Genomic DNA, 57671 nt, shown 5'->3' with positions numbered 1-57671 from the left:
TGGCGCGCAACTGTTCCACGCGGCGCATGGTGAACGCGTGGGAGAGCAGGCGGCGCAAGCGGGTGTGGTCGGGCGGGTCGAGGTCGGTGAGGATCGCGCCCAGCCGCTGCGGACCCATCCTCGGCGTGTCCCGCACGGCCGCCTCCGCGAGGCTGAACCTCGGGTCGCTGAGCGCTGATCGGACGTCGTCGTATCTGGTGAGCAGCCAGCCCTCTTCGCCGTAGGGGAGTTGCACGCGGGCGAGAGGTTCCTCGTCCCGCAGCCTGCCGTACATCGGGTCGAGATCGAGTCCGTTCACCGGGCCGAACGGGTAGGAACGCGCGATCATGGGCATCCTCCAGGCTGCTGCGGCAGAGGCCATCATGCGCGTCAGGACCGCGTGATCACTACCGTGGCGTCTTGACTCGCCAACTGCGGTAAGCGGTTTCATCCGATGCCTGGCTGGCCTTGACCACCTCTGGAGGCCGTCCTAGGCTGCGAACGTAGGTACACCTCCGATCTTTGGTCACCGCCGCCGCGGACCCTGAAAGGTGTTCTGTGGAGCTGTCGCGGCGCGGGTTGCTCGGTGGAGTGGTGGCAGGGGCGGCGCTCACGGCGTTGCCGGTCGAGGCGAGCGCGGACGCGGGGAGTGCCGGGTGCGCCACGAGGATCGACTGGGAGCGGTTCCTCGGTGAGCAGGACCTGGTGTGGCAGCGCATCCCGCGCGCCTGGTACGAGGGACCGTTCCTGGGCAACGGTTTCCTGGCCACCGCCGTCTACCGGGAGCCGGGCGCGAACGCCGTCCGGTTCACCGTCGACCACGCGAAGGTGCAGGACCACCGGCCGCAGTTCGGCAACGAGTGGGGGGTGGCGCGGCTGCCGGTCGGCCGCGTGCTGCTGACCCCGGTCGGCACCATCACGGGCGTCGACCTCCGGCTCGACCTCTGGAACGCCGAACTGCGCGGCAAGATCGTCACGGACCGGGGCGAGTTGGCGGTGCGGACGTTCGTGCACGCGGAGAAGTCGTTGCTGCACCTGGAAGTGCGGCCGTCGGGCGGGGAACGCGACGCGAAGCTGGAGTTCCAGGCACTCGACGCGCTGAGCCCGCGGATCATCCGCGAGCCACCGCCCGCGACGTTCCCGCTCAACCCGAAGCCGGTGACCCGCACCGAGAACGGGCTCACGCTCGTCACCCAGGAGATGGTCGCGGGCGGCCAGACGGCCACCGCGTACCGGGTCAGGAAGGTGCCCGGCCGCACTGAGCTGCTGCTGTCGGTCGACCACTCGTTCCCCGACCGCACCGCCGAGGCGACGGTCAGGCAGACGGTCACCGCGGCGTCGCCGCCGGAGGTGCTGCGCTACCAGCACCGGACGTGGTGGCACCGCTTCTACCGCAAGAGCTTCGTGTCCCTGCCGGACGCGTTGCTGCAGAGCTTCTACTGGATCCAGCTGTACAAGCTCGCGTCCGGAGCCCGCGCGGAGGCTCCGATCATGCCCACCACCGGGCCGTGGCTGGAGCCGACGCCGTGGCCGTCGGTGTGGTTCAACCTCAACGCCCAGCTGGAGTACTGGGCCGTGCTCGCGTCCAACCACCTCGAACTCGACCCCATCCCGCGGACGATCTCGCAGAACCAGCAGATCCTGATCGACGCGCTGCGGCCGGAGTTCCGCGAGGACTCGATGGGGTTGCGGCGCAGCACCGACCCCACGTTCTCCGACGCCGGGTTCGTCGGCTCGCCGCTGCACCCCTCGCCGGACCCGGAGATCGGGAACCTGCCGTGGTTGCTGCACAACGCGTGGCTGCACTACCGGCACACGATGGACGAACGGATCCTCAGGGACACCGTCTTCCCGGTGCTGCGCAGGTCCACCAACTACTACCTGCACTTCCTGCGCAAGGGCAACGACGGCAGGCTGCACCTGCTGCCCAGCTACTCGCCCGAGTACGGCGTCGCCCCCGACTGCAACTTCGACCTCGCGCTGCTGCGCTGGTCGTGCCGCACGCTGATCGAGTCGGCCGAGCTGCTCAAGATCGACGACCCGCTGGCGCCGAAGTGGCAGGAGGTGCTCGACCAGCTCGTCGAGTATCCGACGGACGCGGGCGGGTTCATGATCGGCGCCGGGGTGCCGTTCGCCAAGTCGCACCGGCACTACTCGCACCTGCTCGCCGTCTACCCGTTGTACGAGGTCAACTGGGAGCAGCCGGAGCACCGCGACCTGATCGACCGCTCGCTGAAGCACTGGCTGAGCTTCGAGGGATCGTTGCGCGGCTTCACCTTCACCGGCGCGGCCTCGATCGCGGCCGGGATGACCCGCGGCGACGAGGCGCTGGGGTACCTGCGCGAGTTCGTCGCCAGGTTCGCCCAGCCCAACACGATGTACTTCGAGGCGGGTCCGGTGATCGAGACGCCGTTGAGCGCCGCGAAGTCGTTGCAGGACATGCTGATCCAGAGCTGGGGCGGGCTGATCCGGATCTTCCCGGCGGTGCCCGCGGCCTGGCAGGACGTCACGATCCACGACACCCGCACCGAGGGCGCGTTCCTGGTCAGCGCGGTCCGGCGCGGCGGCAGGACGCGGTTCGTGCGCGTGCGCAGCGAAGCCGGCCGGCCGTGCCGCATCCGCACCGGCATCGAGGGTCGCATCGAGGTGCGCGGGTGCGGCCGGTGGAGCGTGCGCGACGGCGTGGTCGAGCTGGAGCTGCGGCCCGGCCAGGAGGCGTTGATCCACGCTCGCGGTGAGCGCGACTTCACCATCGCGCCGGTGCGGATCACCGAGCCGGGCAGGCGGTGGGGCCTGCCCGCGCTGCCGCCCGGTGGCAGCGCGGTCCCGGTGGACATCAGCGCTGCGTTCGACAACGACGGCCTGTCCAACGAGTTCACCAGCCGCGACGGCGACTTCGACGGCCTGGGCAACACCTATCCCGCCGCGCAGCTGCCGCAGACCGGGTCGGTGACCGACGACGGCGTCCTGTTCGAGTTCCACAACGGTGACGAGGCCAGCAAGAACAACGTCGTCGCGGCCGGGCAGACGCTCGCGGTCCCGGCGGGCAGGTACGTGAAGCTGCACCTGCTCGCGGCCGCGGACACGAACAACGTCGAGGCGGACGGCGCGCTGACCTACGCCGACGGTTCCGCGCCCGTCCGGTTCCAGGTCACGGCGTGGCAGCAGCGACCGCAGTTCGGCGAGTCGGAACCCGTTGCCACGACGTTGATGCACACGCCTTCCGGTCCCGTGCAGAAGCAGGTGTCGATCTTCCACCAGACGCTCGCGCTCGACCCCGCCAAGGAGCTCTCCGCCGTCACCCTGCCCAAGACGAGCGGGCCACGCCTGCACGTCTTCGCGATCACCCTGGAGAAGCCGAAGTGAGAGCACTGCTCACCGCGCTGACGCTCGTCGTGGCGTCCGCGGTCGTCCCCGCGTCACCACCCGCCGTCGCCGCGGATCCGGCGTTGGCGCTCACGCCGCCGATGGGGTTCAACAACTGGAACACCACCGGCTGCGACATCAACGAGCAGATGATCCGCGACATGGCGGACATCTTCGTGACCAAGGGCCTGAAGGACGCGGGCTACCAGTACGTGAACGTCGACGACTGCTGGGCCGACGCCACCCGCGACCCGGCGACCGGGCGGATGCGCAACCACCCGACCCGGTTCCCCAGCGGCATGAAGGCGCTTGCCGACTACGTCCACGCCCGCGGCCTCAAGTTCGGCATCTACACCAGCGCGGGCACCATGACGTGCGCGAAGACGATGCCCGGTGCGCTGGACCACGAGGAGCTCGACGCGCAGACGTTCGCGGACTGGGGTGTCGACTACCTCAAGTACGACAACTGCAACAACGAGGGCCGTCCCGCGCTGGAGCGCTACATGAAGATGCGGGACGCGCTGCGCAGGACCGGTCGCCCGATCGTCTACTCGATCTGCGAGTGGGGCCAGAACAAGCCGTGGGAGTGGGGCAAGGACGTCGGAAACCTATGGCGCACCACGGGGGACATCAACGACACGTGGTCCAAGACGGTCGAGATCCTCAAGCTCAACGCGCCGCTGGACGCGTACGCGGGCCCCGGCCACTGGAACGACCCGGACATGCTGGAGGTCGGCAACGGCCAGCAGTCCACTGTGGAGTACCAGAGCCACTTCGCGCTGTGGTCGATCATGGCGGCACCGCTGCTGATCGGCGCGGATCTGCGCAAGGTGTCGGCCGAGCACCTCGAAATCCTGCGCAACAAGGAGATCATCGCGATCGACCAGGACCGGCTCGGCGTCCAGGGCAAGGTCATCTCGCAGAAGGACGGGCACTGGGTGTTCGTCAAGCCGTTGGCCAACGGCGACAAGGCGGTGGCGCTGTTCAACGAGTCCGAGGTGAACGCCACCATCTCCACCTCGGCCCGCGATCTGGGGCTGCCGCGCAGCGTCGGCTACACCGTGCGGGACCTGTGGCAGCACAAGAACTTCCAGTCGGCCGGCGCCATCTCGGCCGCCCTGCCGCCGCACGGTACCGCGATCTTCCGGGTGAAGGCGTCGCAGGACTGGTACCGGCACGAGCCCGCGATCGACACCTCGCTCGACATCGCGCAGCAGTACGAGGGGATTCCGAGCACGATCACCCCGGCCGGTGAGCCGTTCGTCGCGACCGTGACGGCGACCAACCAGGCGCCGGTTCCCGTGCTGAACGCGTCCACGACGTTCACGGCGCCCGCGGGCTGGAAGGTCGAGCGGCTCTCGTCCGAACGCGCGCCGGTGTTGCTGACCTCTCAGTCGGTGCGGAGCAGGTGGAAGGTGACACCACCGGCCGGTGCGGTGCCGGGAGCGCACGTGCTGAACGGCTCGTTGCGCGTGACGTGGGTCGGGCACGGGCAGCTGACGAGGCCGGTGACCTCGCCGGTGCTGGTGCCCGCCGCGCCGCCGTCCGGTGCCTCGCTGTGGGCGAGCGACGTCAGGTTCACCACCGAACGCAGCGGCTACGGACCGGTCGAGCGCGACAGGTCCAACGGCGGCTTCGTCGGCGGTGACGGCAAGACGCTGACCATCAACGGCAAGACCTACGAGAAGGGGCTCGGCGCGCACGCCAACGCCGAGCTGATCCTCTACGTGGGCGGGCGCTGCACCTCGTTCTCGTCCGACGTCGGCATCGACGACGAGCGGGACGTCAACCAGCAGGGCTCGGCGATCTTCGAGATCTGGGCGGACGGAACCCGCGTGGCGTCCAGCGGCCTGCGCACCTGGAAGGACGACGCGGTGACGATCTCGGGGTCGTTGGCAGGGGCCGAGTTCCTGCGGCTCGTGCTCAACGACGGCGGTGACGGCGTCAAATACGACCGCGGAGACTTCGCCGGCGCAAAGCTGACCTGCTGAGCCCGATCGCGGCGACGACGGCGACGAGCACGCCCGTGGACAGGATCTGCCCGCGGGCCTGCTCGTCGTTCAGCATCAGCACGATGACCGCCGCGATGCCGGCCAGCGCGAGCCAGGACAGGTACGGGTGCCCCCACATCGGCACCGTCGGGTTCGCGATGGTGCGGCGGAGCCTGAGCTGGGACACGGCGATGAACGCCCAGACGACCAGCAGCGCGGAGCCCACCGCGTTGAGCAGCAACAGGAAGACGGTGTCCGGCCAGAGGTGGTTGAGGACGACGGAGAAGAACCCGAACGCGACGCTGGCCAGCACGGCGTTGCGGGGAACGCCGTGCTGCCTGGTGAGGAGGGCTTTCGGGGCCTCGCCGCGTTCGGCCAGGGAGCAGAGCATGCGGGCGGCCCCGTAGAGGGTGGCGTTGATGGCGCTCAGCAGGGCCACGAAGATGACCACGTTCATGATCTGGCCGGCCGCCGGGATGCCCAGGCGGTTCAGCACCGCGACGTACGGGCTCGCGCCCACCTCGGAGTCGTTCCACGGCAGCAGGGTGACCACCACGGCCATGGAACCCAGGTAGAAGACGAGCAGCCTGGTCATCGAGGTGCGGACCGCCTTGCCGATGGCGTGCTTCGGGTCCTCCGCGTCGGCGGCGGCGATCGTGACGACCTCCAGGCCGCCGAACGCGAACACCACCGCCATGAAACCGGCGATCACCCCTGACCAGCCGTGGGGCAGGAAGTCCGTGAGGTTCTGGATTCCCGGGGAGTCGACGTTCGGGATCAGACCGGCGATCGCGGCCGCGCCGAGTGCGAGGAAGAGGACGATCGCGGCCACCTTGAGGCCCGCGAACCAGAACTCGAACTCGCCGAAGTTGCGGACGTTGGCGAGGTTCACGGCGGTCAGCGCCGACATGAAGATCAGCACCCAGGCCCACTGCGGGACCGCTGGGACCCAGCCCGCGGCGATCTTCGCGGCGCCCGTGGCCTCGACCGCCAGCACCACGCCGACCGTCGCCCAGTAGAGCCAGCCGACCGTGAAACCCGCCCACGGGCCGATCGCTTTCTCGGCGTGGACGGAGAAGGCACCGCCGCTCGGGTGTTCCGCGGCCATTTCCCCGAGCATGCGCATCACGAGCAGGGCCAGAAAACCGGCGAGACCGAATGAGATGAGCACGGCCGGGCCGGCCAGCGCGATGCCCGCACCCGTGCCCACGAAGAGCCCCGCGCCGATCACCCCGCCCAGCGCGATCATGGTCAGGTGCCGTTGTTGCAGGTGAGTCACGCTCTCAAGCCCCGTTCGAGTCTGCCGATGGCGGCCCGATAGTGAGTTCATGGCGGCGGAGAGTCAAATCATGTGATCGGGGTTACATCACACTCAAGCCGATAGTGAGGGTGAGATCCATGAACTCGCCTAAGGGAATGTCACCTCAGGGAGTGCTGCCGCAGCTCGACACGTTTTCCGGTGCTCTTGAGCGTTGCTCGGACTGGGGGTGGTTGGTGTTGCGGTCGGAGAACCGGCTGCTGCTGACCACTGATCATCAGGTCTCCGCGGTGGAGATGGGCGCGGGGATCGGCGGGGAGGTGCAGCACTACCTGTCGGTTCGGCTGCTGGCCGGGCCCGTTGTGGTGCTGCCTGGGGTTTCTCGGCGATGGCTCTTCCTCACCGAGTCGGCTGATGAGGCTTCGCAGGTCAACTTGATCCGGTTGCGGGCTCGGGGGGCGTTGACGCATCGGTTGGGGACGTTGGTGCCGTTGCCGCCATCGCGGATTGATCGTGGGATGGTGCGGTGGTTGGGGGACGACCCTCGGGATCGGCCGTTCTTGCCGCCGTTCTCGGCTGTGGTGGCGGCTTTGCGGGCGGTCACGGAGACTGCTGGGCTGCGCTGACCGGCGGGAGGACGTTCGCGACGAACTGGGTCAGGGTGTTGCCCCGTTCGGCGAAGTTGACGACCACGTAGGTGCCGTTGGTGCCCTGCTTGAGGCCCACGCCGACCCTGGTGGAGGACTTCCAGACCATTGCGGTGAAGTGCATGACGCTGTAGTCGATGTTGTCCGCGGTCATCTCTTCGGTGTAGTCGTAGCCGCTGGATTCGCCGTACCAGTTTTGCAGCGCTTTTGCCGCGACGGTGTCGAGGGCGCGGGTGCGGGTGCTGGTCCAGTAGAGGTTCTCGCCGTACGGGTTGTCCGGGCGGTGTTCGAAGGCGTCGGATTCGTGAAGGTGATCTGCCCATTCCTGGGCTGTTCGCGTCACCTCCGAATCGAGGGAGAGAGGTTCCACGCCGTGCTTTGCGCGGTAGGCGTTGAGGAGTTCCACGGTCTTGGCGACCGGGTCTGCGGCCAGGGCCGGGGTGGCCGGGGTGACGAGCAGCGAGGCCACGGCGATCACGGTGAGCATCGTTCGCATGGCTTGTTTTGTCCCCCGGATGGGGTAGGGAAGGCAACCCGTTGGCGCAAAACTGTCGTCTCGATAGGCGGAGCGTAGCCGTTGTGTCGCCTGCGGGTATGACGCACGTCACGCGGCGGGGGTGTGGTGGGGGTCACCCCTACGACTCCCCTGCGTTGGTGAGTGATACCCCGGTTGCGTTGCAAATTCACTCCACAGGACGCCCTCGGGGCTCTACCTTTGTGATGTCAGCCACGACGGAAGGAGCTGGGAGATGGAGCGCCACGAAATTCTCGCGGACGAGGACGGTCACATTCGCGGGTACGACTAGGAAGCACTCCGACCGGCCGCGCGAGGGAGTCGCCCGAAGAGACTCCCTCGCGGCTGGAGTGAACCTAGCTGGTGTGGGTGAGCTGTTCGTTCATGATTAGGAAAGCGCCGAGGCCGTGGAAGTCGTTCGTGTTTCGCGCGCGGCCGTAGTAGTAGTCGGCGTCGCCGACGTTGGTGCCTTCGGAGATGTCCTTGATGTTGGTCAGGCCGTCGGAGCCGACGGAGACCTTGGCGAGGACGCCCTGGTAGCCCTTGTCGGCCACGGTCTTGTAGGACGCGTCGAGGTAGCCGCGTTCCACGCCGCGCGAGAGCATGAAGGTGTACATCGACGACGCTGAGGTCTCGGTCCAGTTCTTCGAGTTCGAGCACTTGTCGACGATCTGGCACCAGCGGCCCGTCGCCGGGTCCTGGAAGCGGGCGTAGCCGGTGGCGAGGTGCTTGACGATGTTGATGAGGTCGGCCCTGCCGGGGTGGTCGGCGGGCAGGATCTCCAGCAGGTCGATCGCGGTCATGCCGAACCAGCCGATGGCGCGGGCCCAGTGTTCCGACGAGTGCTTGCCGGGGTTCTTCGCCCAGGACTCCGAGCCGTCCGCGTCGTAGGCGTGCCAGAGCAGGCCGTCGTCCGACTTGAGGTGGGCGAAGTAGGTCTTCATGTTGCGTACGGCTTCGTCATAGCCGTACGGCTGGTTGTAGGCCTTGGCGTACATGGCGATGAACGGCTGTGCCATGTAGACGCCGTCCGCCCACAGCTGGCCGACCTTGCTGGTGGCGTGGAACATGCCGCCGTCGGACGTGCGCGGGTACGAGGTGAAGCGGGCGCGGAGCTTGTCCGCGGCCTTCTTGTACTTCGCCTGGCCCGTCTCCTGGTTCAGGATGATGAACAGGGTGGCCGAGCGCATCGAGTCCAGGTTGTTGAAGCTGTTGTCGATGCTGCCGTCGGCCTTCACGAAGCGGTCCACCCAGGCCTTGATGTAGTCCAGGTACCTCTTGTCGCCGGTGCGCTTGTAGACGAGGTACTGGCCGTACAGGTACAGGCCGCGGGTGTAGCCCCAGCCGCCGAGCTTGTCCGGGGTGAAGCGTTTCATGGTCGAGTCGACCACCGCTTTCGACCAGTCCGACGGTGGTGCGGCGGCGGTGGCGTTCGCCGGGGCGATCAGTGCCAGCGACACGGCGAGAATGCCGAGGAAACGTGCTGTCCTCACGACGTGCTCCTCCTACTTGCCCATGGCGGCGGAGGCGAGGATGAGCATCCCCTGTGGTTTGGACCACGTCAAGCGGACATCGGATGTATGCGGGTGCTTGCGCGGAACACGAGCTTTGTCGGGAGTTCGCGGCTTTCGGGCTGGGCTCCGTCGAGGCGGGCGATGAGGAGGTCCACGGCGACCTCGCCGGCCTCCTCGGTCGGCATGGCGACCGTGGTGAGGGAGGGGGAGCACATGGCGGCGTAGAGGATGTCGTCGAAGCCCGTCACGCTGATCTGTTGCGGCACCTTGATCTCGTGCGCGGCCAGGTAGCTCAGGACGCCCAGGGCCATCAGGTCGTTGTAGGCGATGAACGCGGTCGCGCCGGTCTTCAGCGCCTGTTGTGCGGCGGCGAGGCCGCCGGCGAAGTTCGGTTCGAACGGGCCCAGCACCGGCGCGCGGTTCCGCAGGCCCTGCAGCCTGCGGTTGTGCGACCACGACAGCGCTGGGCCGCCGAGGTAGACGTACTCCTTGTGGCCCAACGACTCCAGGTGGGCGACGACCTGGTCCATGCCGGACGCGCTGTCCATCAGCACCGACGAGACGCCCGGCACCGTGCGGTTGATCAGCACCAGCGGGGTCAGCTCGGCCAGTTCGGCGATCACGTCGTCGGACTGCAGCGGTGAGCACAGCACCACGCCGTCGACCTGGGCCGCCATCGCGCGGACGAGCTCGGCCTCGGTCTGGGGGTCCTCCCTGCTGTCGCAGAAGAACACCGAGGCGCTCGCCTCGCCCGCGCGGGTCTGCACGCCGCGCAGCACGGCCGGGTAGAACGGGTTCTCCAGGTCGGGCACGACGATGCCGAGGTTCCCGGTCCTGCCGGTGATCAGGCTGCGCGCGGCGCGGTTGGGCTGGTAGCCGAGTCCGGCCACGACGTCGAGGACCCGTTGCCGGGTGGTCTCCTTCACCAGGCCCGGCGCGCTCAGCGCGCGCGAGACGGTCGAGACGGAGACCTGAGCCTGGCGAGCGACATCCCTGATGGTGACGGCCACCGGTGCATCATCGCAGTCAAGGTCGGGATCGACCCATTCATCGGATCTCTGCTGGACGTCGTGGGCCTGGCGGGGCGCCGCCAGGCCCACGACTCGGGGTCAGAGCTCCAGGCCGGTCAGCACCAGCACGCGGGGCTCCGTCAGGTCCTCCATGGCCGCGCGGAGTCCCTCACGGCCGATGCCGGACTCCTTCACGCCGCCGTACGGCATCTGGTCGGCGCGGTAGCTCGGCACGTCGCCGATGATCACGCCGCCGACCTGGAGTCGTTGCGCGGCGCGGAAAGCCAGCCGCACGTCGGTGGTGAACAGGCCGGCCTGCAGGCCGTAGCGGGAGGCGTTGACGCGGTCGAAGGCCTCCTCGACGGAGTCCACCCTGGTCAGCGTCACGACCGGGCCGAAGACCTCCTCGGCGCTCACCTTCGCGTCCTCCGGCACGTCGGTCAGCACGGTGGGCGCGTAGGTGCGGCCGTCACGGGTGCCGCCGGTCAGGACCGTTGCCTGGGCCTCCTGCACCCACGCCTCGACGCGGTCCGCCGCGGCGTCGTTGATCAACGGGCCGACGTCGCCGGCCACGTCGAGCTTGTGCACGTGCTGCACGATCGCTTCGGACAGCGCGTCGTAGACGTCGGTGTGGACGTAGACGCGCTGCACCGAGATGCACGACTGACCCGCCTGGTACATCGCGAACGTGGCGATGCGCTGCGCGGCGAACTCGACGTCCTGCCAGTCGGGGGCGACGATCGCGGCCGCGTTGCCGCCGAGCTCCAGCGTGACGTGCTTGCGCGGCACGCGTTCCTTGATGCCCCAGCCGACCGGGCCGGAACCGGTGAACGACACCACCGGCAGCCGCGGGTCCTCGACGAGCCGCGCGGTGTCCTCATTGGACAGGTGCAGGACGGACCACGCGCCGTCGGGCAGGTCGGTCTCGGCCAGCAGCTCGCCGAGCAGGAACGCGGCCTTCGGGGTGGCGGGCGCGGGCTTGAGCACGATCGGCGCGCCGACCGCGAGTGCCGGGGCGACCTTGTGCGCCACCAGGTTCAGCGGGAAGTTGAACGGCGCGATGCCCAGCACCGGCCCGCGCGGCACCCGGCGCACCAGGGCGAGGCGGCCCTCGGCGGACGGGTCGGTGTCGAGGCGCTGCAGCTCGCCGGAGAACCGGCGCGCCTCCTCGGCGGCCCAGCGGAACGTGGAGATCGCGCGGGTCACCTCGACGCGCGCCCACTTGAGCGGCTTGCCGGAGTCGTCGTTGATGGCCTGCGCGAACTCCTCGGCGCGCTCGGCCAGGCGCCGCGAGACGTGGTCCAGGGCTGCGGCACGGCGGTGCGCGGGCAGCGCGGCGAACTCGGGGGCGACGGCGGATGCCTTGGCGACGGCGTTCTCGACGTCTTCCGCGGTGTGGAAGGGAATCATGCGGGTGAGGCTCCTTCGCGGACGTCCAGGCCTTCGGGGGTGCGGTCGGCGGTCATGCGAGCAGGGCTCCTTCGAGCACGTCGAGGCCCTCGGCGAGCAGGTCGTCCGGGATGACCAACGGGGGCAGCAGGCGGATCACGTTGCCGTAGGTGCCGCACGTCAGCACGACGACACCCTGGTCGTGGCACGCCTTCGCCACGCGGGCGGCGACTTCGGGCGTGCGTTCGGTGAACTCGATGGCGATCATCGCACCACGGCCGCGGACCTCCGCGATGATGTCGGTCTTCTCCGCGACGGCCTTGAGCCTGCCGACCACGGTCTCCTCGATGCGGCGGGCTTGAGCGTTGAGGTCGCGCTCGCGCATCGTGCGGATGGCACCCAACGCAGCAGCACACGCCACGGGGTTGCCCCCGTAGGTGCCGCCCAATCCGCCGACGTGCACGGCGTCCATGATCTCGGCGCGACCGGTGACGGCGGCGAGCGGCAGGCCGCCCGCGATGCCCTTGGCCGTGGTGATCAGGTCCGGCACCACGTCCTCGTGGTCGGAGGCGAACCAGGAGCCCGTGCGGCAGAAACCGGTCTGGATCTCGTCGGCGACGAACAGCACGCCGCGCTCACGGCACCACTGCGCGACCGCGGGCAGGAAGCCGGGAGCGGGCGCGATGAACCCGCCCTCGCCCTGGATCGGCTCGATCACGACGGCGGCGGTGTTGTCCGCGCCGACCTGCTTCTCGATCGCCGCGATCGCCTTCGCCGCCGCCTCGGCACCGGTCAGGCCGTCGTGCAGCGGGTAGGACGCCGGCACCCGGTACACCTCGGGCGCGAACGGCCCGAACCGGTGCTTGTACGGCATGTTCTTGGCGGTCAACGCCATCGTGAGGTTCGTGCGGCCGTGGTAGCCGTGGTCGAACACCACGACGGCCTGCCTGCCGGTGACGTGCCGCGCGATCTTGACCGCGTTCTCCACGGCTTCGGCGCCGGAGTTGAACAGCACCGACCGCTTCTCGTGGTCGCCGGGCGTGAGCCGGTTCAGCTCCTCGCACACCTCCAGGTAGCCCTCGTAGGGCGTGATCATGAAGCAGGTGTGGCTGAACCTGTCGATCTGCGCGTGCACGGCCTCGGCCACCGCGGGCGCCGGGTTGCCGACGTTCGTGACGGCGATGCCGGAGCCGAGGTCGATGAGCTGGTTGCCGTCGACGTCGATCAGCAGGCCGTCGTCGGCCGACTCGACGTAGACGGGCAGGGTGCTGCCGACACCCGAGGCGACGGCTGCTTTTCGCCGCGCCTGGAGTTCCAGCGATTTGGGGCCGGGGATCGCGGTGCGCAGTCGGGTCATGTGCTCAGCATGGGCCTGGTCAGCGGCGTGCGCAGTGTCAGAAATGGCCAACGGTATGTGGTTGGTTGTACAAATTGGCGCATGCCCATCACGCTGCACGAACTCGCCCGCTCGCTGGGGTTGCCGGTGCTGGCCGGGGACCTGTCGAAGCCGGTGGCGTGGGTGCACGGCACGGAGCTCGCGGACCCCACGCCGTTCCTGGAGGGCGGCGAGCTGCTGCTGACGACCGGTCTCGCCACGATCAGCGCGGACTACGTCGACCGGCTCGTCCGCGCCGGGGTCGTCGGGCTCGGTTTCGGCACCGGGCTGAGCCACGACGTCGTGCCGCCCGCCCTGGTGGAGGCTGCCGGGGCGACCGGGCTCGGGCTCGTCGAGGTGCCGCGTGACGTGCCGTTCATCGCGATCAGCAAGGCGGTGTCGAAGGCCGTCGCCGCCGACGAGTACGCGGCCCTCACCCGCATCAGCGAGGCCCAGCGCGCCCTGACCCGTGCCGCTGTCCGCACGGGCGTCGCCGGCGTGGTGCGCAGGCTCGGCCAGTGGATCGACGGCTGGATCGTGCTGCTCGACGCGACCGGGCGGCCCGTCCACACGCACAACCCGCGCGTGGCTCCCGACCTCACCGCCGAGGTCGCCAGGCTGCGCACCGCCGGCGGCCTGGCCAGCGCGGCGTTCGAGATCGCGGGGACGCACGTGTTCCTGCAGGTGCTGGGCAGCCGGGCCAGGGGCGTGCTCGCCGTCGGCACGTCCGAACCGCTCGACACCGACATCGGCATCGTCAACACCGCGGCGTCGCTGCTGACCCTCGCGCTCGCCCAGAACGACGCCGTGGACGCCGCGCAGCGCGAGGTGCGGTCGGCCCAGTTCCGGCTGCTGCTCGCCGGGCTGCCGGTCGAGGGCCTGCCCGAGCGGTTCCGGGTGTCTCTTGTGGACGAACCGCCGGACGGCGAGGTCTTCTGGGCCGAGCACGAGAAGGACATCGTCGTGCTGTCCGAGCAACCAGACGGATTCAGTTCGTCCGAAGTGGACCAGACGTCAGTCGCCAGAGGACTCGCCGAGGCCCGCCAGGTGCGCCGGGCGGGCATCCGCCGGTGGGAGGACTTCGCCGGAGAGCTGGAGATCCCGGCAGGGTTCGCGGAAGCGCTGCTGCGCCCCCTCGACGCCGAGACCCGGCAGACGCTGAAGGTCTGGCTCTCCCACCACGGCGCCTGGGACCCCGCCGCCGCGGAGCTCGGCGTGCACCGGCACACGTTGCGCAACCGCGTCCGCAAGGCCGAGCAGGCGCTGCACCGCTCGCTGGACTCGCCCGGCCTGCGCGCGGAACTGTGGCTAGCCCTCAACCGCGAAGGTCAGTGACGCCGTGTAGCCGGACCGGACGTCGCCCGACATCGTCGCCATCTGGTGGTCGACGCCGTCGCGGAACACCATGTCCTGCTTGAGCGACGTCCGCGACAGGTTCTGGACGCTCTGCGTGTACCCGGTCGTGCCGTAGACCTCCTTGCACGTCGTCTCGGGCAGCGCGAGCTGCGAGGTCGTGATCTTGTTGCCGGCCTTGGTGGCCTCGGTGAGCGACGGGTAGACCTCGAAGTGGACGTGCGGCCAGCGCCCTGAGTAGGCGCCGGGGAAGACGCTGACGAACTTGAGCTTGCCGGCAGAGTCCGTCTCCTGCACGCCGCGCAGGAAGTTCTCGTTCTTCACGCGGTCCGAGTACATCGAGTAGTCGCCGTTGATGTCGCAGTGCCACAGGTACACGGCGGCACCGGCGTACGGCTCGCCGTCGGCCTTCTGGACGGTCAGCTCGATGTTCAGCGGCACACCTTCGGCCGTGCGCGACGACGAACCGAAGCTGGAGCGGATGTCCGAACGCACGATGCCGCTCTGGCTCAGGGCGTTGGGGCCGTTCGAGCCGTCACCGGGGTACGGCCCGGCGGTCTCCTCGGGGATCGTCTCCAGCGCGCCCCCGGAACCGGTGGTGGTCGAGGCCGTCGTCGTGGTCGACGGGGCGCAGGCCACGAGGGTGAGGCCTGCGCCGCCGAGCATCGTCAACGCCCGCCTTCGTCCGAAGAGCGTGGCGAGGTCGAACTGGAGGCCGCGGTCGTGGTTGTCCGTCATGGGAACCAGACTGCGGCCGCTTGCTGTGAGCCGCCTGTGGCGCACCTGTCAAGACGCTGGTCTCACCCCGTGGAGAGCAGCACGGTGCTGAAACCGTGTCGGGGATTGAGCTTCAGCACCGTGCCGCCGAACGTGCCGGGCGTTGAGGAGACAGACGCCCAGCCCGTTGCCTTGCCGCGCAGCTCCTCGACGGTCGACGCCGGCAGCGGCCTCCCGTCGATCACGACGCGCGTCACGTTCGCCGGCACCATCAGCTGCGACTCGGCGGGCGCGTCCCGCAGCGTCACGAGGAGGTGCTTGCCGAACGAGCGGACCTGCAGGTCGCCGAACCGGCCGTCCGCTCCAGGCGACACGAGCCAGCCCGCGCGGTCCTCGCGGTCCAGGTCGTTGACACCCCACGGCTCGGCCCAGACGTCCGGCGTGCGGAAGTTGAACGGCATGGCGGCGGAGGCCCGCAGGTACAGCGGGAACTCGTCCAGACCGGCCTCCCGCGTGATCGTGCGCCCACCGGAGACCCGCTCACCGGAGAACAGGTCGATCCACTCGCCGGACGGCAGCCACACGTCGACCGGTGTCGGCTTCCCGGCCGAGCCGTCGGTCTCGGCGCGATCAGCGGTCACCGGAGCCGCGAGCAGGTCCGGTCCCACCATGAACTGCTGGTCGGCCTTCCAGGCCTCGGCCGAGCCGGGGTACTGGAACGCCATCGGCTGGGTGATCGGTGTGCCGTCGCGGGAGGCGTGGACCGCCTGCGCGTACAGGTACGGGAACAGCTCGTAGTGCAGCACGGCGGCGCGGCGGAACCGGTCGAACGTCGCCGTGTCGTACACCCACGGCGTCGAGTTGCGCCCGGAGCTGCCGACCTGGAACACCGGCGACACCGCGGACATCTGCGACCACCGCACGAACAGCGACTCCGACGGGCCACCGCCGAGGTTGCGGTAACCGCCGGTGTCCGAGCCCTGCACGGGGTGGCCGGAGATCCACGAGTTCATGCCGCGCCGGGTGGACAGCCGCAGTCCGTCGAAGCTCATGTCCGCGTCGGCCTGCCAGAACCCGTGCAGCAGCGCGGGCATGCCGTCGCCGCCGGCCCGGAACAACGTCGTGTAGTCGTCGCCGTGCACCTTCCGCAGCGTTTTCACCACGGATTCCGCGTACAGCAACGGGTACTGGTTGTGGATCAAGGTGCCGGGACCGCCCGCGAACGTCGTCTCCTCGAAGTTGTGCTCCTCGCCGCGGTCGCCCTTGACGAAGTTCACGCCCATCCGGAACACGGCTTCCAGCTTGGCCTCGTAATGGGCGCGCGCCACCGGGTTCGTGAGGTCGATGTCCCACACGTTCGTGCGGTCGGACTGCGCGAAAGAACCGGCGGGATAGTCGTGCGGGCATTCCTTGCCGTCCGAGGTCTTGCTCAGGAACGGCGCCACCCACACACCCATGTTCACGCCACGAGAACGCATCCAGTCGATCGTGCCCTGCGCATCCGGGTACATCGTCTTGTCGAACTTCAACGCGCCGATGCACGCGTAGGTCGGCCGGGCGCCCTCCGGTCCCTGCTCCCACGGGTTGTCGACCCAGAGCGTGTTGAGCGGCACTCCACGTGCCTGGAACTGCGTGACGTCCTCGACGACCTCGTCCGAGTGGTTGTACTTGTCCCGCCACTTCGTCAGCGCGAACTGCCGCGCGGGCGGCAGCGTCGGCAGGCCGACCTTCCCGAAGTACGCCGTGTTGACCTGGGCCGGCGAGCCCGCGTAGACCTCGTAGTCGAGCCGGGAGGTCTTGAAGCACAGCTGGATCCGGTCGGGCACGCCGAACGTCACCGGGCACGGCGCGGGCTTGTCCCCGCAGTGGTCGTCGGGGAGTGCACCGGGGAACGCCGTGCGGCCGATGGCGTGAGTGTCCGCGTAGACGCCGTAACCCGCGCTGGAGATGAAGAACGTCGAAGGCGCGCCGTTCTTGTTGCACTTGCCGAACGTCGACGCACCGACGAACACGGCCTTGTCCAGCAGCACACGTCGTTGCAGGTCAACGAACATCGTGTGCGCGCCACCGCCGAGGAAGTGCTCCTCCAGCGACCCGGTGAGGTTCGCGGAGACCTGCGCGACCCCGGTGGCGGGCTCCAAGGTCCATCCCACGCGCAGGCCGCGAGGAGTGCGGGTCACGACGACGGAGGCGGTCCTGGACGCCTCCGTCGTCGCCACGACGTACCGCACGCCGCCGGGAACCCGTTTCTGCGCCACGACGTTCGTCAACGAGTGCTGAGTGCCGTCCGCGAGCCGGTAGACCGTCTCGCGCTGGCCGGTCAGCGTCCGCCGGCCGTCCTGGAAGTCCAGGGCGAACGGGCTGTTCACGGCCTTCCACGACAGCCCGGCGTGGGCCGTGGCGATCGGTGCGCCGGCGGACAGCCCGGCGGCGATCAGCAAGAGCGTCAACAGGTACCTCATGCCGGCACCACCCCGTTGATCGTCGTGTTGCGGAACACCAGGTCGTCGGTGTTCTCGATGAGGTTCGGCTCGGTGATGGCGGTGAACGCGGAGTTGGTGATCTGCACGTTCCTGATGTGCTGCTCGGGGAATCCGCGGAAGCAGGCGGCGAGCTTGCCGCCGTTGATCCGCATCCGGTCGACGGTCACGTTGTCGATCCGCGGGAAGAAGCCCTTGGTGCCGCCGTTCTGGTAGTACATCGACACGAACAGGATCTCGCGCTCGACGTTCTGCCCGAAGACGTTCCGCAGGTGCACGCCGTCGATCACGCCACCGCGGTCGGAGTTGGTCTTGACGTAGAGCGCGTGCTTCACGGGATAACGGCCGGGGAAGTCCGGCGCGTTGATCTCGCAGTCCCGGCAGAAGATCTTGGAAACGCCGCCGGACGTCTCGCTGCCGATCGTGATCCCGCCCCAGCGGCCGGAGAACTTGCAGCGCTCCACCACGACGTGGGTGGACGGGATGCCGACCCGCCGTCCGTCGGCATCCCGTCCTGACTTCACCACGACGCAGTCGTCGTTGGTGTTGAACTTCGAGTCGTGCACGTGCGCGTACGACGACGAGTCGAGGTCGACACCGTCGCCCTGCGAGTTCGTGGAGTAGATCTCGACCCGCCGCACGGTGATGTTCTGCGAGAACACGAAGTGCAGCGACCACATCGCCGGGTTGCGGAGGTGCACGTCCTCGACGAGCAGGTTGCGGCAGCGGAAGAACTGGATCATGTTCGGGCGCATGTTCCTGCCCACGCCCAGAACGCGTTCCTCGACCGGGACGCCGTCCTCGCCCCACTGTCGCAGCAACGCCGTGGAGCCGGCGCCCCAGCTCGCCCACGTGCCGGAGACGGCGTCGCCGTCGACGGTGCCGCGACCGGTGATCGCGATGTTCTTCTCCTCGAACGCGTAGATGAACGGCTGGTAGTTGTAGCAGAGCGTGCCCTCCCAGCGGGTGAGCACGAGCGGCAGGTAGTCGTTCGGGTCGGTGGAGAACTTGACCGTGGCGCCTTCGCTCACGTGCAGCTCCACATTGGACAACAACCTGATGCCGCCGGTGAGGAACGTGCCCGCGGGAACGACGACACGTCCCCCACCGGCCTGGTGGCACGCCGTGATCGCGCGGTAGAACGCCTCGGTGTTCTTGGTGAGGCCGTCACCCTTCGCGCCGTACGCGGTGACGTCGTAGTCCTTCCTGCGGAAACGTGGCGGGCAGATGCGCGCCAGGATCAGCGGCACTTCCCGCCACGGGTCCCGGCCCAGTGCGGGTGCCGCGGCCGCCACGCCTGCGGGGAGCAGGAGACCGGCGGCCGTCAGGCCGGACACACGCGCGAAATCACGACGTGACAAGGACACGGGGATGCTCTCCTCAGACCTTCTTGCCGTTGATGGTGACGTTCGTGAAGGTGGTGCCGTCCGCGTTCTTGATGCTGGGTTTGGCCGTGGTCACGTCGGTGAAGGTGCTGTTGGAGATCACCACGCCCTTGATGTGCGACTCGGTCAGGCCGTCGAGCGTGACCGCGGTCTTCTTGACCCCGTTGACGGTGAAGCCGTCGACGGTGATGTTCTGCACCTTGGGGTTCACGATCGGGCCGTAGCCGGGGCCGGTGAGGCTGTAGTTCAGCGTCACGTTGATCGCCTCGCGGTCGACGTCGCTCGCCTTGATCCGCCGCGCGTGGATGTTCTCCACGGTGCCGCCGCGCCGCTTGTTCGTCTTGATGTACAGCACGTGGAACGGTTTGTAAGACGAGCCCTTCTTCACCGTGCAGTCCTGGAAGAACACGTTGCGCACGCCACCGGACATCTCGCTGCCGACCGTCAGCGCGCCCCAGCGGCCCTCGAACGAGCAGTTCTCGATGACGATGTTCTCGCTCGCCACGCCGACACGCCGTCCGTCGACGTCGCGGCCCGCCTTGATCGCGATGCCGTCGTCACCGGTGTCGAACCGGCAGCCGGTGATGTGCACGTACTGCGAGGCCTCCGGGTCGCAGCCGTCGACCATGCCGCCGCGGCTGTAGACGAAGATGTCGCGGACCGTCACGTTGCTGCACAGCACGGGATGCACGTTCCACATCGCCGAGTTCCGCAGCTGCACGCCCTCGACGAGGATGTTCTTGCACTCGTAGAGCGTGACCATGTTCGGCTTGAGGTAGTGGCCGAGTCCGAACCTGCGGTCGGTCACGGGTTTGTTGTCCACGGCCCACTTCTGCAGCTGCTCCCAGTCGGGCTGCCGCTTGTCGTCGTAGTCGAACCACGGTCCGGACGGCCCCTGACCGTCGATCAGGCCGGAACCGGTGATCGCGATGTTCTCGGCCTTGCGCGCGTAGATGAACGACGAGAAGTTCATGCACTCGATGCCCTGCCACCGGGTGTAGACCAGCGGGAAGTCCTTGGGATCAGTGGAGAACTTGATGGTCGCGCCGTCGGAGACGACGAGGTTCACGTTGCTCAGCAGGGTGATCGCGCCGGTGAGGAAGCTGCCCTTGGGCACGACGACCTGGCCGCCGCCGGCCGCGTTGCAGGCCTCGATGGCCTTCTTGAACGCGTCGGTGTTCTTCGTCTTGCCGTCGCCCTTCGCGCCGTACGCGGTGATGTCGAACTTGGCGTTGGGGAACGTGGGCGGAACGATCTTCGCGAGGATCGCGGGCACCTGGTCCCACGGCGACTCGGCCAGCGGGGTCGCGGCGTGTTCCTCGGCCGACGCCATGGGTGCGTTGAGCAACGACCCGGACAGCATCGTCACACCGGCGGTGGCACCGGCGACTTTGAGGAAGTCGCGGCGGTTGGTCTCCATTGGCCGTCCTTTCGCACGCGTGCGTTGGTACAACAGCGAACGGCGGCGGCGAGTTCACAACGATGAAACGGCGTTGTAAACCTTTTCACGGTAGTCTGCACCTCGTTCCGGCCCCGCGTCAACGGCGACCCGAAGTCGGCATACTGGGTTGTGTGCTCGGATTGCGGCCGGCGGAACTCGCGGTTTACGAGACGCTCGTGGACTCGTACCAACTGGGTGTGACGGAGCTTTGTCTTGCCACAGAACTGACTGAGCGGCCGGTTCGCGCTGCGCTGAGGTCCTTGACCGATCTGGGTTTCGTGCACCAGGTCAACGGGCTGCACACGGCCGTCGCGCCGGACGTGGCGCTGGCGACGTACTTCCTGCACCGCGAGGACGACCTGCGCAGGGAGCGGTTGCTGGCCGGGGAGCTGCAGGTGCGGTACGAGCGCGCGGCCGGTGTGCGCGCTCCCGCGGACCTCGTCGAGGTGGTGCACGGGCCGGAGGCGATCTCGCGGCGCGTCGACCAGGTGATGCGCACGGCTCGCCAGGAGGTGTGCTTCGTCGACAAGCCGCCGTACGCCAGGCCGCCGACGTCGTTGCACCCGGTGGAGGAGGAGCTGCTCACCCGCGGTGTGCGGTTCCGCGGGATCTACGAACGCCAGGCGCTGGAGCTGCACGACCTGCGCGCCGACCTGGAAATGGGTCTGTCGCTGGGGGAGGAGGCGCGGGTCGTCGCGGTCGCGCCGACGAAGATGATCCTGGCGGACGCGAACCTCGGCCTGATCCCGTTGCACAGCACGGAGACGACGCTGGAGAGCGCGGTCATCGTGCACCGGTCGGCCTTGCTCGACTCGCTGGGAGCGCTCTTCGCGCGGCTGTGGGAGGACGCCGTGCCGCTGTCGCTGCCGGGCCAGCCCACGTCGAACGAGATGTCGATCGCGGACGCGCGGCTGCTCGCGCTGCTCGCGACGGGGCTGCCGGACCGCAGCATCGCGAAGCAGCTCGGGCTGAGCTATCGCACGTTCCAGCGGCGGCTGCACCGGTTGATGGACGAACTGGGCGCGCAGACCCGTTTTCAGGCGGGTCTGCGCGCCGCGGCCAGAGGTGCTAGTTCCCTGCTCCCACCACCTCAGCCACCGGAGTGAGTCCGGAAGGCCTTCTGCATGGTCTGCGTGACCGTGTTCCCGGCACCGTCGCGGGCGTCGGTGCGCAGCCACACGTCACCGCTGGGCTTGTCGATGGTGACCTGCCAGCGGTCGCCGTCCGGCTGGACGGCCGCCTGCCGCCACGACACGCCGTCGGCCGACCACTGCACCTTCACCACGGTCACGGGTGAGCTGTTCGTCGCGGACACGTGGTAGACGAACGGCTTGTCCGCGGGTGCGGAGTTGGTGAGGTCGAGCGGCAGGTCGTGCCGGAGTGCGATGAGCGGCTGGAACTGGCAGGCCGGCTGGCCCTGGTGGCACAGGTACCCGCGCGGCGGCGGGTTGAGCGACCGCTGCGACTTGAACGTCCACGTCGTCTCGGTGCGCGGGGCCAGGGTGAACAGGATCGGGTTGATCGCGCCCGCGACCGCTCCCGGCGCCTGGGTCTCCACGCTCTCCAAGCGGTACGTGGCCGGGTTCGGTGACATCGGGAAGGTCGGGTAGTACGCGAGCGGTTCCTGGTTCTGCGCGACCTCGCGGTCGTTCTCGAACAGCCGCACCTTGGTCGTCGTGAAGTACTTGCTGTTCTGGTAGGGGTTCGTGTAGTGGCCGGGGCTGTCGTCCGTCCACTGCAGAGCGGGGACGAACGTGTCACCGGTCCGGCAGTTCGAGCAGAGCTGCCGCCACGAGTCGCCGGCGGCGGGGTAGCGCGCCGGGTGGTCGGACTGCAGGTCGATCGCGGTGCTGTGCATCGGGCCCGCGAACCACCGTTCCACGGCGGGCGCCTGACCTGTGCGGAACACGTTCTCCTGGTACATCGTCATGGCCGCGCGGGTGCCCTTGGTGTCCGTGCCGCTCAACGTGACCGAGCGCTTCCAGACGATGCGGTCGTCGCCGGGGCCGATGTACTCGTTCCACGCGGCGGGCGGGGTGAACGAGGTGCCGCGCAGGATCTGGGTCTGCCAGAGCCCGGTCGGGAACGGGTACCACGTCTTCTGCACGGTCAGGCCGGGCTTGTCGGCGTGGTAGGAGGTCCTGCGCAGCACCAGTTTCGCCGGGTCGACGACCGCGCGGTGGTTGGCGGGGATGCCGTTGGCGTCGAGGTAGCTGAGGTTGAACACCGACTCCGGCGCGGCCTTCACGCTGAGCTTGATCGCGGTCTGCTTCGCCAGGAACTCGCCGTCGGCGTTGCTGACGCTCAACGACGGCAGCGCGGTGCCGGCGAGCCCGGTGAGCGCGAGTGCGCTCGGTTGGTCCACATAGGACACGAGCGCCTTCTTGCCCTCCTGCGCCGCGGCGGTCGCGGCGGCGTTGGCGGCCTTGACCATGTTGGCGGGTGTGTCCGGCTTGATCTTGACGACCTTGATGCCGTCGGTGAGGTCTCCCGGCCACTTCGCGGACAGCGCGGCGACATCGCTGTCGGTCGTGAGCGTCCGTCCGCCGGCGGTGAGCGTGACCGTGGCGGTCTGCAGGGTCACGTTGTCCTGCAACGAGATCGCACCCTGCTTGGCCGCGGCGGCCGGGGTCGCGCGGATCTCCCACGGCGCGGTGCCGAGCACGGCGGCGGTCTCGGTGATCAGCGGCTGCTTCTCGCCCTGGGCGGGCAGCACGCGGCGCATCGTCACGGTGCGGTCGCGCTGCTCGGCCGGACCCGGTGGCACGACCTCGATCGGCACGGTCTTCTGGCCGTCGAGCGAGACGTCCTGGGCACCGGTGACGGTCAGTTCGGGCGCGGCGAGCGCCGACCAGCGGCGGACGCCCGCGGTGTTCTCGGTCGCCCAGCTCACGGCGGAGTAGCGCCCGCTCGGCACGTTCGTGATGCCTTCGCCGTTCACCACGTCGAAGACGTAGTCCACGGTGTCGTCGAACGGGTCGTTGACGTCGTCACCGCCGTTGGAGTCGTCGATCAGCTGCCCGAACGCGGGCGCCGGCGCCTTGCCCGCGCTGTCGCGGACGTGCACCGACACCGGGAACGTCTGCGGTGCCTCGTAGACGCTGACCGGCGTGCGGAGGGTGGTGCCGGGACCGGTGGCGGTGACGGTACCGCCGTACACGCCGGCCGGACCGGCCTCGGGGTCGAGGGTGAGGGTCGCGGAGGCCTTGCCGCGGGCCGGGATCGTGAGCTTCGCGGTGCTGAGCTTGAACGCGGTGGTGGGTTTGCCGTCCCAGCCCTTGGTGGTCGCGGTGAGGTCGAGGGCCAGGGGAGTGTCGGAGTCGTTGGTGTAGGCGAGTTCGCGGGTGAGGGTGCCGCCGGTGCCCTTCTCGTACCGCTCGAAGCTCGCGGACGCGGTGGCGGTGGCCTTCTGCGTGACCGCGCGGGCCACGTCGAGCCGTCCCGCACCCTGCTCGTACCAGGACATGCCCACGTCGGCCGCGCTGGTCACCAGTGCGTTCTTCAGCTGCTGGCCGTTCCAGTCAGGGTGCTGCTGCAACAGCAACGCGGCGGCGCCCGCGACGTGCGGGGTGGCCATCGAGGTGCCGGACGCCGCCGTGTAGAGGTCGGAGACCGGAGCGCCCATGGAGGTGTCGGCGGCGCGGGCGGCCACGACGCCGACACCCGGTGCGTTGATCTCGGGCTTCACGTGCGCGTCGCCGATGCGCGGACCGGTGCTGCTGAACGGGGCCAGCTTGTTCTGCCGGTCGACCGCGCCGACGGTCAGCGCGGCCGCCGCGGCACCGGGTGAGGCGACCGAGCGCCCGGCCGGACCGTTGTTGCCCGCCGCCACCACGAACAACACCCCCGTCTCGGCGGAGAGCTGGTCGACCAGTGCGCTGAGCTCGTCGGACCCGTCGGTGACGTCGCCGCCGAGGCTGAGGTTGACGATCTTCGCGCCGGAGTGCGCCGCCCAGTCGATGCCCGCCATCACCTGTGAGGTCGCGGCCTCACCGGCACCGTTGAACACCTTGGCGATCACCAGCTTCGCCGCGGGGGCGACACCCTGGTACTTCCCGCCGGAACCGGTGCCCGTGCCCGCGATGATCGAGGCGACGTGGGTGCCGTGGCCGTGCCGGTCGACGACGTCCGGTTCGTCGGAGAAGTTCTCCGCCGCGGTGATCTTCGAGGCGACGTCGGGGTGGTTCGCGTCGATGCCCGTGTCGACGACGGCGACCGTGACGCCGGTGCCGTTCAGGCCGGCCGCCCACGCCGCCGGTGCGCCGATCTGCTTGGTGGTCTGGTCGAGCGCGAGGTGGATCGGCCGGTCGTAGAGCAGCCGCGTCCCCGATTTCGCGCTCATGTCGAGCGTGCGCCAGAACTCCTGCGCCTTCGCCTTCTCCACGCGGACGCCCGACGCGTTGAGGCTGCTGATCCTGGTGTGCGCGCTGGCGGAGAAGCCGCCGGTCACGAGCACCGGGACCGTGGCGGTGCGGTCGTCGGACTGGCCGGTGCGGACGAGCTCGGTGACGTTGAACAGGGTGCGTTCGGCGGTGCCGGACGTGACGGCCCCGATCGCGTCCGAGGGGTAGACGTAGAGACCTTTGGCCGTCGTCATGGTGTGGAAGACCGGTGGTTCGCCTTCCCGCGGCGCGGCGTGGATCTGCGCGGTCTTGCGGCCGTCGGCGCGTTCGGTGTAGTCCACGACGTCGCCGGTGATCAGCGTGATCCGGTGCGATGCCTCGGATGTTTGGGCCTGCGGTGGTGGTGACGCTGCGGACGCCGGTGGTGCGACGAGCGTGGCCGCGGCGATGGCAAGTGCCAGAACGTGTCGGAACACGGCGCCCTCCCTGTGATCAGTTCACAGCAGGATGAGGGGCCGGAATTCCTTGCGGAACAGGGGAAAGCGGCGGTTAGTCGCCGTTGGCGACTTCGCGCCACACGCAGAAGGGCGCCCTGGCCGTCGAGGGGCGACGGCCAGGGCGCTCAGGTGCACCCGCTGGACGGTTCCGTTGCGGATCTCTTAGAAGGTGCGCACCTGCAGCGAGAAGTCACGCTGGTTGTTGTTCGTGTCCTGGCTCAGGATGTTGCGCGTGTTCGATCCGCCGAGCGCGGCGGTCTGCGCGGTTTCCGGAGCAGCGTTCGTGCCTTCCTTCGGGGTGATCGCACTCGACGAGAACGCAACGCCGTCGATCTTGAAAGCGGTCGGGGAGTTGCTGCCGAAGATCGCGACACCGCCGTAGACCGGAATGCCCTCGGTGCCGAGGAAGTTCACCGGGAGAACGTGAGGAGTGCTCACCGTGCCGGAGAAGTCGGCGCCCGTCAGCACGAGCGTGCTGCCGACGTTGTTCTTGGGCGCGAGCACGATCGGCTGGCCGAGCGCGTCCATCAGCGGGATGGTCTGAATGACCTGGTTCTGCTGGTTGTAGATCTTCAACACCCAGTTGGTGAGGTCGAGTTGCTGGTCCGTGGTGTTGATGAGCTCGATCGCCTCGTCGAGCGGTCCGTTCGGGCCCATCGTGGAGACCTCGTTGATGAGCACGGCGGGCACGGCCATGACGTCGGGGCCCTGAGGCTCCTCGGCCGCGGTCGCCATGCCCGCGAACGCGATGGTGCTCGCGAATGCGAGAGCGGCGGCACCGCTCAGCAGTCGACGCATTGTTCCAGTCCCTTCGAGAAAGTGAATTCGGGGTTTTCTCGCACGCGGCACCTGGGTCGAGGGGAACGACCTGTCTTGCCGCTGGGACTGACTTTGCTCGGATTTGTTCGGACTCGAAAGGGGCCATTTCAGATAGGTTACAGATTGTTTTCGCCGGGAGAAGGAATTCGGCACGCGAAGTCGACCGAGTTCTGATCGGTGTCGCGGGAGGCGCTGTCGCGGCCGAGCGAGGAATCGGTGCAGGGCGTCGCGGCACCTGCTTCGCGGCACGGCGACGAGGTGCTCAATCCCACGCTGTCGGTGTGCGCGCCGTACCGGTTCCTGGCGATTACGCCGGTTCCGTCCACGGTGTCCACTACGAGGCCGTTGGGCACTGTTCCGCTGAACGCACTGCCCACTATCACGAAGTATTCACCCGGAGGTAGGACGGTGTTGGGTGAGATGGTGGCGAGGATTCGCGCAGCTGGGCCGGAGCAGGACTGGACCGTCCATCCTCCGATGTCTGCCGCAGTGGTGCCGGTGTTGCGCAGTTCGACGAATCCGGCAGGTCCGAGCTCGATCTCGTTGACCTTCACCGGGGAAACCCCCGGTGTGCTGCCGAACGTGCCACCGGCAAGTAGTAACAACGTTACGACCAAGTTTCCGAAGGGGATCACAGATCGCAGTTTGGCCCCCTGTGCGCGGACGCACAGGGGGCCAAAGGTCCTTCCTGCCTGGGACTTGTGGGAGGGGCGGCGCCACAGCGGCCGCAGGGCACCGCCCCTGCCAGCGGGCGGGCAGACCCCTGCCGTCTGCCCGCGCTCCGCTAGTGGGAGTGGTCTTCGTTCCTCGTCCTGCGAGATTCCCGTTCGAGCACCGCGGCCCGGTCGACCTCGGCGTGCGGCACATCGAGCGCCGCGCTGATCCAGGCACGCCAGTAGGGGCCGGGAATGCGTTTACCGCGTTCCCATCTCGACACTTCTTCACGGGTGACGCTGTCGTTTTGTGAGATCTCGCACAACAGGTCCGCGAGTTCGCGCTGGGTGAGGCCCTGCTCCCGCCGCGCCTGTGGAATCAAGGCGGTAATCGGCGGGGTGTCCTGGTGCTCGTGGGCTCGATGGACTGCCTTGAGCACGGTTCTGCTCCGTTTCAGTGAGATGGCGGGTGCGTCATCCACCATGCCGCAGAACCTGGGAGTTCGGTCCGTGCAATGCGGTGATACCGGCGGTCGTTGAAAGTTCGCGTACCGACTGAATCATCCGATCGGATGTTTGGGTGAAACGCAACTGGGCCAATGGGGTGTGCGTGCCCACAATGTGCGCCCGCCGCTAGTGTATGCAGGACCGTGATCGTTGCGACAGCAATGACCGGGGTGAGAAGGTGGAGAAAATGCTCTCGACGGTCGAAGTGGTGCAGGTGTTCCTCTCGCGGTTGGCGGCGCAGGACGCACCGGGCATCGCGCGGTTGTGCGCGCCGACCGTGGAATGGGAGTCGCCCGATCCGGGCGGCGTCAGATGGGCGCCTGGCCCGCGTACCCGCCGCGAGGTCGAGTCCCAGTTCCTGACCTTGTTCGCCACGTTCGACCTGGAGCAGCTCTCGGTGCGCCAGGTGATCGTCGACGGAGGTGACGCGGCCGTGGTCGGTTGGGCGCGGTGGCGGGTCCTCGCCACCGGTGAGCAGGCGGAAGTGCGCTTCGCCGCGGTGCTCTCGGTGCACCTGGGAGAGATCGAGCAGTACTGGCACATGCCCGACACGCTGGCGGTGGCACTGGCGACCGGCGCCGCGCGGACCGAGGCATGAGCGTCAAACGCGAGCGATCGACGCGCACTCGGGCGAAGCTTCTCCGTGCCGCGGCGGAGGTGTTCGACCGCGACGGGTTCGCGGGATCGAGCCTCACCGCCGTGTGCGCGCGGGCCGATGTGTCGAAAGGCGCGCTGTATTGCCACTTTCGCTCCAAGGAGGCGCTCGGCGTCGCCATCATCGAGGAGCAGTCCCTGCTGTGGCACCGGTTGCGCGACGAGCAGCTCGCCGTCGAGACGTCGCCGATGCAGGCGCTGATCGCGATGTCGTTCGAGTTCGTCCGCAGGCTCGACTCCGACCTCACCGTGCGGGTGAGCGCGAAGCTGTTGCGGGAGGCGGTGTTCTTCGACGTCGCGGCCGCCGCGCAGGTCGTCGGCTGGATCGCGGTCGTGCGGGACCTGCTCTCGCAGGCGCGGGAACGCGGTGAGCTGCGGTCCGGGGTGAACGTCCGGCATGCGGCCGAGCAGCTCGTCGCGGAGCTGCTCGGACTGCAGTTCGTGGCGCAGGCGTTGAGCGGCGGCACGGATCTGCGCACCCGGCTCGCCCGCGTCTGGAAGGCGTCTGCTAGCTGTCTGGTGACAGCTTCTGTCTACGAGACGTTGCGATTCGAGTGACGGTCGTCTCGGCCCAATCGAGACAGGAATGCCTGGTCACGCCACCGCTGTTGTGCTCCTCGTTCGGAAGATGTCTTTACGATCTAGAGGAGCAGTGGTGGCGAGCATCGTCGTGGTGGATCCGTACTCGGCAGGCAAGGGCATCGCGCCCGCGTTCGCCGAACGTGGCGTCGAGGCGATCGCGGTGCTGACCACTCCCGAGCCACCCGCCGGCCTCGCCGGCTCGTGGATCCCGGAGAACTACCGCGAGGTCCACGTGCTGACCGACCTCGACGAACTGGCGTCGAAGCTCGCCGTGCACGAGCCGATCGCCGTCGTGCCGGGCACCGAGACCGGTGTCGAGACCGCGGAGGCGTTGTCCGAGCTGATCACCCCCGGCCGGTCGAACGTGCTCGCCCTGTCGTCCGCGCGCCGCGACAAGTGGCAGATGGCGGTGGCGTTGAGGTCGGCCGACGTCCCGCACCTGCGGCAGATCAGCTCCGACAACGCCGCCGAGGTGGCCGCGTGGCTGCGCAGGGAAGGCCTCGCCGACTCGCCGATCGTGCTGAAGCCGCAGGAGAGCGGCGGTACGGACGACGTGTTCGTCGCGCGGCCCGGTGACGACTGGCGGGCCAAGTTCGACCGGATCCTCGGCAGCGTCAACAAGCTGAACATCCGCAACGACCGCGTGCTGGTGCAGGAGCTCGCGGTCGGCACCGAGTACGAGGTCGACACCTACTCGATCGACGGACGGCACGGCCTGGCCGCGGTGTGGCGCTACGCCAAGGAGTGCCGCGGCGACCGGCTCGGCATCTACCTGTCCAACACGCTGATGCCCGCGGACGACCCGGTGGTCGACGTGCTGTTCGAGTACGTCTGCCGGGTGCTGGACGCGACCGGCGTCCGCAACGGTCCCGCGCACGTCGAGGTCATGGTCACCCCCGACGGCCCGCGGCTGATCGAGATCGGCGCGCGGCTGGCCGGCGCCGAGCAGCAGGAGCTGACGATGATCGGCGCTCAGGAGAGCCAGATCACCCGAATGGTCCGCCACCGAGTGGATGGCGACGTTGACGTTTGGCGGTACACCCGGCACCAGCACGTGAAGTCCGTCTACCTGTCCTCGCCCGCGGCCGGTGAGCTGGGCAACGCCGTGCGGCTCGACTCGCTGCCGGAGTTGCTGCCGAGCTTCCAGCGCGCGGTGCTGCCGTACCGCGAGGGTTCGCAGGTACCGCGCACGGAGGACCTGTGGACCTCGCTCGGTTACGTCGTGCTGGCCACCACCGATACGTCAGTGCTGGAACGTGATGAGGCGTTGGTGCGGGAGATCGAGGCCGCACTGATCGTAGTTTGATCTTCAGGACGGCCGGGTAGCCGTGATTCCACGCGACCCGTTAGGTTGCTGCGCGACGAGCGGAGGCCCATGAGCGCACCCTGGGACGGCGACCTGACCGGCGCGGTGATCGACGACCGGTATGTCGTCGGTTCTCTGCTCGGTTCAGGTGGCATGGCCGAGGTCTACCGCGCCTACGACCGCTCGACGACGTCGTCGGTCGCCATCAAGGTCTTCATCGGCCCCGGCCTGCCCGACGACGAGCTGCGGTTGCAGCGCGAGGCCTCGATGCTCGCGGCGCTCGACTGCCCCGGCGTGATCCCGGTGTACGCGTCCGGCACGGTGTCGCGCCGCCCGTACTTCGTGATGCGGGAGATCACCGGCGGCACGTTGCGTCAGCGCATGCGCGAACCGCTGCCGCCCCGGTTCGTGGCGCGCATCGGCGGGCAGATCGCCGCCGTGCTGGACCACGTGCACGGGCTCGGCGTGGTGCACCGCGACATCAAGCCGTCGAACATCCTGCTCGACGACGAGGAGAAGCAGGCCTACCTGGCGGACTTCGGCCTCGCACTGGTGGCCGAGGTGACGCGGGTGACCACGTCCGGGGTGCTCGTCGGCACCGCCGGGTACCTGGCGCCGGAGCAGGTGAAGGGATCGACGGTCGGCCCGCCCGCGGACGTCTACGCGCTCGGGCTGGTGCTGCTGGAGTGCCTGACCGGACGAGCTGAGTATCCCGGTGGCGACGCCGAGGCCGCACTGGCCCGGCTGGCGCGTCCGCCGCGGATCCCCGTCGACCTGCCGTTGGCGTGGATCTCGCTGCTGACCGCGATGACGGAGATGGATCCCCGGCGCCGTCCTACCGCCGAGATGTGCGCGCGGTCGCTGTCGGCCGCGTACGAGGCGAGCCGCGGTCTGCCGGCGTTGCTGCCGGACGCGGCGGTCTCCGCCGATCCCGCCGAGGTGCCCCGCCCGCGGCGGGGCAAGCGTTTGGCGATCACCGGTGCGGCCGCGGTGGCCGTCGCCGCGGTGGCCGTGGCGGTCGCGAACCTCGGCGGTGGCGGGAGCGAGGCACCCGCGGCCGACGACAAGCCGTTGCCGGGACCGGCCACCCAGGTGATCACGGTGGGGCCGTCGACGGTGACCGTGGTGCAGACGCCGGGCGCGCCCGGTGCGCCGCAGCCCGGCAACTCCGCCGGGTTGAGCACGGCGCCGAGCAGCGGAAGCACGCAGAGTCCCGGCTCGCCGGGGTCGAGCGCGGCGCCGACGACGCAGGAACCGGTCAAGACCACCGACTCGGTGCGGCCGACCAAGGACCGGGATCCGGGCAAGCCGACCAAGAAGTCGGACACCCCCAAGCCCTGAGAGCGGTCGGGGATCGGACGCGGGGTGCTGGGGGCTCGGGTGGCTTTGGCCACCGCGATGCGGCGGTCGCTGGGAGGTGGCCGGAAGGCGCTGCCCTTCCAGATCGGAGGGGCGCACGCCGGCCCGGCAGTCGAAGGATCGTCGTAGCGGTCGCTCGTTGCGGCCTCAGGCGTTCGGTTCGCGCACCTGGGCGAACGGCAGGTCGGCCAGCTCCGCCCGCAACGTGTCCAGATCGCCGTACACCGCCGACGCCCCGCGCTCGACCAGCTCGTCCTCCCCGAACCCTCCGGTGAGCAGTCCGATCGACGGCAGCCCCGCCCGGCCGGCGGCCTCGCAGTCCCACACCGAGTCGCCGATGACGACCGCGCGCGATCCGCTGACCTCGCGCAACGCCACCTCGATCAGGTCGGGTGCCGGCTTCGAGTCCTCGACGTCGTCGGACGACGTCCAGGCGATGTCGCCGGGATCGATCAGCTTCAGGTAGTGCTCGACGTGCTTGCGCTTGCCCGACGACGCAAGCACCACCGCGAGACCCAGGTCGGTGGCCGCGCGGATCAGTCGGTGTGCGCCTTCGAACGGCTGGATCTCGTGCAGCATCTCGTCGAAGTGCCGTTCCCACGCGTCGCGCACCGCGTCACCGTGGTCCCGTTCCACCTGGTCGCCCGCGACGGCGGCGACCAGCCGGTCTCCGCCCATGCCGATCGACCGGTGCACCTTCCACGCCGGCACGGTGATGTCGGACTCGCGGAACGCGCGCAGCCACGCCACCGTGTGGTGGTAGTTGGTGTCGACCAGGGTGCCGTCCACGTCGAGGACCACGGTGTTGCTCATGAAAACAGGTTTGCCCGCGCGCCTACCTCGGCAAACCCACCAGCTCGCGGGAGTCCTGAAGGGACGACAGCTCACGGCGCAGCACACCGTCGAGCCACTGCGCGTCCGACATCCACGACTGGTTCGTGTTCAGGCAGACGTGCACGGAGGACCGGTAGACCGACAGCGCGACGCCCACCGCGTGGCCGGGGGCGACCGGTGCCACCGGGTACATCTCGCACAGCGCGGCACCGTCCAGCGACAGCGGCACGGACGGCAGCGGCACCGACGTGACCAGCGTGTCGAACAGCAGCGGCGCGCAGCGGGCGGCGACCGGTGCGGCCAGGCGGTGCAGCAGCGGCGGCACCTTGTCGGCGAGCAGCGGCAGCGCGCCCGCACCGCGGTCGGGGCCCTGGGCCTTGGCCGACTCCATCTGCTCGCGGACGTTCCGCAGCCGTTCCACCGGGTCCGCGATGCCGACCGGCAGGGCGAGCAGGAAGCCGGAGATCTGGTTGCCGGACGCGCCGTCGCCGGAGCGTGAGCGCTGGTTAACCGGGATCAGCGCGCGCACGACCGACGAGGGTTCGGCGCTGCCGTGCGCGGAAAGCCAGTGCCGCAGCGCACCGGTGACCAGCGCGAGCAACACGTCGTTCACCGTGCCGCCGTGTGCGCGGCGGATTCGGTGCACGTCCGCGAGATCCAGGCGCGACATCACCACGCGGCGCGGCCGGGTCGACGAGGTCAGCACCGGCGAGTTCAACGTCGGCGGCCGGGTGTTCATCAGCACCGACGAGGCGATGTCGAGCGTGTCCTTGATCCCGCGCAACGACGGGATCGACGGGATGATCGACCGCGAGATCGGCTCCGGAGTGTCCGGAATGGACAAACGGGATGCGTCGAACAGCTGAAGTCCCAGGCCGACGGCCTTCATGCCGTCGCACAACGAGTGGTGCAGCTTCGCCACGACGGCGAACCGGCCGCCCGCGAGACCGGTGATGACGTGCAGCTCCCACGGCGGCCGCGCGAGGTCCAGCGGCTGCGCCATGAGGTGGGAGACCAAGGTGGTGAACCGATCCCGGCCGCGCACGTGGTGCGTGAAGACGTGGTCCTCCGGCGCGAAGCCGGGGTCCTCCACCCAGCGCGCGCCGCCCAGCAACGAGGTGCGGGCGCGCTGGCGCAGGCGGGGGATCTCCTGCGCGCGGTCGCACAGCACGGCGGCGACGCGGGCCGGATGCACCGGAGTGGACGGTGCGAAGATCGCGACCGCACCGAGGTGCAAGGGATTCGCGTTGCCCTCCATGGCGAGGAAGGCGATGTCGAGGGGGGAGAGGTGGTCTGTCATAGGTGTGTCAGGCAACCAGGTCCGCGTGACGCGCGCATTTCTATGAGATGGCGGCGACTCTTTACCTGCCCAAGTACACTCGAACGGTGGTACCCGTGTGACTCGTGTGGGTGCGAACCAGGTCACACAACAGGTTCACCATCACGATCCCGAAGCCGGACAGGCCGGTGAACGAGGGCGGGAATCCCGAGCCCGAGTCGCTCACCTCGCACACCGCGGTGTCACCCTCGCGCCACATCCGCAGCACCCCGCGCCCCGACGCGTGCAGGATGCTGTTCGTCGCGAGCTCGTTCACCGCCAGCACGAGGTCCTCGATCTGCTCGCGGCGCAACCAGTCCGCGTACATCGTCACGATCTTGCGCATGTGCGCGAGCGTGCCCACGGAGAAGAGGTGCTCCTGCGCGGACGACGGCGGCGGGGGTAAGGGCACGTTGTAGATGTCGGCCAGCCCGGCCGGGTCGGTGTACCACTCGCTCGCGGCCCGCCTGGAACCCTCGATCACCACCGGATGCGTGCGCTGGGCGTCCTTCAACACGTGGCTGGGCAGCGCGCTCGCGTCGTACAGGCACAGCAAGGTGCCGCGGCGCCCCTCGAACGCCGTGTTGATCAACGCTTCGTGCTGCACGCACGCCGGGTACTCGAGCTCGGTGCGGCCCGGCCACACCGGTTCGCCCACCATGCGCACCCGGCGCTGCGGCGCGCTCGCGCTGAACGCCATCAGCACGCCGGGGATGATCCGGCCCGGGTTGCGGCCGGCCTCGGCCATGTCGATGAAGTGCACCTGGTCGGCCTGGCCGCCCAGCCGTTCGCGCAACAGGGCGATGCTCGCCTCCGACACCGCCACCAGCACGGGCTCGCCTCGGCTCACGCCGTCCGCGACGAACTTGGCCGTGCCGGCCAGGAAATCGTCCTCGTCACGGTAGAACAGGGCCTCGTGTGCGAACGGAGCAACGGAGTTCATCGGCGTCCCGGTGGGGTCGGTGGCAGAGGCAAACCTTCATTCTGCTCCCCGTAACACCGTTACGGCGGGGGCCAGGCCGGTGGTTTGTTGCCTTCACGGCGCTATCAGAACGTGTCCCGGCCGTCTCGTTTCGATCACTGGACGTTCGCGGCCTCCCGTCACTGGAACGGCCGAACCCGTCCGGCGCCGTCTCATGTGGATTCGGGGTGCGGGTGGGGAAGACCAAAGGCAGACTCCCGAGGTTGTCGGGTCTTGTGAGGAGGTGAGGCCGTGATCGGGCACTACTCGCTGACCGGGCCGGACGACGCGCCGGTGCTGGTGCTCGGCAACGCGCTCGGCACGACCACCGACCTCTGGCGCGGGTTCTCGCCGCCCTTCCGGTTGCTGCGCTTCGACCACCGCGGCCACGGCGGAAGCGCGCCGGTCGAGGGCCCGTGCACGATCGAAACGCTTGCGCGTGACGTGCTGGACCTGTTGGACCACCTGGAATTGCGCCAGGTGTACTACTGCGGCGTGTCGCTCGGCGGGATGATCGGCATGTGGCTCGCGGCCAACACCGACCGGATATCCCGGCTCGCGCTGGTGTGCACCACGGCCTGGTACCCGGACAAGTCCGTTTGGGACGAACGGATCGAGGCGTTGCGCGCGCACGGGATGGAGCCGATCGCGGACGCGATCGTGTCGCGGTGGTTCACGCCGACGTGCTCGCCGGCCGTCGTCGCGGACTTCCGCGCGCAGCTGCTGAAGGTCGACGTGCCGTCGTACCTCGCCTGTGCCGAGGCGATCCGGGACATGGACCTGCGGCCGGACCTGGCGAAGATCGACGTGCCGACCGTGGTGATCGCGGCGGCGCAGGACCACGCGACGCCCCCGGAGTGCGCCCGGCACATCGCCGACGAGCTGCCCGACTCGGACCTCTACATCGTCGGGGACGCCGCGCACCTGGCCGTCGTCGAGGCACCGAGAACGATCTCGGTGATCCTCGACGGGCACTTCGACGACTGAACCTCAGAGCTCGTCGAAGGTTTGCTGCACCCAGTCCGCCACGAAGTCCCTGACGTGCGGCAGGTGGTCCAGCCCGATGTGCTCGGCCCCGCCCTCGGCCGCGGTGAAGATCCGCAGCTCGCGCTTGGGGCTGTTGACCGCCTGGTCGTAGGAGCGGTGCGCGTACGCGAGCGGGATCTGCCGGTCGTTCTCGCCGTGGCAGATCAGGAACGGCACGGTGATCTTCTCCACCACGCCGTCGAGCCGCACGTCGTCGGCGTGGGTGAGGAACGAGTCGAGGTCGTCGAAACCCCACACCCACAGGACGTGCTCCCAGTAGTGCGGGACCGGCCGTTCACCCTCGCGTTCGACGCGGCGCCGCTGCACCGCGCCCCAGTCGTGGTTGGCACCCCAGGCGACGACGAGCGCCAGGCGCTTCTCGAACGCGGCCGCGCGCGGGGCGTAGTACCCGCCCAGCGACCACCCGGCCAGGCCGATCTTGCGCACGTCGACGTCGTCGCGGGTCTCCAGGTGGTCGACGCACGCGGCGGCCCACGTCTCGGTCTCGATGCGCGACGTGAGGCCGCCCAGCCGCAGCGCCTCGCCGGAGCCGGGGGTGTCGACCATGAGCGTCGAGATGCCGCGCGCGGCGAGCTCGTCGGAGATCCCGGACAGGTAGATGTGCTCCTTGGTGCTGTCCAGGCCGTTCCACATGATCATCACGGGCGCCGGGGCGTGGTCCGCCGCGGGTGCCTTGGTGAAGTAGGCGGGCAGGGTGGTGCCCTCGAAGGGGATCTCCACCCGGCTGGTGCGCGGGTCCGCCAGGGTGAAGGACCGCTGCATCAGGTCGAGGCACCGCTCGTAGGTGGTGATGCGGCCCGGTGACGACGCGCTCTGCATGCGTTCGGCCTGCACGAGGTAGTTCGTCGCCCGCGCGTAGAGATGGCCCGCGTTGCGGCACCGCCCGGCCTTCTCGGCCGCCTCCGCCTGACCGACCAGGGTGTCGGCCAGCTGCGTCCACGCCTGGAGGAACTCGGCGGTACCGGCGTCCTCCCCGCGCTGGGCTGCCTCGCGGATCGGCCGGCAGGCGCGGTCGACCTCGTCGATCAGCCCGCCGCTGTTGAGCGTGGCCACGACGCTCAGGTTCCACACGTAGTTGCCGGGGAAGTACTCGAACACGATTGGTCCTTTCAGGGGCGGAGGGCGTCGCTGATCGACTTCACGCCGCCGTGGGCGGTCAGGCCGCCGTCGACGGGGGATCTCGGCGCCGGTGATGAACGAGGCGTCGTCGCTGATCAGGAACACCACCAGCGGAGCGACGTCGTCGACCGATCCGGTGCGGCCCAGCGGTGTCTCGGCGATGTTCGTGGCGCGGAACACCGGGGACGCCGACGCGGTCATCGGGGTCTCGACGTAGCCGGGATGGACGACGTTGACGCGGATGCCGCGGCCGCCGAGCTCCAGGCAGGCGCTCTTCGTGAGCCCTCGCACCGCCCACTTGCTGGTGGTGTAGGCGAGCGGGTAGTGGCCGGTCAGCGCCGCCGCCGAGCCGAGGGTGACGATCGAGCCGCCGGGGCCCATCAGCGGCAGCACGGACTGGATCGCCCGCAGCACGCCGCCGACGTTGATCTCGTGGACGTGGGCCAGGTCTGCTGCATCGAGGTCGGCGAGGCGCGTGCGCAGGGTGATGCCCGCGCTGGCGACGAGGCCGTCGACCCGGCCGTACCGCCGGGTGATGTGGGCGACGAGATCGGACCAGCTGGTCGGGTCGGTGACGTCGAGCCGGTGAAAGTCCACATCGGACTGTTCGTGGTCGTCGAGGTCGACACCGACCACCTCGGCGCCTTCTTCGGTGAGCAGGCGTGCCGCGGCGGCGCCGAGTCCGCGGCCGGCTCCGGTGACGAGCACGACCTTCCCGGCCACCCGGCCCGTCGCTCGGCCCGTCACCGGGCACGCGCCCGTGATCGGATGCGGGCGGCGCGCACCGGCGGCAGCTCGATCCCGGGCACGACCCGGTTGCGGATGGTCCCGATGCCCTCGACGGTCATCTCCACGACGTCACCGGCCCGCAGCGCCGGCGGGTCCTGCTCGCCGCGCCTGCCCCACAGCTCGGCGAGGCAGCCGCCGTTGCCGCAGGTGCCGGACCCGAGCACGTCACCCGCTCGGACCCAGGTGCCGCGCGAGGCGTAGGAGACGAGCTCCTCGAAGGGCCAGCCCATGTTCGACAGCAGGTCGTGGCCGACCTCGACGTCGTTGACCGACACCCGCAGGTCCAGCGCGAGGAACCCGTCCTCGTCGCGGAACGGCGCCAGTTCGTCGGCGGTCACGAGCCACGGCCCGAGCGTGGTGGCCGAGTCCTTCCCCTTGGCCGGGCCGAGGCCCACCTTCATCTCGCGGCGTTGCAGGTCGCGCGCGGACCAGTCGTTGAGCACGGTGTAGCCGAAGATCGCGTCACGGGCCTGGGCCGGCGTGAGCGAGGAGCCGTCGCGGCCGACGACCGCCGCCACCTCCAGCTCGAAGTCGAGCAGGTGTGAACCTGGCGGCACCGGGACGTCGTCGTGGGCGCCGATCAGGGCGTACGGGTTGGTGAAGTAGAACGTCGGTGCCTCGTACCACTCCGCGGGCACGCCGGAACCGCCGGACACGCTGGCGACGACGCCCTCCACGTGCTCCTCGAACGCCACGAAGTCCCGGACGGTGGGCGGCGCGAGCGGGGGCAGGAGCCGGACTCGGTCCAGTGGCGTGGGCGGACCGGCGAGTGCGGCGGTACCGGTGGTCAGTGCCTCCGGCAGGCCGGCGCGGACGAGATCGAGGACGGTGGTGCCGGACGGCAGCGCGTGCACGTCGTTGCCCGCGACCACGCCCGCGTGCACCTTGTCGTCGAGTTCGTAGGTGGCGAAGCGCATTGGATTCCTCACACGGGCGGCGCGACGAACAGGCCCTTGTCGGGGTCGTTGAACGACTTCTGCGCGACGAACTCGTTCATCGCGTTGGCCGTGCCCCACTGGTCGGAGACCTCCGGCCGGCTGAAGTCGTAGAGGTGCGGGTGCCAGGTGTCCTCGTCGACCTCGTCCAGCTCGGTCGTGTACTCGACGGTGTTGCCGTGCGGGTCGAGGAAGTAGCTGAAGGTGTTGTTGCCGGCCAGGTGCCGGCCTGGGCCCCAGATCTTCTCGACCCCCGCCCGCAGCAGCCGGCCGGTGCCGCGCATGTACTCGTCGAGGCCGCGCAGCTCGAAGGACGCGTGGTGCAGCGACGGGTGCGGGCCGCGGGCGACGGCCATGCTGTGGTGCCACGAGTTCACCCGCAGGAACCACATCATCTCGCCCATGCGCGGGTGCATCAGCGTGTCGGACAGGCGGAAGCCCAGGTGGCGTTCGTAGAACGCGACGGTGCCCTCGGGGTCGGCCGAGTTGACGACCACGTGCGACAGCCGCACGGGCACGGACTCGCCCTCCTCCACCTTGCGGTGCCTGCGGATCGCGACGTCGGCGCTGACCTCGACGGTGCGGCCCTCGTTGTCGAAGAACCGGAAGCCGTAGCCGCCACCGGGGGTCTGCAGCACGCCGGGTTCGCTGACGAGCGTGACGCCGGCGACGGCCAGCCGGTAGGCGAGGGCGTCGACGTCGGCGGGGCTCGCGGCACCGAAGGCGATCAGGTCGATGCGCTTGTCGGCGGCCTGGCGCAGCCGGACCACGTACTGCTCGGGAGAGCCTTCGGCGGCCAGGAACGAGATGCCGGTGTCGCCGTGTTCGGCGGTCAGTCCCCACGCTCCGGTGAAGAAGTCCTGCTGCCGGGCCAGGTCGGGCACGGCGAGGTCGACGTGCCGCAGGTGGGTGATCAGGCGGTCGGTCACGATGGTCCCTCCGGAGGAGTCACGCTAGCTGGGAGACGAGGTCGCCGATGCGGTGGACGAGGCCGGGAACGTCGCCCTGCTCGTGGTCGAGCAGCCACTGGGCGATCTGGTTCGACGCCGCCACGACCTGCGCGGCGCGGTCGTGGCGGCGCGCGGTGAACGCGTCCCACAGGCTGTCGTCCAGGGCGTCGCGGTCGATCAGCAGCTCGGTCAGCACCGTCGCGTCCTCCAGTGCCTGGGCGCCTCCCTGCGCGAGGGTCGGCGGGCAGGAGTGGGCGGCGTCGCCGATGAGCACGACCCGGCCGCGGTGCCAGGGCGCCGGCAGCACGTGGGTCTCGAACGTCGTGTAGTTCACCTGGCCGGGATCGACCAGCGCCGACCGGATCTCGTCCCACGGCCCGTGGTAGGCCGAGGCGAGCTCGCACACCCGCGCCAGCCGTTGCTCGGGTGTCAGTCCACTGTGGTCAGCCGCGTCCTCGACGACGTAGGCGTAGAGCGAGTCCTGCCCGGTCGGCGTGTACCCGGCGAGGTAGCACGGACCGCCGTAGAACAGGTCGGTGCGGGTCACGCTCGCCGGGCGGGGGCCGAACACGCGCCAGATCCCCATGCCGTTCGGCTTCGGTTCCAGCTCGATGCCGAGCATCCGGCGCACGGCCGAACGGATGCCGTCCGCACCGATCACGAGGTCGTACCTGCCCGCCGAGCCGTCGGTGAAGGTGACCTCGACGCCGGTGGCGTCCTGCACGAACCCGGCCGCGGTGACGCCGAAGCGGGTCTTCACCCCGGCCGCGACCGCCTGGTCCAGGAGGATCCGCGCCAGCAGCGGGCGGGGCATGCCCATCGTCGCCGGCAGGTCGGGACCGCCACTGCGCACGTCCGGGAACTCGACGAGCAGGGTGCCGTCGCGGTCGGGAGCGCGCAGGCCGAGGCTGTTGTACGCGTACCCCGCCCTGCTGACCCGATCCCACACCCCCAGCCGCCGCAGCTCGCGCAAGGCGTTGCCCTGCAACGTGATCCCGGAACCGATGGCGGCGATGTCCGGCTTGACCTCGACGAGGTCGACGGCCACGCCGTGGCGTGCGAGCTGGATCGCCGCGGCCGTCCCGGCGAGACCGCCGCCGATCACGAGCACGTTGTTCACCGCTGGCATGAGGACTCCTTCGTCCGGCCGGGTCTCACTTGACTGCGACGGGGGCGACCGGGGCACCGACCGCGCCGGTCACCGGCAGCGGGGCGGCGGTCAGCCAGAACTCGTGGACGCCGTCCGCCGCGCAGTCCGCGGCGAGCGCGTCGAGGTCCCACATCTCGCCGAGGAACAGGCCGATGTGCGGGATCGCCACCTGGTGCAACGGCTGGAACGCGCCGTCGAACTCGTTGGGCCGCACCTCCACGCCCCACGTGTCGGTCGCGATCCCGGCGATCTCCTTGCCGTGCAACCAGTCCAGCGTGGTGAACGACAGCCCGGGGGAGTCGCCGCCCGCGTAGTCGCCCCAGCCCTCGCGCCTGGCCCTGGTCAGCCGTCCCGTCCGCACCAGCACGAGGTCACCGCGGCCGACCCGCGCACTCGGCCCGTGCGCGGCGATCGCGGCTTCGAGGTGCTCGGCGGTGATGGCGAAGCCGTCGGGCAACTCACCGTCCACACCACCTTCTTGGCCAACGCCGGACACTCGGCCGACGTCCAGCAGCACGCCGCGGCCCGAGATCAGTCCTGCCGTGGTCTCGATGCCGGTGACCTGATCGCCCTCGCTGGTGACGACGTCACCGGCGCGGCGGCCGTTGTAGGCCAGGCCGTGGTCGAAGATGTGCCCGAGGCCGTCCCACTGCGTCGACGCCTGCAACGGCATGAAGATCACGTCGTCGGCGCCGCCGATGCCGTGCGGGAAGCCCTGCGTGCCGCGTTCGGCGTCCACGCCGGTGTCGAGCATGGTGTGCACGGGGTTGGTGCGCCGCCGCCAGCCCCGTTGCGGGCCGTTCGCGTCGAACCGTTGCGCCAGCGAGAAACTCGCACCCCTGCGGACCAGTGCCGCGCCCTCCCGCCGCTTGGCGTCGGTGAGGAAGTTCAGGGTGCCCAGGACGTCGTCGGCGCCCCAGCGGCCCCAGTTGGAGCACCGCTTCGCCGCCGCCGCGATCGCGCCCTCGGGATCGTTCCGGTCCATGAGCAGACGATCGCGGCAGGTATGGGCATCAGGGAAGCTGAATTCGTTGATGCGCGGTATCAGTGACGTTGATACCGTTCTGGTCGTGAACCTCGCGCGGCTGGACTTGAACCTGCTCGTGGCGCTGGACGCGTTGCTGCAGCAGCGCAGCGTCACGCGGGCCGCCGAGCAGATGGGGCTGAGCCAGCCCGCGGTGTCGGCCCAGCTCGGCCGGTTGCGCAGGCACTTCCACGACGACCTGCTGGCGCGGTCTGGCAACCAGTACCGGCTCACCCCGCTCGCGCTCCAGCTCAAGGAACGCGTGCGGGCGGTGCTGTCCGGCGCGGAGCGGGTCTTCGCCGCCGAGCCCGACTTCGACCGCGCGTCGTCGACCCGCGAGTTCTCCGTGCTGATCAGCGACTACGCCGTGGCGACCATCGGCTCGACGGTCTCGGCGCTGCTCGCCGCCGAGGCGCCGCGGACCAGACTGCGGATGCACTCCAACACGACCTCGCTCGTCGACGACGCCGCCAGAACCCTCGTCAACACCGACCTCATGATCATCCCGCACGGGTTCGTCGAGGACCTGCCCCACCGCGACCTCTACCGCGACGAGTGGGTGTGCCTCGTCTCGGCGGACAACGACGACGTGGGTGACGCCCTCACCGTCGAGCAACTCGCGACCATGCCGTGGGTGGTCACCTACCACGGGCCCACCGCGTACACGCCCGCCGTGCAACAGCTGCGGATGTCCGGTGTCGAGCCGCACATCCAGGTGGTCACCGAGACGTTCCTGACCGTGCCGGGCCTGGTCCGCGGCACCGGCCGGGTCGCCCTGCTCCAGCGACGTCTCGCGGACCGGGTGCCGGCCGAGCTCGGGGTGCGGGTCCTGGAGTGCCCGGTCGACGTCAGACCGCTGGTGGAGGCCATGTGGTGGCACCCGATGCACGACGACGACCCCGAACATCGTTACCTGCGCGACCTTTTCGTGCGCGCGACCGCGGTCATGACCGGCGACGAGATCCACATCGACGAGGCGGATAGTTCACTTAGGCAGAAGTGATTTCCCCCGGCAGTCGTGCGGTGCCGACACTTCGGCGGTGCCGCGGGTCATCGAGGACCCGCGCCTACCCCACCGGAGAAGCCCGTGTCGGACCACACGCTTTCCGCGCGCCCGGCCGTCGCCCGTGACGCGGACACCGCAGTCGATCCCGCCACCGGCAGACCCGCCGGCACCGCCCAGGCCCTGGTGCTCCTGCTGTCCAGCTGCCTGTCGGTGCTCGGCGCCGTGCTGCTCGCGCCGGTGCTGCCGGCCATCCAGGCCGCGTTCGCCGGCACTCCCGGCGTCGCCACGCTCACGCCCGTCGTGCTGACCGTGCCCGCTCTCGTCATCGGCCTCACCGCGCCGCTGGCCGGCCGCGTCGTCGATCGCCTGGGGCGCAAGCGGTTGCTGGTCGGTGCGCTCGTCATCTACGCGTTCGTCGGCACCGCGCCGCTGTGGCTGCCGTCCCTGCCGCTCGTGGTCGCGAGCCGGGTGCTGGTGGGCCTCACCGAGGCCGCGATCATGACCTGCTGCACCACCCTGCTCGCCGACTACTTCCACGGCGACCGGCGGCAGCGCTACTTCGGGCTCCAGGTCGTCTTCACCACCGTCGCGGCGACCGTGTTCTTCGCCGTCGGCGGTCTGCTCGGCGCGAGCGGGTGGCGGACCCCGTTCTGGCTCTACGCGGTGAGCCTGCCGCTCGCGTTCCTGGCCGCCCGGCACCTCTGGCAGCCGCCGGTCCGGCAGGAGGCGAAGCTGCCGGCGTTGCCCTGGCGGACCTTGCTGCTCCCGGTCGGCGTGAGCCTCGTCGGCGGGCTCGTGTTCTACGTGCTCATCGTCGAACTGTCCTTTGTGCTCGATCACATCGGCGTGCGGTCCACCGCCACGATCGGCGCGGTCAGCGCGATCGGCTCACTCGCCACCGCGATCGCGGCCGCCGCGTTCGCCCGCGTCGCCCGGCTCGGCCCGGCGGTCACCGTCCCGGCCGCGTTCCTGTTGTGCGGACTGGGCGTCCTCGGGCTCGCGGTCACCACCACCGTGCCGGTCGCGATCGTCAGCGCGGTCGTCGCCGGGCTCGGCAACGGCCTGATGCTGCCCTCACTGCTGACCTGGGCGCTGGGCTCGCTGACGTTCGAACAACGCGGCCGGGGAACGGGAATCTGGACCTCTGCGGTGTTCATCGGCCAGTTCGTCTGCCCGCTGGTGGTGCTGGCCCTCGCCGGCGCGTTCGGCGGACTGTCCGCCGCCCTGCTGGCCGTCGGCGCGGTCGCCGTCCTCGTCGCTCTCGGCGTCCGGCTCGTGGCGTCGGCCTAGACCTTCTCGAGCGGGCGGTGCGGCTCTGGCGGCAGCTCCACGCGGATCTCGTCGCCGGGGCGCACGACACCGCCCACGAGCACGATCGACATGATCCCCGCGCGCCGGATCAGCTCACCGTCGGAGCCCTTGCTCACGACCTCCTTGAGCAGGCCCTTGGAGAACCCGTCGATCTGCACGCACGGGTTGCGCAGCCCGGTCACCTCGACCACGGCCTCCGCGCCCAGGTGCAGCAACGTCCCGGTCGGCAGGCCGAGCAGGTCGATGCCGCGCGTGGTGACGTTCTCGCCGATCTCGCCGGGCGCCACGGAGAACCCCTTGCCGCGCAGCTCGTCGAAGAGCTCGGCGTGCATCAGGTGCACCTGGCGCAGGTTCGGCTGGGTCGGGTCCTGGGCCACCCTGGACCGGTGCTTCACCGTGACGCCCTGATGGACGTCACCCTCGACACCAAGTCCCTCCAGCAGCGTGATGCTGTCCCGGACGGGCTTGGTGAACGTGTACTCCTCGCTGCGGCTGACCGCGGTCACAACCCCCATGCACCCGATTGTGCACGATCAGCGGGGTTTGGCCTCGCCTTCGCGGGCAGCGCGTTCGATCGCCCGGCGTACCTCGTCCCACGTGAGGTCACGACCCGTGCCCTGGTCCTGTTGCGCCATTCGGCCCTCCGTCCGGTAGAGCGACGCGGCGGACACGGCGCTGATCAAGGTGCGGTTCGACGTCTCGATTCGGTTCACCCGAACGGCACGACCTGCGCGGATGCGTCAAGCCGTGGAAACGCTCCCACGAACTTCCGGCAAGAGTCTTGACTAATGCTCACGTCAGGCTGTTGACTCCGTCACACCTCGTCGGAACCGGTACCGAAACCGGTTTCAGAGGCGGCGGAAGGAAGTTCGGCATGCGTGTCACGATCGCTGAGGTCGCCCAACGCGCCCAGGTGTCCAAGGCGACCGTGTCACGTGTGCTGAACGGGAAGCCGGACGTCGACGCGAGCACCGCGCAGCGCGTCCGGAAGGTCATCGACGAGATCGGGTACGTGCCGAGCGCACGTGCCGTGGGGCTGGCGAGGGGCCGGACCCGCACGGTCGGCATGCTCGCGCCGTCGCTCACCTGGCCGTGGATGGGTGAGGTCCTGCAGGGCATCGTCGACACCCTTGAGGCCGACGGGTACGGCCTGCTGCTCTACACGATCAACCGCGGGCCGGAGTCGCTGAACCAGTTCGCGAACCACGTCTCCGCCAACGCCTTCGACGGCCTGCTCGTGATCGAACCGCCGGACACGCTGCACTACATCTCCACGCTCTACCGGGCCGGCCTGCCGGTCGTCATGATCGACGACCGCGGCTCGCACCCGGAGTTCCCCTCGGTGACGACGACGAACCGGCAGGGAGGCGCCGACGTCGCGAGGCATCTCGTCGCGGCCGGCCGCCGAAGGTTCGCCGTCGTCACCGGACCACCGCACTTCGGGTGCACTCAGGCGAGGCTGGACGGGTTCCGGCTCGCTTTGGCGGAAGCGGGCCTGACGCTGCACCCGGACCTCATCGTCGACGGCGACTTCACCACCGAGGGCGGCGAGGTCGCCGTCGACAAGCTGATCGCGAGCGGGATCCCGTTCGACGCCGTGTTCGCGCACAACGACCTCTCGGCGGTCGGGGTGCTGCGGGCGCTGCGCGAGGCAGGCCGGGCCGTCCCCGAGGACGTGTCCGTGGTCGGCTTCGACGACGTCCCGGTCGCGGGACACACCGAACCGCGGCTGACGACGATCCGCCAGCCGTCGCGGGAGATGGGGTCCGCGGCCGCGCGGATGCTGCTCTCCACGCTGGAAGGACAGCCGCTGCCGGACCACCCGCTGGTGCTGCCGACCTCGTTGGTCGTGCGCGAATCCGCGCCCTGACCCACCACACCTGAACGAGTTCGCCGGACGACCGCAGTTCGCCCGGCGGGTTCGCCATGCCGTGTACGAGAGCGCTCTCATACACCGTCGTATCGGGAGATCACCCCATGCGCAGAACAATCATCGTCGCGTTGGCACTGGCGCTCGCGGCGACAGGTTGCTCCTCCTCCGGTGGCACGAGCAAGGCCTCCGGTGTGCTGACCGTGGGCATGCCCAACGGGCCGCTGACCGAGAACCACAACCCGTTCCTGCCCACGTCGGCGGCGGGTTCGCTCGGCTACCGCTACGTGATCTACGAACCGCTCGCGTTCGTGAACAACACGCGGCCCGCCCAGGAGCCCGTGCCGTGGCTCGCGACGAAGTGGGACTGGGCGGACAACTACAAGAAGATCACCTTCACGATCCGGGAGAACGTGAAGTGGTCCGACGGCAAGCCGCTCACGGCCGCCGACGTGGCGTTCTCGTACGAGATCCTGAAGAAGTGGCCGGCGCTCAACAACCGCGACTCGCTCAAGGTCGAGACCGCGACCGCGACGCCGGACGGCAAGGTCGAGGTCACGTTCGCGCAGCCGCAGTTCGTGAACCGCAACAAGGTCATCAGCGCGATGGTCGTGCCGCAGCACGTCTGGAGCACCGTCGCGGACCCGACGACCTACACCAACCCGAACCCGGTCGGCACGGGCCCGTACCAGCTGAAGTCGTTCACCTCGCAGACCGTCACGGTCGCCAGGCGCTCCGAGTACTGGCAGGAGCTGCCGAAGGTGCCGGAGATCCAGTACACCTCGTACAACGACAACACCGCGCAGACCACCGCGCTGGCGTCGGGCGCATCGCAGTGGTCGTACGTCTTCATCCCGGACTACCAGAAGCTCTACGTCGACAAGGACCCGAAGAACCACAAGCTGTGGTTCCCCGCGGGCCTCGGCATCCACGGCCTGTGGCTCAACCAGACCGTGGCGCCGTTCGACAACCCGGCGCTGCGGGCGGCGATGAGCGACGTGATCGACCGCGAGGCGATCTTCGTCCGCGGCGAGGCGCGGTTGTTCCCGAAGCTGGAGTCGCCGACCGGAATGCCGCTGCCCGCCGGTGAGTCGTTCCTCGCGCCGGAGTACAGGTCCGCGAAGTTCGAGGTGAACGTCGACAAGGCCAAGCAGAGGCTCACGGCCGCCGGGTTCACTTTGGACGGTGGCGTGCTCAAGGCGCCGAGCGGCAAGCCGGTGACGATCGAGCTCACCAACCCGTCCGGCTGGTCGGACTACCTGACGGTGCTGGACATCATCAAGAGCGACCTGAAGAAGATCGGCATCGAGGCGACCGTGCGCACGCAGACCGCGGACGCGTGGACGACCGACTTCGCGAACGGCGCGTTCCAGGGCTCGCTGCGCTGGACCAACACCGGTGCCACGCCGTACGAGATGTACCAGAACATCATGGACGGCGCGGAGATCAAGCCGATCGGGCAGACCGCCGCGGTGAACTTCGGCCGCTACCACAACCCCGAGGCCACCGCCGCGCTGGCCGAGTACGCGAACGCCGCTGACGACGCGACGCGCGCTCGCAGCCTCGCGGTGCTGCAGAAGATCATGGTCGAGCAGGTGCCGATGATCCCGACCTCCGCCGGCCCGATCGGTGCCGAGTACAGCACCAAGAGCTGGGTCGGCTGGCCGTCCGAGGAGGACCCGTACGGTCCGCCGCAGGCCACGCTGCCCAACGCGCTGCAGATCGTCATGAAGCTGAAGCCGGCGGCATGACCGGCGAAGCGGCACTGGAAGCACGGGGTCTGGTCAAGACCTACAAGCGCGTGCGCGCGGTGCAGGACGTCTCCCTCGTCCTGCGCCGCGGGCGCGTGACCGCGCTGGTCGGGGAGTCGGGATCGGGCAAGTCGACCGTGGCGAAGCTGCTCGCGCGGCTGGTGGAGCCCACCTCCGGCGAGATCCTGCTGGACGGCGAGCGGGTGCGGCGGGTGCGGGAGTACCGGCGCAAGGTCCAGATGGTGTTCCAGGACCCGTTCGCCTCGCTCAACCCGATCCACACGATCCGCTACCACCTGACCCGGCCGTTGAAGATCCACCACCGGCCGGAGACCGTGGAGGAGCTGCTGGCACGGGTGAACCTGCCCGCCGACTTCGCCTCGCGCTACCCGCACGAGCTCTCGGGCGGTCAACGGCAGCGCGTGGCGATCGCGCGGGCGCTGGCGGCCCACCCCGAGGTGCTGCTCGCCGACGAGCCGGTGTCCATGTTGGACGTCTCGATCCGGCTCGGCGTGCTGAACCTGTTGCTGGACCTCAAGGAACGGCTCAGGCTCGCCGTCCTGTACATCACGCACGACATCGCGTCGGCGCGCTACTTCGCCGACGAGACGTTCGTGATGTACGGCGGGCAGATCGTCGAGGGCGGTGACAGCGAGGCCGTGACGCAGCGGCCCGCGCACCCGTACACGCAGCTGCTGATCGAGTCCGCGCCCGATCCGGAACGGTCGGTGGCCGCGCTGGACGCGCCGGTGGAGGAGGCCGCGGCGGTGTCGGCGGGCTGTCAGTTCGCGGCGCGCTGCCCGAAGGTGCAGGCGCGCTGCTGGGTCGAGGCGCCACCGCGATCGGATGTCGGTGCCGGTCACTGGGCGGCGTGCTGGCTCTACGTGGAGGCGGCGGCATGACCTTCCTGCTGCGCCGTGCGCTGTTCTACCTGATCACGTTGTGGGCGGCGATCACGGCGAACTTCCTGCTGCCGCGCCTGCTGCCGGGCGACCCGGTGCAAGCGATGATCACCAAGCTCGGCGGCCGGTTGAACAGCGACGCCATGGCCTCGTTGTACATCCTGTTCGGGCTGGACCAGAAGAAGTCGATCTGGGAGCAGTACGTCGACTACTGGGGTGCGCTGGCGCGCGGTGACCTCGGGCTGTCGTTCACGTTCTTCCCGACACCGGTCGCCGACGTGCTCTCGCAGTCGTTGCCGTGGACGCTCGGCCTGATCGGGGTCACCACGGTCATCGCGTTCCTGCTCGGCACGCTGCTGGGCGTCTACGCGGGGTGGAGGCGCGGTTCGTGGCTCGACAACCTGATCCCGGTGACGACGTTCCTGTCGTCGATCCCGTACTTCTGGCTCGGGCTGATCGCGATCTCCGTGTTCTCCGTGACGTTCCCGCTGCTGCCGGCCTCCGGCGGCTACGCGGCCGGGCTGGTGCCGGAGTGGTCCGGCGAGTTCGTCGGCAGCGTCCTCGAACACGCCGTGCTGCCCGGGATCACGATCGTCATCAGCTCGGTCGCGGGCTGGATCCTGGGCATGCGCAACATGATGGTGACCGTCACGGCGGAGGACTACGTGCTGGTCGCGCGGGCCAAGGGCCTGTCGCAGCGGCGGATCATGTTCGCCTACGCCGCGCGCAACGCGGTGCTGCCGTCGATCTCCGGTTTCGCGCTGTCGCTGGGTTTCATCGTCGGCGGCGCACTGCTGGTCGAGATGGTGTTCTCGTATCCAGGACTCGGGTACGTCCTCTTCCAGGGCATCGGCGCGAAGGACTACCCGCTGATGCAAGGGGTGTTCCTGGTGATCACGCTGGCCGTGCTGGTGGCGAACCTGCTCGCGGACGTCGGCTACCTGCTGCTGGACCCGCGCACGCGGCGGGAGGGCTGATGCGCTCATGAACTTCAAGACTCGGCTGGGCCTCGGCATCCTGGCCTTCTTCACGCTGATCGCCGTGATCGGCTCGTGGATCGCACCCTACGACCCGTCCGCGATGAGCGACGACCTGCTGTCGCCGCCGTCCGGCGCGCACTGGTTCGGCACCACCATGACCGGGCAGGACATCTTCTCCCAGGTGCTCGTCGGCACCAGGGGAGTGATGGTCGTGGGCCTCGTCTGCGGCGTGCTCGCGACGCTGCTGTCCATCCTGGTCGGGGTGACCGCGGGATTCCTCGGTGGCGCGGCCGACGAGGCGTTGTCCGCGCTGTCGAACGTCTTCCTGGTGATCCCGGCATTGCCGCTGATCATCATCGTGGCGTCGATGCTGCCGTCCGCGGACACCGTGCTGATCGCGGCGGTGATCTCGCTGACCGCGTGGGCGTGGGGCGCGCGGGTGCTGCGCGCGCAAACGTTGTCGTTGCGGCGCCGCGACTTCGTGGAGGCCGCGCGGGCCTCCGGTGAGCGCACCTGGCGGATCATCGTGTTCGAGGTGCTGCCGAACCTGATGGCCGTGATCGCGTCCGGGTTCGTCGGCACGGTGATCTTCGCGGTGATGCTGCAGATCACGCTGTCGTTCGTCGGCGTCGTGTCCCTCTCGACCTGGAACTGGGGAACCATCCTGTTCTGGGCGCAGAGCAACCAGGCCCTGGGGCAGGGCGCGTGGTGGTGGTTCGTGCCGGCCGGCCTGTGCATCGCGTTGCTGGGCACGGCGCTGGCGCTGATCAACTTCGGGATCGACGAGTACGCGAATCCCCGGCTGCGGAAGGTGCGCGCATGAGCCCGGTGCTGGAGATCCGCTCGCTGTCGGTGGACTACGGGTCGCTGAGGGCCGTGCACGACGTCTCGCTGTCGCTGGAGGCCGGGGAGGTGCTCGGGCTCGCGGGGGAGAGCGGCAGCGGCAAGTCCACTTTGGCCTACGCCGCCACCCGGCTGCTGCAGCCGCCTGGCCGGGTGCCGTCGGGCGAGGTGCTGTTCAAGGGGCAGGACCTGCTGGCGTTGAGCGAACGGCAGCTGCGGGAGCTGCGGTGGACCGAGATCGCCATCGTGTTCCAGGGGGCGATGAACGCGCTGAACCCCGTGCTCTCGGTCGGTGCGCAGATCGACGACGTGCTGCGAGCCCACCGGCCGGCGATGACCCGTGCCGCGCGGGCCGATCGCGGGCGCGAGCTGCTGTCGCTGGTCGGCATCCCGGTGGACCGCCTGTCGTCGTACCCGCACCAGCTCTCCGGAGGGATGCGGCAGCGCGTGATGATCGCGATGGCACTGGCGCTGGAACCGGAGATCGTGATCATGGACGAGCCCACCACCGCGCTGGACGTGGTGGTGCAGCGGCAGATCCTCGGGCAGATGATGAGGCTGCGCGAGAGCCTGGGCTTCTCGGTCGTCTTCATCACCCACGACATCTCGCTGCTGGTCGAGTTCTCCGACCGCATCGCGATCATGTACGGCGGGCGGGTGGTGGAGGAGGCGCCGGCGGCCGAGCTCTACCGGGCGGCGAGGCACCCGTACAGCCAGGGCCTGCTCGGGTCGTTCCCGGCGTTGCGGGGGCCGAGGCGGGAGCTGCGGGGAATTCCCGGGTCGCCGCCGGACCTGCGGTCCATGCCGTCCGGGTGCCCCTTCCACCCGCGTTGTCCTTCGGCGATGGACGTGTGCGGAGAGCGGATGCCGTCGTTGGACGTGGTCGGCGGGCGGCGGGTCGCCTGCTGGTTGGAGGACGTGCGTGTCTGAGGTGACCGCGGGGCTGCCCGCCGGGTTCCGCTGGGGTGTCGCCACCTCGGCCTACCAGATCGAAGGGGCCTTCGACGAGGACGGGCGGACACCGTCCATCTGGGACACCTTCGCCCGGCGGCCGGGAGCGGTGGCCAACGGGGAGAACGGGGACGTGGCCTGCGATCACTACCACCGGATGCCCTCCGACGTCGCGATGATCGCTCGCCTCGGCGTCGACGTGTACCGGTTCTCGGTGTCCTGGCCGCGCGTTCAGCCCGGCGGCCGTGGACCGGTGAACCTCAAGGGGGTGGACTTCTACTCGCGGCTGGTCGACGAGCTGCTGGAGAAGGGGGTCGATCCCTGGCTGACGTTGTACCACTGGGATCTGCCGCAGGAACTGGAGGACGCCGGCGGGTGGCCGCAGCGGGACACCGCCTATCGGTTCGCCGAGTACGCGGGGCTGGTGCACGACGCGCTGGGCGATCGGGTGCCCACCTGGACGACGTTGAACGAGCCCTGGTGCTCGGCGATGCTCGGGTACGAGACCGGGCGGCACGCGCCGGGGCGGCGGAACTTCGGTGATGCCGTGCGGGCGGTGCACCACCTGTTGCTGGGGCACGGGCTGGCGGTTCAGGAGTTGCGGTCCCGCGGGGTCTCGTCGCTGGGGATCACGCTGAACATGGGGGTGCACTCGCCTGCTTCCGACGATCCCCGGGACGTGGACGCGGCTCGGCGTGCGGACGGGCTCGGCACCCGGATCTACCTGGACCCGCTGGTGCACGGGCGGTACCCGGAGGACGTGCTGGCCGACGTCGCCGAGCGCGGGGCCGAGGTTCCCGTGCGGTCCGGGGACCTGGGGATCATCGCCGCGCCGATCGACGTGCTGGGGGTCAACTACTACACGTCCCACGTGCTGAAGGCGACCGCGGAGCCCGGGGTGGCGGAGGTCGTGCCGCAGGGGCGGGCGGTCACCGCGATGGGGTGGGAGATCGTTCCGGAGGGTTTCACGTCTCTGCTGGTGCGGTTGCAGCAGGACTACGGGATGCCGATGGTGATCACCGAGAACGGGGCGGCGTTCGAGGACCTGGACGTCGAGGACGGGTACGTCGCCGACGTGGATCGCGTCGCGTACCTGGCCGCGCACATCTCGGCGGTGGCCGATGCGGTGCGGGCCGGGGCGGACGTGCGCGGTTATCTCGCCTGGTCGCTCATGGACAACTTCGAGTGGGGCCACGGGTACGCCAAGCGGTTCGGCCTCGTCCGGGTCGACTACGAGACCCAGGTGCGGACGTGGAAGCGGAGTGCGCAGTGGTACCGGGACCTGATCACCCGGTCCCGGGGGTAGCCTCCACACTGACTAAGGTATGCCTAAGTTAAGTTGGGGTTGCTTAGAGGAGGCAGGGATGACGAACCCGTTCGAGGATCCCCAGGGGCGGTTCTTCGTGCTGGTCAACGAGGAGCAGCAGCACTCGTTGTGGCCCACCTTCGCCGAGGTGCCCGCCGGGTGGACGAAGGTCTTCGGCGAGGAGAGCCGGGAGGCGTGCCTGCAGTACGTGGAGGAGAACTGGACGGATCTGCGTCCGGCGTCCATCCGGTGAGGTGAGGCTTCCGCGGCGGTGGCGACGGCCACCGCCTTTTTTTGCGTGCTATGGTTCATTACATGAGTAACGAACCAAGGAAGTAGTCATGTTCGACGACCGGAGCCCCATCTACCGGCAGATCGCGGACCGGATCAAGGCGGACGTGCTCAGCGGGGCGTTGAAGGCGGACGAGCAGGTCATGTCGACCAACCAGTACGCGGCGTACTACCGGATCAACCCGGCCACCGCGGCCAAGGCGTTTCAGCAGCTCGTCGACGAGAAGGTGCTCTACAAGAAGAGGGGGATCGGGATGTTCGTGAGCACGGAGGCTCGCGACATGTTGCGGGCACAGGGGAGGGAGACCTTCTTCGGCGAGGTCGTGGATCCGATGGTCGCGGAGGCGCGGGCCATCGGGATTCCGCTCGCCGACGTCATCCGTCGCATCGAGCAGCACCAGAACGGAGCCGTGTGATGCGCGTTGACGTGCAGGGGCTGACGGTGCGCTACGGCAGCGTCACCGCGGTCGACGACATGAGCTTCTCCTTGTCCGGCAACAAGATCTACGGTCTGCTGGGGCGCAACGGTTCCGGCAAGACGAGTCTGATGTCGGTGCTCGCCGGATATCGGAAGCCGGCCGGGTCCGTCGAGCTCGACGGGGTGCCGGTGTTCGAGAACGCCGCGGCGATGCGGCAGGTGTGCCTGGTGCGGCACACGCCCGACGCCGCGTGCAAGGGGGACAAGGTCTCGTACGTCCTCGAGTACGGCGCTGCGTGGCGGGAGACGTGGGACAACGACTTCGCGCTGGAACTGGCCGAGCTCTTCAAGCTCTCGTTGAAGGCCAAGGCGGGGGAGCTGTCGCTGGGGCAGCGGTCGGCGCTGGGGGTGGTGATCGGGCTGGCCAGCCGGTCGCCGTTGACGATGTTCGACGAGTCGCACCTCGGCATGGACACGCCGACGCGGTACGCGTTCTACGACGCGCTGCTCAACGACTTCATGGCGCATCCGCGGACGATCATCGTCTCCACGCACCTGATCGAGGAGCTGGCCTCGCTGCTGGAGGAGGTCGTGATCATCGACGGCGGGCGGCTCGTGTTGCAGGAGGAGGCCGACGTGCTGCGGTCGCGCGGCACCGAGGTGACCGGGAACGCCGCTGACGTCGACGAGTTCACCGCCGGGCTGACCGTGTTGAGCGAGAAGTCGTTGGGGCGCACCAAAGCCGCGATGGTGTACGGCACCCTGGACGACGCGCGGCTGATCCGGGCGCGGCAGCTCGGGCTGGAGCTGGGGCCGATCGCGTTGCAGGACCTGTTCGTGCACCTCACCGAACCGGTCGGGGGTGTGCTGTGAAGATCTTCCGGCACCTCACGACGACGCTGGTGACGTACTGCGCGATGGTCGCGGCCGGGACCTTCGCCTTCGCCGTGGTGGTCACGTTCGCCGTCTCGGCCTTCCGCGACGTGGAGATCAGCGCGTGGAACGTCGTCACCTCGCAGCTCGCGCGCTGGTTCCTGTTCTGGGTCGGCATCTACGTGATCCACAACGTGCTGCCGATCGCCATCGCGCACGGTCGCACGCGGCGCGAGTTCCTCCTTGCGGCGTCCGGGTTCTCGGTGGTGCTCGCGCTCGCGATGACGTTGCTGGAGTGGCTGGGGTTCCTGGCCGAGGGCGGGATCTACGCGCTGATGGGCTGGCACGCCGAGGAGCACGGCACACCGGTCGCGTACTTCCTGATGTTCCTGGTCTGGTGCGTGGTCGGGATGTTCTGCGCGGCCTCGTTCGACCGGTTCGGCGCGGGCGGCGTCTTCTCGATCCCCGTCGGGCTGGCGGCCGCGATCATCACGACGGTGCGGATTCCCGGATCGGGCAACCTGCCGTTCATCCGCAACATCCCGTCCCTGCTCGGAGCTGGCTGGCACGTCGCGTCGGCGGCGGCGTTCCTGATCGTGCTGGCCGGGACGTGGGCCGTCGTGCGGGACGCGCCGGTCCGCGTGCGCACGGACTGACGGCAGGCCCGGAAGGTGTTTCACGCCAACGACCTCCGTCCCACGCGTGCGGCTGCCGGTCGTAAGCCGCGTAACCCAACCGCTCGTACAGCGCGCGAGCGCGAGGATTGCTCTCCTCAACGCCCAGCTAGTCAGATCACGCACCGACAGCTTCACGACTCCTGATGATCAGCGTGACCACCATCGCGAACGCCGGCAACGGAACTTCCGCGAGGCGACGGCGTCAGGGCGTACCGGTGATCGAGACGCGGGCCGGCGGTGAGACGTCGAACGCCTCGCTGACCGCCTCGACCTCGATGCTCGCGGTCTCGCCCGGCGCCAACGGGATCGCGGGCACGAAGTACGCGTCACCGGTGGTCCCGCCGAGGAAGATCCGCTCGGTCCCGGTCCACCGGTGGACCCGGTACTGCCGCACGGCACCGGGCGCCCGCTCCCAGGTGAGCCGTGCCGACACCGTCGTGGCGTTGGTGCGGCTCACCTGCTCGACCTGCACGTTCGACGGCGCCTTTGGTGGCGTCATGACCGGGTCGGTGACCGCGACGCGGCCGATCAACGCGGTCACCGCGGCCCCTGGCAGCACGCGCAGGGTGATCTCGGTCAGCGTCGCGCCGGCGTGCTCGCCGAGCGGGAACACGCTGCGCCGCCACGCCCCGCTGACCCCGCCGAGGTCCAGGACCTTCTCGATCGCGCCGATCCGCAGCACCGCCTGCAGCCGTGACGGCCCGGCGCCGGTGCGGTGGACGATCTCGAACTGGCTGTCGCCGGTGAGCTTCACCGACGTGGCGAACAGCCGGACGTCGTTGGCGGACACCGGAGTGCCGGTGATCTTCAGTGCGGTGCCACCGTCGTACGGGTCGTCCCAGTCGAGCGAGGGCACCACCTTCGTGCCGGTGCCGGTGACGCTCCACCGCCACGTGGGCAGCACGTCCTGCAACGACAGGTTGTTCCACGCCTGCGTCGAGCGCACGGTTCCGTTGACCGCGAACTTCTTCCCGTGCCCGGTGTTGAAGTTCGTGACGAACGGCAGCGAGGTGATCGGCGTCAGCTCGGTGATGTAGTGGGCGACGCCCTTCCACGCGGCGGTCGTCGTGGTGTTGGCGGGGTCGCCGTTCGGGCCGACCCAGAACCTGTTGTCCCGCGCGTAGAAGTCGGCGGGGCCCGTCGCCGACTTGAACGTCCACTCCGGACGGTAGAAGCCGAGGGACGTCGTGTGCGGCCTGCCCTCGGGGAAGACGGACGTCCAGCCGACGCTCGTGTTGTACCCGTTCGCCTCGACGTCCACCCCGGACGCGAGGTCGTACGGGCTGCGGTTCAGCTGCCTGGCCAGCGCGGCGGAGCTCGCCGGGCCCTGGGTGCTCCACCAGAAGTTGAGGAACATCTCGTCGGACTGCTCGAAGAACATCCGGTTCCGCGCGGTCAGCGCGTTCTGCCAGGAGACGCTGCCGGTGTCGGTCATCGCGTCGTACCAGATGATCCGCAACCCGCTCTTGCGGATGTACCCGATGAAGTCGCGCATGTCCTGCGCGAGCTGGGTGTTGCCGCCCGCGGTCTCCTGGTTGAGGAACCAGCCGTCGAACCCGTAGTACCGCGCGGCCTGGATCATCTTGTCCGCCACCGGGAACCGGTCGCCCTCGCGCTTGACGAAGTCGCGCACCCACTGGAGCTGGCCGCCATATGCCGTCGGCGGGAGGAACACGTTGCCGAGCACGCGCACGCCGTTGCGGTGCGCGGCGTCCGTGACGGTCGGGTTCGGCGCGAGGATCAGGCCCTCGGACGCGGAACCGCCCCAGAACACCAGTTCGTCGATGTACTGCCAGTAGTTCGTGGCGTAGTAGTTCATGTCGAGCGAGCCCTGGGACGGGTTGTTGCTCGTCGGCGCGTACGCCACCAACGCCTGCACTCGCGCCTCTCCGGCGTGGGCGTGCGCGTTGGCCGGTCTGGCCGGGACGACACGTTTCGCCAGTGGCACCGTGCTGCGGTTGTACTTCGCGTCGCGGTCCGTCGCCGGGTCCCAGTCGAGGATGGTGGCCGGGTGCCAGTACGACGCGTACGGCTGGGCGACCGCCTCGGCGGACGCGGGAGTCTCGGACAGCAGACCGGTCAACGCCGCCGTCGAGCTCAGAACGAGGAACTGTCTGCGAGTGGGCACGCGGTTCACCCTTGTGCGCCACGGGATTCGTCGCATACCGCCTCTACGGTGACTGCACCGGACGACAATTCGCCGATCTGCTGCTCTCGGTAACCGAGTTCACATCCATGCAACATGACCCTGGTCTTACCTACTCGCGAGTAGGTAGCATGTGATCGCCGTCGCACTTGGTTCCCTGCCAACCAATCGAGGTGTATTAGTCGTGCGCGTCAAAGCTGTGCTTGCGGCGCTCGTGCTGGCGCTGGTCCCGGCCACCGCCAACGCGGCGGCCAACCCCTACGAAAGAGGCCCGGCTCCCACCGCGGCCTCGGTGGAGGCCGCCAGAGGCACCTTCGCCGTCACCCAGGTCACCGTTCCCGTGCAGACGGGGTTCGGTGGCGGCACCATCTACACCCCCACCAGTGACCTCACCTTCGGTGCGATCGCGGTCTCACCCGGATTCCTCGCACCCCAGTCGGCCATCGCCCACTTCGGCCCGCGGCTCGCGTCGTACGGGTTCGTGGTGATCACCATCGACACCCTGTCCGGCTGGGACGACCCGGACAGCCGGGGCCGTCAGCTCCTCGCGGCACTCGACTACGTGGTCGCCCACGACACCCACGTCGACGCCTCGCGCCTCGCCGTGATGGGCCACTCCATGGGCGGCGGCGGCACCCTGCGCGCCGCCGCGACGCGTCCCGCCCTGCAGGCCGCCGTTCCGCTGGCTCCCTGGAGCGTCACCAAGAACTGGTCGACGGTCAAGGTGCCGACCATGGTGCTCGGCGGCCAGAACGACGCCGTCGCCCCGGAAGCCCAGCACGCGTTGCCGTTCTACAACTCGATGACGGCCGCACCGGAGAAGGCCTTCCTGGAGTTGCGCGGCGGCAACCACTCCGCCCCGGCCAGTGACAACGTGACCGTCCGCAAGTACACGCTGTCGTGGCTGAAGCGGTTCGTGGACGACGATCTGCGCTACGACCAGTTCCTGTGCCCGCCGCCGGCACCGAACACCGCCATCTCCGACTACAAGGACACCTGCCCGCACGCCTGACCCGATGCGAAAGGGCCGCACCGGAGAAGGCCTTCCTGGAGTTGCGCGGCGGCAACCACTCCGCCCCG

50 protein-coding genes (1 of these 50 running past the window's edge) are annotated in these 57671 nt (G+C 69.3%); 24 read left to right on the top strand and 26 right to left on the bottom strand.

Annotated features, from left to right (window positions below; all coding sequences use genetic code 11):
- Positions 1-328: the 5' end (the start) of a cytochrome P450 gene (locus tag ACWEIJ_RS39895; RefSeq protein ID WP_449842475.1), read on the bottom strand. The gene continues 851 nt to the left of window position 1, outside the view; 328 of the gene's 1179 nt are visible here — the first part of the coding sequence; the start codon lies at positions 326-328; the stop codon falls past the left edge of the window.
- A gap of 209 nt (positions 329-537) precedes the next feature.
- Between ACWEIJ_RS39895 and ACWEIJ_RS39890 the strand changes: the two genes are divergently transcribed.
- Positions 538-3345 carry a glycosyl hydrolase family 95 catalytic domain-containing protein gene (locus tag ACWEIJ_RS39890; RefSeq protein ID WP_449842474.1) on the top strand — a complete coding sequence of 936 codons (2808 nt, stop codon included), beginning with the start codon at positions 538-540 and terminating at the stop codon, positions 3343-3345.
- Positions 3342-5336 (top strand): NPCBM/NEW2 domain-containing protein, encoded by a 1995-nt coding sequence (locus tag ACWEIJ_RS39885; RefSeq protein ID WP_449842473.1) that lies wholly within the window; start codon positions 3342-3344, stop codon positions 5334-5336. Before ACWEIJ_RS39890 ends, ACWEIJ_RS39885 begins: the two co-directional genes overlap by 4 nt.
- Here ACWEIJ_RS39885 and ACWEIJ_RS39880 read toward each other — a convergent pair.
- The gene (locus ACWEIJ_RS39880) at positions 5290-6615 is read right to left on the bottom strand and encodes an amino acid permease (protein WP_449842472.1); all 1326 of its coding nucleotides are present in this window, start codon (positions 6613-6615) and stop codon (positions 5290-5292) included. The two genes, ACWEIJ_RS39885 and ACWEIJ_RS39880, sit on opposite strands and share 47 nt — an antisense overlap.
- 119 nt (positions 6616-6734) lie before the next feature.
- On the opposite strand from ACWEIJ_RS39880, the gene ACWEIJ_RS39875 reads away from it, so the two are divergent.
- Positions 6735-7220, top strand: a complete 486-nt coding sequence (locus tag ACWEIJ_RS39875; protein ID WP_449842471.1) for a hypothetical protein — start codon at positions 6735-6737, stop codon at positions 7218-7220.
- Here the strand turns inward: ACWEIJ_RS39875 and ACWEIJ_RS39870 are convergent.
- The 5 genes from ACWEIJ_RS39870 to gabT all read right to left on the bottom strand — a co-directional run bounded on the left by ACWEIJ_RS39870 (position 7195) and on the right by gabT (position 13025).
- Positions 7195-7737: a CAP family protein gene (locus ACWEIJ_RS39870; protein ID WP_449842470.1), complete on the bottom strand. Its 543-nt coding sequence runs from the start codon at positions 7735-7737 to the stop codon at positions 7195-7197. The genes ACWEIJ_RS39875 and ACWEIJ_RS39870 overlap by 26 nt on opposite strands.
- Before the next feature lie 374 nt (positions 7738-8111).
- Positions 8112-9248 (bottom strand): glycoside hydrolase family 88/105 protein, encoded by a 1137-nt coding sequence (locus ACWEIJ_RS39865; RefSeq protein ID WP_449842469.1) that lies wholly within the window; start codon positions 9246-9248, stop codon positions 8112-8114.
- A 68-nt stretch (positions 9249-9316) separates the two neighbouring features.
- Complete coding sequence (locus ACWEIJ_RS39860; RefSeq protein WP_449842468.1) at positions 9317-10279, bottom strand: LacI family DNA-binding transcriptional regulator; 963 nt, start codon at positions 10277-10279, stop codon at positions 9317-9319.
- A 99-nt stretch (positions 10280-10378) separates the two neighbouring features.
- A complete protein-coding gene (locus ACWEIJ_RS39855; RefSeq protein WP_449842467.1) occupies positions 10379-11689 on the bottom strand; it encodes an aldehyde dehydrogenase family protein in 1311 nt (436 codons plus the stop codon).
- A 52-nt stretch (positions 11690-11741) separates the two neighbouring features.
- Complete coding sequence (gene gabT / locus ACWEIJ_RS39850; protein ID WP_449842466.1) at positions 11742-13025, bottom strand: 4-aminobutyrate--2-oxoglutarate transaminase; 1284 nt, start codon at positions 13023-13025, stop codon at positions 11742-11744.
- Positions 13026-13106: 81 nt separating this feature from the next.
- Between gabT and ACWEIJ_RS39845 the strand changes: the two genes are divergently transcribed.
- On the top strand, positions 13107-14378 hold the full coding sequence (locus ACWEIJ_RS39845; protein ID WP_449842465.1) for a PucR family transcriptional regulator: 1272 nt from the start codon (positions 13107-13109) through the stop codon (positions 14376-14378).
- Here the strand turns inward: ACWEIJ_RS39845 and ACWEIJ_RS39840 are convergent.
- The 4 genes from ACWEIJ_RS39840 to ACWEIJ_RS39825 all read right to left on the bottom strand — a co-directional run bounded on the left by ACWEIJ_RS39840 (position 14352) and on the right by ACWEIJ_RS39825 (position 20398).
- Positions 14352-15134, bottom strand: a complete 783-nt coding sequence (locus ACWEIJ_RS39840; RefSeq protein ID WP_449842464.1) for a dioxygenase family protein — start codon at positions 15132-15134, stop codon at positions 14352-14354. The genes ACWEIJ_RS39845 and ACWEIJ_RS39840 overlap by 27 nt on opposite strands.
- Before the next feature lie 62 nt (positions 15135-15196).
- Positions 15197-17575 carry a TIM-barrel domain-containing protein gene (locus ACWEIJ_RS39835; RefSeq protein ID WP_449842463.1) on the bottom strand — a complete coding sequence of 793 codons (2379 nt, stop codon included), beginning with the start codon at positions 17573-17575 and terminating at the stop codon, positions 15197-15199.
- Positions 17572-18960 (bottom strand): glycoside hydrolase family 28 protein, encoded by a 1389-nt coding sequence (locus ACWEIJ_RS39830; RefSeq protein ID WP_449842462.1) that lies wholly within the window; start codon positions 18958-18960, stop codon positions 17572-17574. The genes ACWEIJ_RS39835 and ACWEIJ_RS39830 overlap by 4 nt, the downstream gene beginning before the upstream one ends.
- A gap of 13 nt (positions 18961-18973) precedes the next feature.
- Positions 18974-20398 carry a glycosyl hydrolase family 28 protein gene (locus ACWEIJ_RS39825; RefSeq protein WP_449842461.1) on the bottom strand — a complete coding sequence of 475 codons (1425 nt, stop codon included), beginning with the start codon at positions 20396-20398 and terminating at the stop codon, positions 18974-18976.
- Between the two features lie 281 nt (positions 20399-20679).
- On the opposite strand from ACWEIJ_RS39825, the gene ACWEIJ_RS39820 reads away from it, so the two are divergent.
- Positions 20680-21525 (top strand): helix-turn-helix domain-containing protein, encoded by an 846-nt coding sequence (locus ACWEIJ_RS39820; protein ID WP_449842460.1) that lies wholly within the window; start codon positions 20680-20682, stop codon positions 21523-21525.
- Here the strand turns inward: ACWEIJ_RS39820 and ACWEIJ_RS39815 are convergent.
- The 4 genes from ACWEIJ_RS39815 to ACWEIJ_RS39800 all read right to left on the bottom strand — a co-directional run bounded on the left by ACWEIJ_RS39815 (position 21510) and on the right by ACWEIJ_RS39800 (position 27171).
- Positions 21510-25238, bottom strand: a complete 3729-nt coding sequence (locus ACWEIJ_RS39815) for a S8 family peptidase (RefSeq protein ID WP_449842459.1) — start codon at positions 25236-25238, stop codon at positions 21510-21512. The two genes, ACWEIJ_RS39820 and ACWEIJ_RS39815, sit on opposite strands and share 16 nt — an antisense overlap.
- Before the next feature lie 183 nt (positions 25239-25421).
- Positions 25422-26057 carry a lamin tail domain-containing protein gene (locus ACWEIJ_RS39810; RefSeq protein WP_449842458.1) on the bottom strand — a complete coding sequence of 212 codons (636 nt, stop codon included), beginning with the start codon at positions 26055-26057 and terminating at the stop codon, positions 25422-25424.
- 137 nt (positions 26058-26194) lie between these two features.
- The gene (locus ACWEIJ_RS39805; protein ID WP_449842457.1) at positions 26195-26713 is read right to left on the bottom strand and encodes a lamin tail domain-containing protein; all 519 of its coding nucleotides are present in this window, start codon (positions 26711-26713) and stop codon (positions 26195-26197) included.
- A gap of 149 nt (positions 26714-26862) precedes the next feature.
- Positions 26863-27171: a helix-turn-helix transcriptional regulator gene (locus ACWEIJ_RS39800; protein WP_355451334.1), complete on the bottom strand. Its 309-nt coding sequence runs from the start codon at positions 27169-27171 to the stop codon at positions 26863-26865.
- A 254-nt stretch (positions 27172-27425) separates the two neighbouring features.
- On the opposite strand from ACWEIJ_RS39800, the gene ACWEIJ_RS39795 reads away from it, so the two are divergent.
- From ACWEIJ_RS39795 to ACWEIJ_RS39780, 4 genes are all read left to right on the top strand, one after another.
- On the top strand, positions 27426-27836 hold the full coding sequence (locus ACWEIJ_RS39795; protein ID WP_449842456.1) for a nuclear transport factor 2 family protein: 411 nt from the start codon (positions 27426-27428) through the stop codon (positions 27834-27836).
- Positions 27833-28450, top strand: a complete 618-nt coding sequence (locus tag ACWEIJ_RS39790; RefSeq protein ID WP_449842455.1) for a ScbR family autoregulator-binding transcription factor — start codon at positions 27833-27835, stop codon at positions 28448-28450. The genes ACWEIJ_RS39795 and ACWEIJ_RS39790 overlap by 4 nt, the downstream gene beginning before the upstream one ends.
- A 97-nt stretch (positions 28451-28547) precedes the next feature.
- Positions 28548-29780 (top strand): ATP-grasp domain-containing protein, encoded by a 1233-nt coding sequence (locus tag ACWEIJ_RS39785; RefSeq protein ID WP_449842454.1) that lies wholly within the window; start codon positions 28548-28550, stop codon positions 29778-29780.
- Between the two features lie 69 nt (positions 29781-29849).
- Entirely contained in the window at positions 29850-31121 is a 1272-nt protein-coding gene (locus ACWEIJ_RS39780) for a protein kinase domain-containing protein (RefSeq protein ID WP_449842453.1), read from the top strand.
- Between the two features lie 165 nt (positions 31122-31286).
- Here ACWEIJ_RS39780 and ACWEIJ_RS39775 read toward each other — a convergent pair whose 3' ends face one another.
- The 3 genes from ACWEIJ_RS39775 to ACWEIJ_RS39765 form a co-directional block, all read right to left on the bottom strand.
- Complete coding sequence (locus ACWEIJ_RS39775; protein ID WP_449842452.1) at positions 31287-31952, bottom strand: HAD family hydrolase; 666 nt, start codon at positions 31950-31952, stop codon at positions 31287-31289.
- A 22-nt stretch (positions 31953-31974) separates the two neighbouring features.
- Positions 31975-33273 (bottom strand): wax ester/triacylglycerol synthase family O-acyltransferase, encoded by a 1299-nt coding sequence (locus ACWEIJ_RS39770; protein WP_449842451.1) that lies wholly within the window; start codon positions 33271-33273, stop codon positions 31975-31977.
- Positions 33274-33334: 61 nt separating this feature from the next.
- Positions 33335-34234: an anti-sigma factor RsbA family regulatory protein gene (locus ACWEIJ_RS39765; RefSeq protein ID WP_449842450.1), complete on the bottom strand. Its 900-nt coding sequence runs from the start codon at positions 34232-34234 to the stop codon at positions 33335-33337.
- Positions 34235-34504: 270 nt separating this feature from the next.
- On the opposite strand from ACWEIJ_RS39765, the gene ACWEIJ_RS39760 reads away from it, so the two are divergent.
- Positions 34505-35239 carry an alpha/beta fold hydrolase gene (locus ACWEIJ_RS39760; RefSeq protein WP_449842449.1) on the top strand — a complete coding sequence of 245 codons (735 nt, stop codon included), beginning with the start codon at positions 34505-34507 and terminating at the stop codon, positions 35237-35239.
- A gap of 3 nt (positions 35240-35242) precedes the next feature.
- On the opposite strand, the gene ACWEIJ_RS39755 is transcribed toward ACWEIJ_RS39760, so the two are convergent.
- Genes ACWEIJ_RS39755 through ACWEIJ_RS39735 form a run of 5 tightly spaced genes read right to left on the bottom strand, consistent with a single transcriptional unit; the run spans position 35243 to position 41227 of the window.
- Positions 35243-37165 (bottom strand): SDR family oxidoreductase, encoded by a 1923-nt coding sequence (locus ACWEIJ_RS39755; protein WP_449842448.1) that lies wholly within the window; start codon positions 37163-37165, stop codon positions 35243-35245.
- A complete protein-coding gene (locus ACWEIJ_RS39750) occupies positions 37162-38124 on the bottom strand; it encodes a fumarylacetoacetate hydrolase family protein (RefSeq protein WP_449842447.1) in 963 nt (320 codons plus the stop codon). The genes ACWEIJ_RS39755 and ACWEIJ_RS39750 overlap by 4 nt, the downstream gene beginning before the upstream one ends.
- An 8-nt stretch (positions 38125-38132) precedes the next feature.
- On the bottom strand, positions 38133-39071 hold the full coding sequence (locus ACWEIJ_RS39745; protein ID WP_449842446.1) for a VOC family protein: 939 nt from the start codon (positions 39069-39071) through the stop codon (positions 38133-38135).
- Between the two features lie 19 nt (positions 39072-39090).
- Positions 39091-40221 (bottom strand): FAD-dependent monooxygenase, encoded by a 1131-nt coding sequence (locus ACWEIJ_RS39740; RefSeq protein WP_449842445.1) that lies wholly within the window; start codon positions 40219-40221, stop codon positions 39091-39093.
- A 25-nt stretch (positions 40222-40246) separates the two neighbouring features.
- Positions 40247-41227, bottom strand: coding sequence for a cyclase family protein (locus tag ACWEIJ_RS39735; protein WP_449842444.1), 981 nt, complete (start codon positions 41225-41227; stop codon positions 40247-40249).
- Between the two features lie 85 nt (positions 41228-41312).
- Here ACWEIJ_RS39735 and ACWEIJ_RS39730 point away from each other — a divergent pair, with 85 nt between their 5' ends.
- Both ACWEIJ_RS39730 and ACWEIJ_RS39725 read left to right on the top strand, forming a co-directional pair.
- Complete coding sequence (locus ACWEIJ_RS39730) at positions 41313-42269, top strand: LysR family transcriptional regulator (RefSeq protein WP_449842443.1); 957 nt, start codon at positions 41313-41315, stop codon at positions 42267-42269.
- 84 nt (positions 42270-42353) lie between these two features.
- Entirely contained in the window at positions 42354-43562 is a 1209-nt protein-coding gene (locus ACWEIJ_RS39725; protein WP_449842442.1) for an MFS transporter, read from the top strand.
- Here ACWEIJ_RS39725 and ACWEIJ_RS39720 read toward each other — a convergent pair.
- Together ACWEIJ_RS39720 and ACWEIJ_RS39715 are read right to left on the bottom strand one after the other, a co-directional pair.
- A complete protein-coding gene (locus ACWEIJ_RS39720) occupies positions 43559-44098 on the bottom strand; it encodes an MOSC domain-containing protein (protein ID WP_449842441.1) in 540 nt (179 codons plus the stop codon). The genes ACWEIJ_RS39725 and ACWEIJ_RS39720 overlap by 4 nt on opposite strands.
- Before the next feature lie 18 nt (positions 44099-44116).
- Complete coding sequence (locus ACWEIJ_RS39715; protein ID WP_449842440.1) at positions 44117-44296, bottom strand: hypothetical protein; 180 nt, start codon at positions 44294-44296, stop codon at positions 44117-44119.
- 161 nt (positions 44297-44457) lie between these two features.
- Between ACWEIJ_RS39715 and ACWEIJ_RS39710 the strand changes: the two genes are divergently transcribed.
- From ACWEIJ_RS39710 to ACWEIJ_RS39660, 11 genes are all read left to right on the top strand, one after another.
- Entirely contained in the window at positions 44458-45453 is a 996-nt protein-coding gene (locus ACWEIJ_RS39710; RefSeq protein WP_449842439.1) for a LacI family DNA-binding transcriptional regulator, read from the top strand.
- Between the two features lie 107 nt (positions 45454-45560).
- Positions 45561-47204: an ABC transporter substrate-binding protein gene (locus tag ACWEIJ_RS39705; RefSeq protein WP_449842438.1), complete on the top strand. Its 1644-nt coding sequence runs from the start codon at positions 45561-45563 to the stop codon at positions 47202-47204.
- On the top strand, positions 47201-48106 hold the full coding sequence (locus tag ACWEIJ_RS39700; protein WP_449842437.1) for an ABC transporter ATP-binding protein: 906 nt from the start codon (positions 47201-47203) through the stop codon (positions 48104-48106). Before ACWEIJ_RS39705 ends, ACWEIJ_RS39700 begins: the two co-directional genes overlap by 4 nt.
- Positions 48103-49083: an ABC transporter permease gene (locus tag ACWEIJ_RS39695; RefSeq protein ID WP_449842436.1), complete on the top strand. Its 981-nt coding sequence runs from the start codon at positions 48103-48105 to the stop codon at positions 49081-49083. The genes ACWEIJ_RS39700 and ACWEIJ_RS39695 overlap by 4 nt, the downstream gene beginning before the upstream one ends.
- A gap of 7 nt (positions 49084-49090) precedes the next feature.
- Positions 49091-49909 (top strand): ABC transporter permease, encoded by an 819-nt coding sequence (locus ACWEIJ_RS39690; RefSeq protein WP_449842435.1) that lies wholly within the window; start codon positions 49091-49093, stop codon positions 49907-49909.
- Positions 49906-50859 carry an ABC transporter ATP-binding protein gene (locus tag ACWEIJ_RS39685; RefSeq protein ID WP_449842434.1) on the top strand — a complete coding sequence of 318 codons (954 nt, stop codon included), beginning with the start codon at positions 49906-49908 and terminating at the stop codon, positions 50857-50859. The genes ACWEIJ_RS39690 and ACWEIJ_RS39685 overlap by 4 nt, the downstream gene beginning before the upstream one ends.
- Complete coding sequence (locus ACWEIJ_RS39680; RefSeq protein WP_449842433.1) at positions 50852-52186, top strand: GH1 family beta-glucosidase; 1335 nt, start codon at positions 50852-50854, stop codon at positions 52184-52186. Before ACWEIJ_RS39685 ends, ACWEIJ_RS39680 begins: the two co-directional genes overlap by 8 nt.
- Positions 52187-52244: 58 nt before the next feature.
- A complete protein-coding gene (locus tag ACWEIJ_RS39675) occupies positions 52245-52439 on the top strand; it encodes an MbtH family protein (protein WP_449842432.1) in 195 nt (64 codons plus the stop codon).
- An 88-nt stretch (positions 52440-52527) separates the two neighbouring features.
- Positions 52528-52893 carry a GntR family transcriptional regulator gene (locus ACWEIJ_RS39670; RefSeq protein ID WP_449842431.1) on the top strand — a complete coding sequence of 122 codons (366 nt, stop codon included), beginning with the start codon at positions 52528-52530 and terminating at the stop codon, positions 52891-52893.
- Positions 52893-53768 (top strand): ATP-binding cassette domain-containing protein, encoded by an 876-nt coding sequence (locus ACWEIJ_RS39665; protein ID WP_449842430.1) that lies wholly within the window; start codon positions 52893-52895, stop codon positions 53766-53768. The genes ACWEIJ_RS39670 and ACWEIJ_RS39665 overlap by 1 nt, the downstream gene beginning before the upstream one ends.
- Positions 53765-54424 (top strand): hypothetical protein, encoded by a 660-nt coding sequence (locus ACWEIJ_RS39660; RefSeq protein WP_449842429.1) that lies wholly within the window; start codon positions 53765-53767, stop codon positions 54422-54424. The genes ACWEIJ_RS39665 and ACWEIJ_RS39660 overlap by 4 nt, the downstream gene beginning before the upstream one ends.
- Positions 54425-54647: 223 nt before the next feature.
- On the opposite strand, the gene ACWEIJ_RS39655 is transcribed toward ACWEIJ_RS39660, so the two are convergent.
- On the bottom strand, positions 54648-56573 hold the full coding sequence (locus ACWEIJ_RS39655) for an endo-beta-N-acetylglucosaminidase (protein WP_449842428.1): 1926 nt from the start codon (positions 56571-56573) through the stop codon (positions 54648-54650).
- A 202-nt stretch (positions 56574-56775) separates the two neighbouring features.
- Here ACWEIJ_RS39655 and ACWEIJ_RS39650 point away from each other — a divergent pair, with 202 nt between their 5' ends.
- Positions 56776-57603: a dienelactone hydrolase family protein gene (locus tag ACWEIJ_RS39650; protein ID WP_449842427.1), complete on the top strand. Its 828-nt coding sequence runs from the start codon at positions 56776-56778 to the stop codon at positions 57601-57603.
- Positions 57604-57671 lie beyond the last annotated feature (68 nt).

The sequence above is a fragment of the Lentzea sp. NPDC004789 genome (assembly GCF_053601075.1).
The sequence above is the reverse complement of the archived record's forward strand: the minus strand, read 5'-3'. Positions and strand labels throughout refer to the sequence as shown.

Coding starts and splice junctions, on each gene's coding strand:
- ACWEIJ_RS39665 (WP_449842430.1), top strand. CDS start 52,893: ATGCGCGTTGACGTGCAGGGGCTGACGGTGCGCTACGGCAGCGTCACC.
- ACWEIJ_RS39790 (WP_449842455.1), top strand. CDS start 27,833: ATGAGCGTCAAACGCGAGCGATCGACGCGCACTCGGGCGAAGCTTCTC.
- ACWEIJ_RS39720 (WP_449842441.1), bottom strand. CDS start 44,098: ATGGGGGTTGTGACCGCGGTCAGCCGCAGCGAGGAGTACACGTTCACC.
- ACWEIJ_RS39670 (WP_449842431.1), top strand. CDS start 52,528: ATGTTCGACGACCGGAGCCCCATCTACCGGCAGATCGCGGACCGGATC.
- ACWEIJ_RS39840 (WP_449842464.1), bottom strand. CDS start 15,134: ATGACGGACAACCACGACCGCGGCCTCCAGTTCGACCTCGCCACGCTC.
- ACWEIJ_RS39765 (WP_449842450.1), bottom strand. CDS start 34,234: ATGAACTCCGTTGCTCCGTTCGCACACGAGGCCCTGTTCTACCGTGAC.
- ACWEIJ_RS39750 (WP_449842447.1), bottom strand. CDS start 38,124: ATGCGCTTCGCCACCTACGAACTCGACGACAAGGTGCACGCGGGCGTG.
- ACWEIJ_RS39870 (WP_449842470.1), bottom strand. CDS start 7,737: ATGCGAACGATGCTCACCGTGATCGCCGTGGCCTCGCTGCTCGTCACC.
- gabT (WP_449842466.1), bottom strand. CDS start 13,025: ATGACCCGACTGCGCACCGCGATCCCCGGCCCCAAATCGCTGGAACTC.
- ACWEIJ_RS39825 (WP_449842461.1), bottom strand. CDS start 20,398: ATGGAGACCAACCGCCGCGACTTCCTCAAAGTCGCCGGTGCCACCGCC.
- ACWEIJ_RS39700 (WP_449842437.1), top strand. CDS start 47,201: ATGACCGGCGAAGCGGCACTGGAAGCACGGGGTCTGGTCAAGACCTAC.
- ACWEIJ_RS39710 (WP_449842439.1), top strand. CDS start 44,458: ATGCGTGTCACGATCGCTGAGGTCGCCCAACGCGCCCAGGTGTCCAAG.
- ACWEIJ_RS39875 (WP_449842471.1), top strand. CDS start 6,735: ATGAACTCGCCTAAGGGAATGTCACCTCAGGGAGTGCTGCCGCAGCTC.
- ACWEIJ_RS39740 (WP_449842445.1), bottom strand. CDS start 40,221: ATGCCAGCGGTGAACAACGTGCTCGTGATCGGCGGCGGTCTCGCCGGG.
- ACWEIJ_RS39685 (WP_449842434.1), top strand. CDS start 49,906: ATGAGCCCGGTGCTGGAGATCCGCTCGCTGTCGGTGGACTACGGGTCG.
- ACWEIJ_RS39795 (WP_449842456.1), top strand. CDS start 27,426: ATGCTCTCGACGGTCGAAGTGGTGCAGGTGTTCCTCTCGCGGTTGGCG.
- ACWEIJ_RS39690 (WP_449842435.1), top strand. CDS start 49,091: ATGAACTTCAAGACTCGGCTGGGCCTCGGCATCCTGGCCTTCTTCACG.
- ACWEIJ_RS39735 (WP_449842444.1), bottom strand. CDS start 41,227: ATGGACCGGAACGATCCCGAGGGCGCGATCGCGGCGGCGGCGAAGCGG.
- ACWEIJ_RS39780 (WP_449842453.1), top strand. CDS start 29,850: ATGAGCGCACCCTGGGACGGCGACCTGACCGGCGCGGTGATCGACGAC.
- ACWEIJ_RS39705 (WP_449842438.1), top strand. CDS start 45,561: ATGCGCAGAACAATCATCGTCGCGTTGGCACTGGCGCTCGCGGCGACA.
- ACWEIJ_RS39675 (WP_449842432.1), top strand. CDS start 52,245: ATGACGAACCCGTTCGAGGATCCCCAGGGGCGGTTCTTCGTGCTGGTC.
- ACWEIJ_RS39810 (WP_449842458.1), bottom strand. CDS start 26,057: ATGCGTCGACTGCTGAGCGGTGCCGCCGCTCTCGCATTCGCGAGCACC.
- ACWEIJ_RS39845 (WP_449842465.1), top strand. CDS start 13,107: ATGCCCATCACGCTGCACGAACTCGCCCGCTCGCTGGGGTTGCCGGTG.
- ACWEIJ_RS39855 (WP_449842467.1), bottom strand. CDS start 11,689: ATGATTCCCTTCCACACCGCGGAAGACGTCGAGAACGCCGTCGCCAAG.
- ACWEIJ_RS39770 (WP_449842451.1), bottom strand. CDS start 33,273: ATGACAGACCACCTCTCCCCCCTCGACATCGCCTTCCTCGCCATGGAG.
- ACWEIJ_RS39775 (WP_449842452.1), bottom strand. CDS start 31,952: ATGAGCAACACCGTGGTCCTCGACGTGGACGGCACCCTGGTCGACACC.
- ACWEIJ_RS39835 (WP_449842463.1), bottom strand. CDS start 17,575: ATGAGGTACCTGTTGACGCTCTTGCTGATCGCCGCCGGGCTGTCCGCC.
- ACWEIJ_RS39695 (WP_449842436.1), top strand. CDS start 48,103: ATGACCTTCCTGCTGCGCCGTGCGCTGTTCTACCTGATCACGTTGTGG.